Below are 57,671 nucleotides of genomic sequence, written 5' to 3' on the forward strand. Positions count from 1 at the left end.
CCGGATTTCCCGATCGACCTGCACCATCCCTTGCGCAACCATCCCGAGGCCAAGGCGCTGAATGCCAACCGCAACGTCGCCAATTACGCGGCCTATATGCGCGGACAGGTGCGCGAGCTTCTGACCGGCTTCGGCCGCGTCGACATAATCTGGTTCGATTTCAGCTATCCCGGGCCCGCGCGCGAATATCGCGGCTTGCCCGGCAAGGGACGCGATGACTGGCAGAGCGAGCGGCTGGTCGAGCTGGCGCGCGAGCTGCAGCCCGAAATCATCATCAACAACCGGCTCGATCTGCCGCCGGGAACCTTGCCCGATATCACCACGCCGGAGCAATATACGCCGCGCGTGGCGCCTGCCATCGCCAGCCAGGGCGTGCTCTGGGAAGCCTGCCATACATTCAGCGGCTCCTGGGGTTATCACCGGGACGAGGATAGCTGGAAGAGCCCGGAACAGATCATCCAGCTGCTGATCGATTCCGTTGCGCTCGGCGGCAACCTGCTGATGAATGTCGGCCCGACCGGGCGGGGCAGGTTCGATGCCCGCGCCATCGACGCGCTCGAAGTCTACCAGAACTGGATGGCCGTCAACGCCCGCGCCATCTATGGAGCCGGCCCGTCCAAACTTCCGGCGCCGGCCGGCTGCCGCTACACGCAGCGCGGCAACCGCCTCTACCTGCATGTCTATAACTGGCCTTACCGCCACATCCACATCGAGGGCATCGCCGACAGGGTCGCCTATGTGCAGTTCCTGCATGACGCCAGCGAGATCCACTGGGTCACCCACACGAGGGATGTTGATCCCAATGTCGGCGTGATGGTGCCGGAAGGCATCGTCATGCTGGAACTGCCGGTTCGGCGGCCTGATGTCACCGTGCCGGTGATCGAGATCGTCCTCAAGGCGTAGTCGATCCCACTTGCGTGTCCATTGCGTTCATGGAGGGAGGAGAAACCCATGAAGGTGTTGAAGAAGACGCTTATGCTTGCCGCGATTGGCGGTAGCCTTTTTGCCACAGCCGCATCGGCCGAACAGGTCAACCTGACCTGGCAGATGTGGACCGGTTCCGATGCCGATACCAAGAGCTGGCAGCACCTCGCCGATATGGTGACCGCCAAATATCCCGATATCAAGGTGACGCTGACGACGACCGGCTGGGTCGACTACTGGACGCGGCTGCCGGTGCTGGCGGCATCGGGTCAGCTCGCCGACATCGTTTCCATGCAGTCGCTGCGCATGCCGAACTTCTATTCGCTGCTTGAGCCGCTGAATGACCGCATCGCGACCGACAAGTTCGACGTCGGCGCCTTCACGCCGTCGATCATCGGCGGCATGTCGGTCGACAAGCAGCTCTACGGACTGCCTTATGACGTCGGTCCGTGGGTCATCTACTATAACCAGGACGCGCTCGAAGCCGCCGGTATTCCGCTGCCGAAGCCGGGCTGGACGCTTGCCGAGTTTACCGATGCCGCCAAGAAGCTGACCAAGGACGGCAAATACGGCTTCGGCATCACCCCGCAGAACTACTCGGTCCTGGCCTCGGCCTGGGGCGACAAATATATAAACGACGCTGGGGTGCTCGACCTTACCAATCCCAGCGCCGTTGCCGCTGCCGACAAGGTGATCAGCTTCGCCGCCAAGGACAAGATCGCGCCGCTGGTGCCCTCCAGTGCGGATGCCGGCAACGTCATCCAGGGCCGGTTCTATTCGGGCAATATCGCCATGTATGTCGACGGTCCGTGGTCGATCATCGGTATGAAGGACAAGGTCAAGTTCAAAGTCGGTTCCACCACCCTGCCGCGCGGAGAGGGAGAGCTTACGGCCGTTACTGCAGGCTCAGGCTTCGGCATCTCCACGGCGAGCAAGAACAAGGATGCGGCCTGGAAGGCGATCCAGGTTCTGACCAGCCCGGAAGCGCTGGCTTACCTTGCCGAGGGAGGGCGTGCGCTGCCGGCGCGCACCGCCTCGCAATCCTCCTGGTACAAGGTGGCGGCCAAGGACATCACCAATGGCGGCGAGGCCATCGACTATTCCCTGGCGCATTCCGTGCCCTACGTGATCACCAATAACTGGGCGGCGGTGGAAAATCTCTTCAACCAGTATTTCCCGCCCGCCTTCGCCGGCAGCGCCGACGCCAAGCAGACGATGGACGCCATCCAGAGCCTCGCGCAGCAATAGGCGCCGTGCGTCTCGGGACGCGCTGTCGCTTTGAATCCGCGCATGATCCCTGCGAAATCGATTGCCGTTGGGGGTCATGCGCCAGCTCTCGCTCTGGCAGGAATTGCCGCGCACGGAGGAAGATATGTCGGAAAGCGCCGTCGCCGAACTTCCCTTGCAGCCCGTTCAGTCACGGCGCTTCCTGAAGCCGGAGACGCAGACGGCGATGGTGTTCCTGCTGCCAAGCTTCCTCGGCTTCATGATCTTCATAGCCCTGCCGATCGTGGCGTCGCTGGCTCTGAGTTTTACCAGTTGGCAGCTGATCTCGACGCCGACCTTCGTCGGCTTTCAGAATTACATCAAGCTCTTCACCGTCGATCCGGCCTTCTACACCATATTGAACAACACGCTGTTCTTCGCCGTCGAATATCTGGCGCTGAACGTCATCGTCTCGCTGACGCTCGCCGTCTGGATATCGAGCCTGAAACACGGCAAGGCGATCTTCCGGGTGATCTTCTTCCTGCCGACGTTTACCCCGACGATCGCCGCCTCCGTGGTGTGGCTGTTGATCTTCACGCCGGACGGACTGGCCGACAGCATCATCCGTTCGCTTGGTCTCGGCCTGCCGAATTTCCTGCTGAGCTCGAGCTGGGCCATGCAGGCGGTCGTGCTCGTTACGCTCTGGGCCAATGTCGGCTACAATGTCGTGATGTTCAATGCAGCACTCGATCTGGTGCCGAAGCAGTATCTCGAAGCGGCGATGATCGACGGCGCCGGTCCCTGGCGGCGCTTCTGGCGCATCCGGCTGCCGCTCATCTCGCCCACGGTCTTCTTCGCCACCGTCATGACGGCCATCACCTCGCTGCAGGTCTTCGACGAGATCTTTGCGATGACGCGCGGCGGCCCGGGCTCGGCGACGGCGACACTCGGCTTCGCCATCTACCAGAAGGGCTTCGCCAATTTCCAGATGGGTTATGCCTCCGCTCTCGCCTGGGTGATGTTCATCATGATCATGGCGCTCACCATCCTGCAGTTCCGCATGCAGCGCAAATGGGTGCATTATGACGAATAGCCCGACCTTACGGCATCCGCATTCCGTTACGGCGAACCGGCATCGCCTGTTGCGGCGCATCGGCACGTTCGCCAGCTACGCCGGACTTTCTCTGGTCGCGCTGCTTTTTCTCTTTCCGTTCTTCTGGATGGTGTCGAACGCGGTGCGCTCCAACGAAGAGGTGATGGCCGTGCCGGTCCGCATCCTTCCCGAAGTGTATCAGTGGGGCAACTTCGTCGAGGCCTTGGTTTCGCTGCCCTTCGGGATCTTCCTGCTGAATTCGGTCATCGTCGCCTGCGGCGTCACCGCGATCGTGATCGTGGTGTCCTGCCTTTCCGCCTACGCTTTCGCCAGGCTGAAATTCCCCTGCCGGGAAGGGATGCTGCTCACCTATCTCAGCACGCTGATGATCCCGCAGGTCATGCTGGTCATCCCGCTCTTCCTCGTCGTCAGCAAGCTCGGCTGGATCAACACCTATCACGGCATGATCCTGCCGGTCGCTTTCTCTTCCTTCGGTACCTTCCTGCTGCGCCAGTTCATTCTCGGCATTCCGAAGGACCTCGACGAGGCGGCGATGATGGACGGGGCTTCGCGCCTGCGTATTCTCGTCACCGTCATCGTTCCGCTCGCCATGCCGGCGATCGGCCTGCTCGCGCTCTTCACCTTCATCGCGCAGTGGAAGAGCTTCCTCTGGCCGCTGATCGCCACCAGTGGCATCGAAAAAGCCACGCTGCCGCTCGGCCTCACCCTGTTCCAGACACAGCAGGGCACCGCGTGGAACTACATCATGGCCGGTGCGACCATCTCGATGGTGCCGGGCGTCATCCTGGCGATCGTGCTGCAGAGAGTGATCTACAAGGGCATCAGCGTCAGCTCCGGTTTTGGCGGGCGCTGATCTTTCAAAAAAACCAAAGACTTGATGCGATCCCATCAAGTCTGGCTTGATCCTTTTCCAACCCGGCTGTCGCCCTGCGGATCATTTCCGATCCGTTGCTTCTCGTTTGCCGGCGCAAAGTAAAATTTAACTATGATTTGAAATAACGAAATTCTACCCAATTCGCGCAGGAAAATTCATGAAAACGGCCATGCTCGCATCCATCGCCCTGGCGATGTCCGTCTCCGCCGCCAGTGCCCAGACGATCGGCGTCTCGATGTCCGATCTCGACAAATTTAGGACGGTGCTCCTCAACGGCGTCCTCTCGCACGGGCAGACGATCTCAGGCCTCAAGCTTGTCACCGAAAACGCCAAGGGCGACAACGAACTGCAGAAGAAGCAGGTCCAGAAGCTCATTGCCGACAAGGTCGACGCGATCATCCTGGCGGTCTCCGATGGCGATCTCGGGCCGCAAATGACCAAGATGGCGGCAGATGCCGGCATTCCGCTTGTCTACATTAACAACGTGCCCTCCAATCTGCTCGACCTGCCGGAAAATCAGGTCGTGGTTGCCTCCAACGAGAAGGAATCCGGCACGCTGGAGACGAAGCAGGTCTGCGCGCTCCTCAAGGGCAAGGGCCGTGTCGTGGTGCTGATGGGCGAACCCTTCCACGCGGCCGCCCGCGCCCGCACCCAGGACATATCGGACGTGATCGCGACACCGGAATGCAAGGGCCTCGAGATCGTCGAGCGGCAGGCGGCCTATTGGTCGCGCGATTATGCCGACCAGCAGATGCAGGAATGGCTCGCCGCCGACGTCAAGTTCGACGCCGTCATCGCCAATAATGACGAGATGGCGCTCGGCGCGATCCGCGCCATGAAGAAGGCCGGCATGCCGATGAAGGATGTCGTCGTCGCCGGCGTCGATGCGACCGACGATGCGCTCGCCGCGATGGTATCAGGCGATCTCGATGTCACCATTCTCCAGAGCGCCGTCGGGCAGGGTGCCGCCGCGGTCGATGCTGCCGTGAAGCTCGTCAACAAGGAGAAGGTGCCGCGCGAAAACAACGTTCCCTTCGAACTCGTGACGCCTGAGAACATTTCCAAATACCTGCCGAAGAGCCAGTGAGCATAAGAGGGCTATCATGTTGCATTTCTGGAATAAATTCGGCATCCGCGCGCAGATTACTTCCGGCTTCGTGCCGCTGATCATGCTGATGAGCCTGCTCACCGTCAGCGCGATTTCGGGCATGAACGGGCTTGCCGCCATCTTCGCCTCCTACCGCGCCACGGCAGGCCAGAGTCTCGCCATCTCCGATTACAGCGATCAGCTGCACGAGATCCAGATGTCGGCGGAAGCCTTCCGCTCGACGCCGACTCAGGCCGTGGTCGACAGCTTCCGCGCCGGCGTGAAGGCTTTTGAGGCGGACGATCCGCGTTTTGCCGACAACAAGGACCTGCAGTCTGGTCTTACCGCGATCCGTCAGGATATTACCGCCTACGGCAAAGCCTTCGAACAGATCGTCTCGCTTCAGGCCCGCCGCGACCTGCTGATTTCCAAGGTCACCGAATTCGGCCCCTGGACCAGCATCGCGCTCAACGACGTCGCGCGCAGCGCCTGGCGTCAGGACGACGTGGCTCTGCTGCACATGACGGCAACGACGCTGGAGGCGCTGAACCGCAGCCTCTATTTCTCCGAACGTTTCGTGCATTCGGACGATTTTGCCGCTTACGACGCGGCGCAGGCAGCTCTTGCCGAGGCGGTTTCGCTGAACGATGCGGCCGCCAAGGCCGCGAAGAACGAGCTGCAGAAGAAGCGCCTGATGGGCGCCGGCCAGCTCATGCAGAACTACACCGCCCGCCTCGGCGACATGAAGGACGTGCTGCAGGCCTCCGGCAATATCCGCCAGACGCAGCTCAACGTGCTCGCGCCGAAGATATCGGGCGAGTTCAAGGATCTGCAGGCGACGGTGAGCGGCGCGCAGAAGAACCTGGACGGTTCAGTCGAATCCATGGTTTCCTCCGCGACCAGCACGACGCTCGTCATCAGCGGCCTCCTGATCGTCATCGGCCTCGTGCTCTCCTATTTTGTCGGCCGGCTGATTTCCTCTGCCGTGCGCGGCATGGCGCAATCCATGGAGCAGTTGGCCCGCGGCGAGGAAAAGATCGTGATCACGGGCGTCGAGCATCGTCATGAACTCGGCGCCATGGCGCGTTCGCTGAAGGTCTTCCAGGAGACGGGACGCGCCAAGCTGATTGCCGAAGCCAATGCCGAACGCGCCCGCCTTGCCGCCGAAGAAGAGCGGCTGCGCCAGGAAGCCGAGCGGCTCAGCGACGCGCAGGTGATGGAGCATGCCTTCCGCCAGATTTCGCTCGGCCTCGATGCGCTCTCGAAGGGCGATCTCTCCGTTCGCGTCGGCGAGGTCGACCACCGCTATGTCAGGATCCGCGATCACTTCAACAGCTCGGTCGCAAGCCTCGAGGAAGCGATCGATTCCGTCATTCGCGCGGTCACGACGATCCGATCCGGCCTTGCGGAAATCTCGACGGCCTCCAACGATCTTGCCCGTCGCACCGAGCAGCAGGCCGCTTCACTCGAAGAAACCGTCGCAGCTCTCGGTGACGTCACCCGCGGCGTCAACGGAACGGCGGAAGGCGCCAGCCGCGCCCAGGCTGTCGTGGCGACGGCCCGCACCAATGCCGAAAAGGGCGGCGAGATCGTCTCCCGCGCCATCGCCGCGATGACGGAGATCCAGAATTCGTCGTCGAAGATCGGCAACATCATCAGCGTCATCGATGAGATCGCCTTCCAGACCAACCTGCTGGCGCTGAACGCCGGCGTCGAAGCGGCGCGCGCCGGCGAGGCCGGCAAGGGCTTTGCCGTGGTTGCCCAGGAGGTGCGAGAACTGGCTCAGCGCTCAGCCAACGCGGCGAGAGAGATCAAGCAATTGATTTCCACCTCATCGACGCAGGTCAAGACAGGTGTCGAGCTGGTCGGCGAATCCGGCGTCTCGCTCGAACAGATCGTCGAACAGGTGACCGCGATGAATGCGACGGTCGCCGAGATTGCGGTGGCGGCCCGCGAGCAGGCCACAAGCCTGCGCGAGGTTTCGGCCGCCGGCGACCAGATGGACAAGGTGACGCAGCAGAACGCCGCGATGGTCGAAGAGACCACGGCGGCTGCCCAGAGCCTGACACAGGAAACCGAAAGCCTCGCCGAGCTGCTGCGCCGGTTCAGGACCGGCAGCGGCCGGGCATCGGAACATCGCCACTACGCCATGGCATCCTGACGCGCTGATCCAGGCAAGCAAACGCCGCCGCCTCGAAAGGGCGGCGGCGTTTGCATGTCTGGTAGTGTGTCAATGGCTTCCGGATACCGGGCTGTGCGGGGCGCCAGCAATGCTTCTGCGAACGTGGCGAACGGCGGTCCAGACGGCGAAGAGCACCAGCGGGATGGCTGCGAGCACGGCGAGTTTCGCCATATGCGGATCGACGCCCAGTTCGGAAATGCTTTCGAGGCAGATCTTCGCCAAGCCGACGGTATAGTAGGTGATGGCGATGACGGAAAAGCCTTCGACCGCCTGCTGGATATGCACCTGGATGCGGGCCCGCTCTTCCATCGAGGTCAGCAGCGAAGCGTTCTGATCCTCGAGCTGAACCTGCACGGTGGTTCTCAAGAGATCGCCGGCGAGGCTGACCCGTTCGGCGAGTTCATCGAGGCGGCGCTCCGCTGCATGCACGGAACGGACGGCCGGCTGGAAGCGCCGTCCGATGAAGGTGCCGATCCGCTGGCGTTGCTCGACGCGCTCCTCGCGCAACTCCGATACCCGGCTGGCGACGATCTCGGCATAGGCTTTCGTCGCCCCGAAGCGGTGACGCGCAAGGGCTGAGAAGTTGAGGACGTCGGAGGAGAGCCTGGTCACTTCGGAAAGCAGCGCCTTGTCGACTTTGACGGCGCTTTGCATGTGCGTGATCAGGAGATCGAGGCGCCGGTCGAAGGCCGAGAGCTGCGAGATCGTCTCGCGGGCCATCGGCATCGCCAGCATCGACATCATCCTGTATGTCTCGATTTCGAGGACGCGCCGGACCATGCGGCCGGTGCGATAGGCGTTGAGGTTGTGGTTGAAGAACAGGAATTCGATGAAACCGCAGTCGCTCAGGCGGAAATTCGAATGTACTTCGGCATCACCGCCGCCAACCTTGGAGGCGACGTAGTCGAGCTTGGGTTTTTCGAAAGCCAGCCCGTCCTTCTCGTCGCGCACCAGAACCCGGACGGCGGCGATCACCTTTCCATCGATCCTGTCGCAGCAGGCCTGGAATGCCTGGGGCGGATGGCTGCCGGGCGCAGAGGTTGCCGGCGTGACGAAGGTGAGGGTGAGGAATTCGGTATGCGCCTCCCACTTCAGCCGGCCGTCGCCGAAGCGGCCGATGCCGTGGTTGCCTCCGAGAGTGGTCGAGACGTCCTCCAATCCCGGCAGGGAAACCGGCAGCGGAGGCGAACCGTTGTCGCCGACGATGGCGACATGCCAGACATCGGTATCGCCGTCGAAGTAAAGCGAGGGCCGCGCATGCAGCTCGTCATGCAACTCCCTGCGCAGCGGATGCTCGGAACCCATCGGCATGGAAATGCACCTCTAAATGGTAGACGGATCGACGGCTGACGTGACCGGGGTTGCCGGCGTTTTGGACTGACTACGACGCCTATAGCCTCTCCGACGGCGCCTGTCACGACGACTTCACCGCGGATGCGTAAGAGGACCTGAATATACTTGATCGAGCGGCAATACTGGGGAAGTTGCTCCACTGTACGGTAACGCCAGTCCCGGCGCGATGGCTGTCGGCGGCAATCCGATCTCTTCCGCGATGTGTCGGCGGCCGGAAGCATGAGCCGAAGCACGGGCAAAAAAACGATCAGCCACGGCCCGTTGAAAGGTCGTGGCTGATGCAGCGCGCAATCTGTGGGAGACAGGCGCGGCCGGCTATTTGTTGGCGGCGAGCGCCACGTTGATCTTGTCGACGTCTGCGCTCATCGCCTTGAAGGCGTCTTCGAGGGAAAGCTCGCCGACGATCAGCTGGCTCATGCGCTGCACGATCAGCTGATACATGGCCCCAGATCCCTTGAGGCGCTCCAGGTCGCGGGCGGCCTGTGGAGCGCTGTCGCGGGCTGCGAGGAAGACGGCCATGGCATCCTTGGCGTTCTTGCTGGTCAGCCTGTACTGCGGATCCTTGATATTGGCGCCGGTCAGGATGACGTAGTTTTCGGCGATTTCACGCTGGATCTTTTCCGAGCCGAGGAACTCGATGAACGAGGCGACGGCCTGCGGATACTTGGTGCGCTTGAGGCCGACGATCGCCGTGCCGCCCGGCATCGCATAGCAACCGGCATCGCCGCAGGGCGCGCTGATTGCCGTCCAGTCGAAGCCGTCGCCGATCTTCTGCTGGAACGGATTGACCATCCAGTTGCCGGCGATATAGGTCACGACATTGCCGTTGACGAACTCGTCGCCCATGTTCTTGTACTGGGTTCCGCCGGCAGCGCCCCACATTTCCTTGGGGAAGGAGCCGTCCTTCGTCCAGTTGTAGAGATCGGTGATGTAGTGCTTGGCGGCATCGTCGGGGAACGAAAACTTGCCGTCCTTGACGTAGTTCGAACCGTAGGAGAAGGCAGCACCCGAGAAGCGGTGGCCAGAGCGGTCCATCGTGAACGGGATCTGGGCGCCGGTCGCCTTGGCGACGCGGGCGGAGGCTTCGACGATCTCCTTCAGCGTGGCGGTCGGCTTCGGAAGCGGTTCCTTGGCCTGGTCGAAGAGCGTCTTGTTGACGAACGGCAGGTTGAAGGTCTGTGAGGCGACATAGCCGTTGATCGAATTCGGATCGTTGACGCCGGGGAAGCGAAGCGTGTTCAGGCTGTCGCCGTGCAGCTTGGCGAAGGCGTCAGGGTCTTTCATCAGCGGACGCATGTCGAGGTAATAGGGCGCCAGCTGCCAGTCGGTGATCTTGGCGACGTCAGGACCTTCGCCGATGGCAAGCTGCACCGGCAGCTGCTTGGCGACGGCATCATAGCCCGACGAGACGAAATTCACCTTGATGTCGGGATGCGCGGTCTCGAATTCCTTGCTCAGCGCTTCCATCCGCTCGACGTAAGCCTGGTCGTCGTCGGTGAAGAGAAAGGTGATGGTCTGGGTTTCCGCCATGGCGACGCTCGACCAAGCGAAAGAAACGGTGGCCAGCGCCAGTGCGAAAGCCCCTGAGAGATAGGTTTTCATTTTCATCCTCCCATGAAAACATTTTCATCAATCGCGGCCTCAGCCATCGATAAGTGAATTTCATATACTTGACATTCGCTCCGTCAAGCTATTTTCTGCAGCAACTGCGATGTTTTTGAGCGTTTTTCAAAAATGACGTATGCAAATGAGTTAATGAAAATATTTTCATAAGATTGCGGAGGAGGCGATCTGTGCAGACGGAAAGCGTCAAGCAGCTGGACGACATGGCGCCGGTCTATCGCGTCGCCAAGGGGCAGACCATAACGGCATGGGCCGTGTCCGGCCTCATCGCCAACTATTTTCCCGGCGAGCCGGCCCCGGCCGAAGATCGCGTGAACTATCGCTTCATCAATGGTTTCGTCGATGTCGGCGACCTGCCCTGCCGCAAGGCCTTCTGGTCGACCATGGTGGGTCGGCCGCTTCTGCCGCACACATCCTGGCCGAGCCAAGGCCTCTATCTTCCCGGCTCGAATCGCCGCGTCGAATTCACCAGCTTCTGGCATGTGCCGACGCATGTCAGGAAATGGCTGAAGGGCACGTTCAGGACCGAAGCTCCGCGCACTCTCAATCTGGCGCTCAAGACCTGCGGCGGGGTGCGCATTTGGGTCAACGGGCAGGAGTCGGCGAGCTTCGAGCCGTTCAAGCGCAACGTCGAGAGCGCAACTGAGATAAGCCTGTCGCTTCAAGCGGGCGACAACGAGATCCTCGTCCACACCGAAGACCTCGCCGAGCGCGATACGACATGGTTCTTCGAGCTTGAATTGCTGGATGAGGAGCCGCTCTGCGTGCTGCTGCCGGTGCCGCTCGATCAGGATGAGGTGCGCGAGCTGGAAGCCCTCTCGCGCGGCGTGCGCCCGGCGCGCGACGTCTTCGTCAACCAACCGCTGGAGATCATTTTCGATACGGCGCCGGTGCGCGATCTGCCCGTTGAGGTCAAGGTCGTCGGCCACGGTCACGAGCGGCCAATCCTTGCCCATGCGAAATTGACCCTGCGCGCCCATCAGGACCGCCTGACCGTCGATGATGTCTGCGCCATTGCGGACGGCTATCACGGCATTCACATGACGATCGGTTCCGGCCCGGGCTCGGTCACCCGCGTCATCGACGCCGCCTTCATGAGCAGCATTTCTCCGTTACCATCAGAGGCATCGCTTGCCGCGCGCAAGCGGCAGGCGCTGGAATATAGCGCCCGCTTCGGCGCCAATCGCGCCGGCCGCCTCATCGCGATGATGGAGATCGGCTACGAAGACCGGGAGAGCTTCGAGCGCATCGTCGATGCGACGCTCGCCTCCATCGATGCGCGGGAGGATTGCTCGGATTTCATCATGGTGCCGCTCCTGTGGTTGCTCGGCGCCTATGGCGACCGGATGCCCAAGGCCACGGTCGAGCGCATCCGCCTTTCCGTTCTCTCCTACCGCTACTGGGTCGACGAGCCGGGCAATGATGCCATGTGGTTCTGGAGCGAGAACCATGTGCTCTGCTTCCATACGAGCCAGCTGCTGGCTGGCCTCCTGCTGCCCGACGAGGTCTTCTCGGCCTCGGGGCGGACGGGACGGCAGCAGGCCGAACTCGCCGTCGAGCGCCTCGGGCGCTGGTTCGACAGCGTCGAAGCCCATGGCCTGGCGGAGTGGAACTCGGCCGCCTATTACCCGATCGATTTCATCGGCCTGCTGGCGCTGGAGCGCTGGGCCGGGAATGAGATCGCCGATCGCGCCCGCGGCCAGATCGATCTGATCTTCCGCATGATTGCCCTTCACACGCTTGCCGGCGTTCCCGCGGGATCGCAGGGGCGTGCTTACGACAAGGAACTGCGCGCCGGCCCGCTGACCGAGTTGGCGCCCTTCGCCCAGGTCGCCTTTGGAACGGGCTGGCTTAACAACGGCGTCGCGGCATTGACCATGTTCTGCGCCGGCCGTTACGAGCCGCCGGCCGATCTCGCCGAGCTTGCCGCACTGCCGCGAGGACGAAGCGTCGAGGCGCGCTATAGCCAGGGGCTCGAGAGTGGAAAGCTCGTGCTGTTCAAGAACGAGGCCGCACAGCTTTCGACTGTTGTCGATCACAAGACCGGCGGCAAGGGGCACCAGCAGCATGTCCTCGACATCAGGCTGGCCGGCCACCCCATGGCGCGATTGTGGGTCAACCATCCCGGTGAAGACGATCCCTGGGGCAACCAAAGACCGTCCTACTGGGCCGGCAACGGCATTCTGCCGCGCGTCGCCCAGCATCGCGACGTCGCGCTTTTGATAGAAGATACGGGCGACGCACGGCATGCATGGACGCACGCCTATATCGGCAAGGACGGGCTCGACGATCTCATCATCGAAGGCAAGTGGCTGATCGCCCGATCGGGCAAGGGATTTTCCGCCCTCTGGGCGTCGAACGGGCTTGAGCTGATCACGGACGGCCCGACCGCCGGCCGCGAGGCGCGCTCCTATGGTCCGCTCTGCGGATGGGCTGGTATCATCGGCTGCGGCAATGGCGACGCTTTCAAGGCCTTCATCGAGCGCCTGTGCCAGACGACGGTTTCTTTCGATCCCGCGATTCGGCGTCTCTCCCTGACGCCGCCCGGCGGCCCGGCGCTCTCTCTTTCCTATGCCGACGGTCTTTCGATCGGCGGGACGGCGCGGCCGTTCACGCACGATCAGCCGCATCCGATCCTCACCCACGACAGTGCGGCATCCGGCGCCGGCGCTGACGGGCCATTCTACTCCTGAAACATAGGTCTCCAGCATGAACACAACATCCGTCGATAACGCCGCACTCCTGACGACGATCGATCGCGTGGCGACGGCTTTCAGCCGGCTCAAGGGCATCAAGGAAGGTCTGGTGACGGACAATGCCGCCTCCGGAATCCAGTTCGACGAATGGGACTGGGAAGTTGGCGTCGGCCTTTACGGATTCCTGCGCCGCGCAATTTCGGCCAATGACCAGAAGGCGCTGCACGAGCTCGTTGCCTGGTACAGCGGCCAGATCGAACGCGGCCTGCCGCCGCGCCAGATCAACAGCACGGCGCCGATGCTGCCGCTGGCAATTCTCGTCCAGTATGTCGACCGCCCCGATTTCCGCGCCCTCGTCGAAGACTGGGCCGAATGGCTCGTCAAGGAGTTGCCGAAGACCGAGGATGGCGGCTTCCAGCATGTCGTCAAGGAGCGCCTCAACGACGGTGAATTGTGGGACGACACGCTGTTCATGGCTGGCCTCTTCCTCGCCCAGGCCGGCGTGCTCTGCGGGCGCAACGACTGGGTCGACGAGGCCGTCTATCAGTTCGTGATCCATACCCGCTACCTCTCCGATCCGGTGAGCGGCCTCTGGTATCACGGCTGGACCTTCAACGGCCGGCACAATTTCGCCAATGCCTTCTGGGCGCGCGGCAATGCCTGGATCACCGTCGCGATCCCCGAACTCTTCGATCTCGTGCCGACGCTCGGCGAGAAGGACCGGCGTTTCCTGTCGAACGTCCTCGTCAGCCAGGTGCGTTCGCTGAAGAAATACCAGAGGCCGGACGGCATGTTCACGACGCTTCTGGATGATCCGTCCTCGCCCCTGGAAACCTCGGCCACCGCTGGCATCGCCTATGGCATGTTGCGCGCCATCGATGCCGGCATTCTCGACAAGAGCGACAAGGTCTATGCCGAGCGCGCGCTTGCGGCGGTTCTCTCGCAGATCGATCAGGAAGGCGTCGTCCATGGCGTCTCGGACGGCACGCCGATGGGCCATGACCTCGATTTCTACCGGCGCATCCCGAACCTGCCGACGCCTTACGGCCAGGCGTTGACCATGCTGCTCCTGACGGAAGTCTTTATCGAAAGCGGCCGTAGCCAATGAGTGCCACCTCTCTCGTCGCGATTGAAGCGCTCGACGGCGACAATACCGACCGGCTGCAGGCTGAAATCGACAGGCTTTCAGCTGCCGGCGGCGGACGTCTTGAGCTGCGCGCCGGCATCCACATATGCCGGGGTCTGCGGCTGCGCTCCGGCGTCGATCTGCATCTTTCCGCCGGCGCGATCCTGCGTCCCGTTCCCGACTATGCCGCTTACGCGCATACGACGGTTTCGGTGATCGCAGAAAAATCCGACCGCGGCATGATCGTGGCGCGTGATGCGCGCCAAATCAGCGTGACGGGGGAAGGGCGCATCGAAGCCGGTTGCGACAGCTTCATCACAGGAGACGACGAGACTGTCGGAACCTTCATCCCGGCCGAGTTCCGTCCCCGCGTCGTTGTCTTCGAAGGCTGCGACGAGGTCGAGATCAGTTCCATCCACATCAGCCGCTCGCCGATGTGGACGCTGCACTTCGTTGATTGCACCGATGTCGCGGTCCGCAACGTCACCATCGAAAACGACCGCCGCCTTCCCAATACGGATGGCATCGTGCTCGACGCCTGCCGCGGCGCCGTCATCGAGGATTGCGAGATATCGACGGCCGACGACGGCATCTGCCTGAAGACAAGCATCGGCCCTCAAGGCGTCGCCATCGGGCGATGCGAGAACATTCTTGTCCGCCGATGCTCTGTTCAGAGCTTGAGCTGCGCGCTGAAGATCGGCACGGAAACCCATGGCGATGTCACCAATGTCGTGTTCGAGGATTGCAATGTCTCTGCTTCCAACCGGGCGCTCGGCATCTTCTCGCGTGACGGCGGGCGGATCTCGAACGTAAGGTTCTCGCGCATTACGGTAGAGTGCCGGGAAACACCGGATGGTTTCTGGGGTTCGGGGGAGGCGCTGACCGTCAATGTCGTCGACCGCGTCGCCGAACGACCCGCGGGCGCAATCGAAAATCTCATCGTCGAGGACGTGACCGGGCACATGGAGGGGGCGATCACCGTCATCGCCGCGGCGCCCGCAGGTATCCGCAACATATGGCTGAGGCGCATCGGCATCGACCAGCGGCCCGGGCAGCTTGGCACCGGGCAGAGCTACGATCTGCGCCCGACAAACGCCGACCTCGCCCCGAAGGCCGATGGCGGCGGACGCGCCAATGCCTGGACCCGCGGCGTGGACGGGCGGGTGATCGGCCTTGAGCGCTATCCGGGAGGAATGCCGGCCGTCTACGTGGCCGGCGTCACCGGGATATTGATGAACGAGGTGCGGATCACGAGGCCGACACCGTTGCCGCAAGGCTGGAACAAAATCGACGTCGTCTTCGAAACGGCGGCACCTGATGGGAGTGGGGCATGGCAGAACTGAAACTTTCCACCGTCAACAAGGCGTACGGCACGGTCAAGGTCCTGCATGACGTCGAACTCGATATCAAGGACGGCGAATTCGTCGTCTTCGTCGGCCCGTCTGGATGCGGCAAGTCGACCCTGCTGCGCGTCATCGCCGGTCTCGAAGAGGTCACGCAGGGCAAGATCGCGATCGGCGGGCGCGACGTCAGCGCGCTCTCCCCGGCCGAGCGCAAGATCGCCATGGTCTTCCAGTCCTACGCGCTCTATCCGCATATGAGCGTGCGCAAGAACCTCGCCTTCGGCCTCGAAAACCTGAAGTTCAAGCGCGCCGAGATCGAGGCGCGGATCGCCGAAGCCGCGAGAATGCTGGCGATCGAACCCTATCTCGACCGGCGTCCGAAGCAGCTTTCCGGCGGCCAGCGCCAGCGTGTGGCGATCGGCCGGGCGATCGTGCGCGAGCCCGATATCTTCCTCTTCGACGAGCCGCTGTCGAACCTCGACGCGGCACTGCGCGTCCAGACCCGCGCCGAGATCACCAAGCTCCACCGCGAGATCAAGACGACGATGATCTACGTCACGCACGACCAGGTCGAGGCGATGACCATGGCCGACAAGATCGTCGTACTGCGCGCCGGGCGGGTCGAGCAGGTCGGCGCACCGCTCGAACTCTTCGACCACCCGCGCAACCTCTTCGTTGCCGGCTTCCTCGGTTCGCCGCGCATGAACATCATCAAGGGCAAGGTTGCAGCCATCACGGAAAGCGGCATCGCCATCGATGTTGCCAGCGGCGGCAGGATCGTCAGCGATGTCGATCCCGCGGGCATTGCCGTCGGGCAGGAGGTTCTCGCCGGCATAAGGCCTGCCCATTTCTCGCGGTCCAGCGGGCAGGGCCTGCCTTTCGTCGTTCAGTATCACGAGGGCCTGGGCACCGAGACCTATGTCTACGGCAATCTCGAGGGACAGGACGAGCCGATCATCATCCACGAGGCAGGCCATTTCGCACCTCACCAGGGCGACCGGCTCGTGATCGATGCCGATCCGGCACGTGTTCATCTGTTCGATCCCAAAACCGAACTTGCCTTTGCCCGCCGATCAGGACAGGGGAGGCGCTGACCATGGCGGCTGGTGTATTGCTCTCCCAGGCAGGCGAAACGGCTATGAGGGTGGTCGAGGCTCCGATGAATGCGGTGGAGCGCGTCTTCGGCCGCAAACGCATGCCCTGGCTGTTCCTGGCGCCGAACCTCGTTCTGTTCGCCATCTTCACATTCCTGCCGATTGCGATTGCGGTCGGTTACGCCTTCACCGGCGGCACCAATCTCTTCGTCTCGGAGCGGCCCTTCGTCGGCTTCGACAATTTCCGCGCCCTGCTTTCCTGCGGCAACTATCTGCAGCCGGGAACCTGCCAGGAATCGCTGTTCTGGACGGCCGTTTGGAACACGCTCTGGTTCGTCGCCTGCAATGTCGTCGCCACGCTGCTGGTGGCGCTGATCACAGCGCTGATCCTCAATCGGGCGATCTTTGCGCGCGGCTTCTTCCGGGCGATGTTCTTCTATCCGGTTCTGCTGTCGCCCGTCGTCATCGGCCTGATCTGGAAATGGTTCCTCGATCGCAACGGGCTGCTGAACGCCTTCTTCCAGATGCTCGGCGTGCCCCCGGAAATTTTCCTGCTCGATGTCGGCTGGTCGCGTTTCTTCGTGGTCGTGGTGTCGGTCTGGTTCCACATGGGCTTTTACACCCTCATCCTGCTCGCCGGCCTGCAGGCAATCCCCAAGGAACTCTACGAGGCTGCCTCCATCGACGCCGCTTCGCCGCGCCGCACCCTGTTCAGGATCACGCTTCCCCTGCTTGCTCCGAACCTGCTCGTGGTATTCATCCTGCTGATGATCAAGTCCGTGCAGATCTTCGACGAGGCCTGGGTTCTGACCAACGGCGGCGGCCCGGGCACGGCCAACAGCTTCATCGTCCAATACATCTACCAGATGGCATTCAGCAGCGATCTTCGCCTCTTCGGCCTTGCGTCGGCCGCATCCGTTCTCATGGGACTGGTGCTTCTGGTTCTCACCCTCATACAGCTGCGCCTGGGCAAGCGGATGGAGTCCTGAGATGAACCCGATCACCTTTCTCTCGCGCACGCGCCGGGCCGGACGCATCGATATTACCGACATTTTGTCCTGGGTCTGGCTGATCGGCGGAACGCTTGCCGTGCTCGTGCCCGTCCTCTGGGCAGGCCTGTCATCGCTGAAGCCGGCGGCCGAGATCACCCGCTTTCCGCCGACGCTGCTTCCGCGCGCCGCCGTCGAGCAGACCGTGCCCGGTTACGACAAGCCGCTCAGCCTCTGGCAGGTGACGGTTGACGGCCAGTCACGCGAAATGGCCATGATCCGGCGCATCGGCCTCAAGGCCCAGATGGTCGATCCGGCAAATCCCGGCCCACCCGTCAGCGTCGACGTCAAGGCGATCGCGCCAGTGCAGCGGCTGACCATGGCGACGGAGAATTACACCGATCCGCTGACCCGCTTCAACTTCCTGACCTTCCTCAGGAATTCAGTGTTCGTGACCGTGGTTGCGACGCTTCTGACGTTGATCGTCAACGCCATGGCGGCATTCGCGCTGTCGAAATACAAATTTCGCGGCGATACCACGGTCTTCGTCATCATCATTTCGACTCTGATGATCCCGCTCGCCGTCGTCATGGTGCCGGCCTACCTCGTCATCGTCGGGGTCGGGCTTGCCGACAATCTCTGGGGCGTCATCCTGCCGACGATCGCCTCGCCGACCGCCGTCTTCCTGCTGCGGCAATATATGCTGACCATTCCCGACGAGCTGATCGAGGCGGCGCGCGTCGATGCGGCGAGCGAATTCTGCATCTTCTGGCGCATCATCCTGCCGCTGACGGCGCCGGCGCTTGCTGTGCTGGCGATCTTTTCGGTGCTCTGGCGGTGGAACGATTTCCTCTGGCCGCTCATCGTCCTCAACAGCCGCGAGAATTTCACGCTGCAGGTCGGCCTGAACGCCTTCCAGGGCGAGTTCTCGGTGCAGTGGCACTACATCCTGGCAATGACCTTCCTCAGCCTGCTGCCCGTCACCGTCGTGTTCCTGTTCCTGCAGAAATACATCACCACGGGAATCGCCGGAACGGGCATGAAGTGACCGATCCAGACGCACAGTCGCCTTGGTCCGAGTTCTGATCTCGGAGCAGCAATATCGGCGGGAAGGCTCAGTCTTCCCGCTTCGAGCCGGAGCGGTTCAGGCGTGATTGCCGCTCATTTCGTTTTAAGGGCTGGCTTAACGCGGCGGCGCGATGCTGCCGCGCAGGACGAGGTGGCAGCCAAGTTCCAGGCGGTGGGCCGGGCGTTGCGGGTCGTTGGCGATCAGGCGCTGTTCGATGAGGGCGAGGGCGGCGGCGCCGAGGCGGTCGGTGGGCACGCTGACCGTTGAAAGCGGCGGGCGGCTGAATTCGCCGGGGACGATGTCGTCGAAGCCGAGGACCGAGATCGCTTCGGGCACGCGTATGTCGCGGTCGGCCAGGGCCTTCAGGCAGCCGAGCGCCAGGTTGTCGGCGGCGCAGAAGACGGCGGTGGCGCCTTTCATCTGGGGATCGCGGTCGAGCAGCGCGTTGATGGCGGCTTCGCCGTGCCTCGGCTCGTATCCCTCGGCCTCCACGATCAAGTCTTCAGGGACCGGAAGCTGGGCGGCGAAATAGGCATCGGAAAAGCCGTCATACCGGCGCCGGATCGTCGTGCGGCCCTTCCAGGTCAGGTGCAGGATGCGGCGGTGGCCGAGCCCCAGCAGATGATCGATGCCAAGCCGCGCGCCAAAACGGTTCTCAGGTGTCACCGTATCGACCAGCATGGCCGGGTCCTCGCCGTTGACGATGACGACGGGCATGTCTGAAGAAGCGAGGCTGCGGATGAGTTCGGGCTGATCGTCGTTCAGCACCACGATGCCATCGGCGCGCTCGGAAAGCGCGATCTGCCGGACCTGAACTCCATCGATTCGCCCACCCGTGCTCACGAAGGGCACGATCCGGATGCCGCGGCGCTCGCATTCCCGGCGAAGGCCGTTGAGGATCGTCCAGCTCACCAGGTTGAGATCGCTCTCTGGCGCGGCATCGTCGGGAATGGCGAGAAGCAGCACGCGCAAGGCCGCAATCGTCGCCTTCTTCCTGCGGCGGTCGAGATAACCCAGCCGCTTGGCCGAATCCAAGACCCTCTCGCGCACTTCGATCGTCAGCGGCGCGGTGCCGTTCAGCGCATGCGAGGCCGTGCTCAGCGATACGTCAGCGTCGCGTGCGACATCCTTAAGATTGACTTTGCGTTCCACGTTCTTCCGTCACGAATTCAGGTCATGCCTTCGAAGGCATAAGCTAACTCGATGTTTTCACATAAAGACTTCAGAAAAGCTACGTGCGTTGCACGGTATTTTCCGCTTTCGGTGAAGACGGGCCGCAACGCTCTCGCAAACCGAGCCCCGCAGGGCGACGAACCGAGGAAACCCTCGCATATCTGCGCTGGAGTTCTGCAGAAATGCTTCGGCGAAATTTTCGGAAAATCGCTCCCTTAAAAACCTCTTTGCCACTGAATATGAATATATTCAATAGTTTAACATTGACAAAGAGGTTTGTAAGGAGACCAAACATTTTAAAAAATGGGTGGCTCAAAGATCCGCAGTCGATGTCTTTCGCATTTTTAAAAATGTTGGGCCTCCTTAAAAACGTCCTTCCAAACCTCCATGGCGCGGAAATCGCTCATCGGCGGGCGGCTGCGCCGAGAGCGATGGCGGCGCTCGATGCCATTGACGATCAGCGGGGTTTGGTGAGCAGGCCGTTGAACAGCAGGTCGAAATAGACCCGCAGGAAGGCCTCCTTGTTGGGTGTGGGCACGCGGCGATCATCGAATATCAGCCGCAGAACCGTCGTCGTCAGGATGGGTGCGACGACGATGTCGGAGAATTCCACCGGAACCTCGCGAAATTCCCCTGATGCGACCCCTTCGACAATAAGAGCGTCGACCTTGGCGGTAACAGGCTCAATGAACTGATCGTGGTGGCGATCGATCAGGTCGGGGAACCGGTGTCCTTCCGCAATGACGAGCCGCGTCAGTTCGCGGGTCGTGCGATCTTCGGCGATCTGGTCGTAGAGCAGGCCGAGAATTGAGGTCAGCCTCTCGGTGACGCTGCCGCTGAGGCTCTCGGTGATCGCCAGCAACTGCTGAAACGGCACGGAGAAGTGGTTGATCATGGCTTCGAAAAGCGCTTCCTTGGTCTCGAAATAAACGTAGACCGTGCCCTTGGTGACGCCGACCCTGTCGGCGATGTCTTCGACGCGCGTGCCCGCGAAGCCGCATCTGACGAACTCCTCGAAGGCGGCATCGAGAATCTGGATGGGCCGCAGCGCCTTCTGTTCCGCGCGTGTGAGCTTCTTTTGGGCTTCCATTTTTCTCGCCTCCGTTGTCGTGCGCGCCCTCGATCCCTGCGGCACAAAGTTTCATTGACTAATACGTCAGTCAATTATATAGGAGCTGCCGTTGAGAGCAAGAGGTCAACTATGAGAACCATTCTGGTCGCCACAGCGATCCTATGCGCCGTCGGTCTGGGATCATGCAGCGATGCGGGCGGGCCGACCGAGCCCACCCCGCGGCAGGTCGCCGCCGTCGCCGCCAAGCCCGAGCCGCTGGTTCAGGGCGGCGCGATCACGGGAGAGGTCCGCGCCCGTGTCCAGACCGATCTGTCCTTCCGCGTCAGCGGCAAGATCACCGAGCGGCTGGTGGAGGTCGGGCAGTCCGTCAAGGCGGGGCAGCTGCTCGCGCGTATCGATCCGGAAGAGCAGAAGGCCGACCTCGATGTGGCGGCCGCCAATCTTCAATCGGCTGAAGCGCAGCAGACCCAGGCGCAGCTTGCATATGACCGCCAGCAGAGCCTGTTTCGCACCCAGGTGACGACACGCGCCGCACTCGACCAGGCACAGGAGGCGCTGCTGACTGCGCAAGCCTCGACGAAGTCGGCGCAGGCGCTCTTCGAAACCGCCCAGGACACTCTGTCCTACACAGAACTCAAAGCGGACGCCGACGGCGTGATCACCGCCCGCAATGCCGAAGTCGGGCAGGTGGCGCAGGCGGCACAGGTCGTCTTCACCCTTGCCCATGACGGCGACCGGGATGCCGTCTTCGAAGTTGTGGAAAGCGCGTTCCTGCGCCCGATCGATGGTGACGGTACGGTCAACCTGCTGTCGAACCCCTCGCAGAAGATCACGGCTAAGGTTCGCGAGATTTCGCCGACGATCGACGCCTCCACCGGAACCATCAGGGTCAAGGTCGCGATATCGAGCGACGACCCCATTCCGCTCGGCGCTCCCGTCGTCGGGAGATTCCGCTACCTCTCGCAGGATGTCATCCAGCTTCCCTGGTCTGCGATGACCTCCAAGGACGGCAAGCCCGCCGTCTGGATCGTCGATCCAGCATCATCAGCGGTTTCAGCAAGGGCGATCGACGTCGCCGGCTACGAGACCGGCAGCTTCATCGTCAAGTCTGGCGTGTCGGCAGGGGAAGTCGTGGTGACCGACGGGACCAAGTTCCTCCGGCCCGGTGAAATCGTGTCTTATGTCAAGGAAGCTTCCAAGTGAGTATTCGACCGAAGATAATCGCACTGATGATGGGGACGGCCCTGATTTCCTCTTGCACGAAGCAGGAGGAGAGCAAGGAGGAAGCGCCTCGTCCGGTGCTCTCGACGACAGTCAAGCAGACGCCGGCGACCAGCCTCGGGCTGACCGGGACGATCGAACCGATGATCGAGACCGATCTCGGCTTCCGGATTCTCGGGCGGATGATCGCCCGCAACGTCAATGTCGGGGATATCGTCAAGCGGGGTGACGTCGTCGCGGCGATCGATCCGCTGGCGCTGGAGCTTGCGGTGCGCAGCGCCCAGTCCGATGTGGAAAACAGCGACGCCCAGCTCAGGAACGCGGTGACCACGGAGCAGCGCCAGCGCGCGCTCCTGGAATCGCGTTCCGGCACCGAGGCCTCGCTCGAAGAGGCCGAGCAGGCCAGACGCACGGCTGCGGCCGCCGTCGCCAAGGCGCAGGCCAACCTCGACAAGGCCAGGGAGCAGCTCGGTTATGCGCAGCTTCAGGCCGAATTCGACGGCGTGGTGACCGCGACTTCGGCCGAGGTGGGCCAAGTCGTATCAGCCGGCCAGACGGTGGTGACCATTGCCCGGCCGGACAAGCGCGACGCCGTGGTCGACGTGCCCCAGGCTGCGGCCCAGAAACTGAAGATCGGCGCCCCCTTCGAAGTGACGCTGCAGCTCGAACCTTCGATCCGCACGACGGGCGTCGTGCGCGAGATCGCACCGGAGGCGGAGACCGCCACCCGCACGAGCAGGACCAAGATCGCGCTCACCGATCCGCCGGAAGCCTTCAGGCTCGGCTCGGTCATAACAGCCTCTGCAACGATCGCCGCCGATCCCGAGATCGTGCTGCCGTCTTCCGCCATCCTTGCCCGCACCGACGGCCCGAGCGTCTGGATCGTCGATGTGCCGGCCAGGAAAGTGACGCTCCGCCGCGTCAAGATCGACGGCGACGTCGATGGCGGCGGCACTGTCCGCGTCACCGAGGGGCTTACCCCCGGAGAAAGGGTGGTCGTGGCCGGCGTGCATAAACTTCAAGATGGCCAGGCCATCAGGATCGACCAGGAGATCAGCCAGTGAAGTCCTTCAATCTCTCCGACTGGGCGCTCGAACACCGTTCGCTCGTCTGGTACTTCATGATCGTCTTCATTCTCGCCGGCACTTTCTCCTACCTGAATCTCGGCCGCGAGGAAGACCCGAACTTCACCATCAAGACGATGGTGATCACCGCCCAATGGCCCGGCGCCTCCGCCGAGGAGGTGACGCGGCAGGTGACCGACAGGATCGAGAAGAAGCTTCAGGAGCTGGAATCGCTCGACTACACCAAGAGCCAGACCGTTGCCGGCCAGACGACCGTCTTCGTCGAGTTGCTGCCGACGACCAAGGCGAAAGACGTGGCGCCGACCTGGCTGCGCATCCGCAACATGATCGCCGACATCAAGGGCGATTTCCCGAGTGGGGTCGTCGGTCCGTTTTTCAACGACCGCTTCGGCGACGTATTCGGCAATATCTATGCCTTCACCAGCGACGGGTTGAGCCAGCGGCAGCTTCGCGATCTCGTCGAAAACGCCCGCTCCGAGGTCCTGACCGTGCCCAATGTCGGCAAGGTCGATGTGATGGGCGCCCAGGACGAGGCGATCTATCTCGAATTCTCCACGCGCCAGATCGCAGCGCTCGGCATCGACCAGCAGTCGGTCATCCAGACCCTGCAGGCGCAGAATGCCGTCACGCAATCCGGTTTCGTCGATGCCGGGCCGGAGCGCATCGCATTGCGGGTGAGCGGCCAGTTCACATCCGAGGAGAGCCTCAGGTCGATCAACCTTCGCATCAACGATCGATTCTTCCCGCTAAGCGATGTCGCCACGATCAAGCGCGGCTACGTCGATCCGCCGTCATCCCTGTTCCGGTACGATGGCCAGCCCGCGATCGGGCTTGCGATCGGCATGAAGCAGGGCGCCAACCTTCTGGAGTTCGGCGAGGCGCTCGACGCCCGGATGAAGCAGGTCGTTGCCGATCTTCCGATCGGCGTGGATGTTCACCGCGTCTCCGATCAGCCTGCCGTCGTCGACGAAGCGGTTTCGGGCTTTACCCGCGCGCTCTTCGAAGCGATCGTCATCGTGCTCGTCATCAGCTTCATCAGCCTCGGTCTTCGTGCCGGCATGGTGGTGGCGATCTCCATTCCCCTCGTGCTGGCGATCACCTTCGTGGTGATGGAATATTCCGGCATTTCGCTTCAGCGCATCTCGCTCGGCGCACTGATCATCGCGCTCGGGCTGCTCGTCGACGACGCCATGATCGCCGTCGAGATGATGGTGGCCCGCCTGGAGGCGGGCGACGATCTGAGGAAAGCCGCCACCCACGTCTATACGTCGACAGCCTTTCCGATGCTGACGGGAACGCTCGTCACCGTCGCGGGCTTCATCCCGGTCGGTCTCAATAGCAGTGCGGCCGGCGAATTCACCTTCACGCTTTTCGTGGTCATCGCCGTCTCGCTGGTGGTTTCCTGGATTGTCGCGGTGCTCTTCACGCCGCTTCTCGGCGTCACCATCCTGCCGAAGACGATGAAGTCGCATCACGAGAAGAAGGGACGCTTCGCCTCCGTCTTCTCTTGGCTTCTGACGCTCGCGATGCGCTGGCGCTGGGTCACCATCGTGCTGACGATCGGCGTCTTCACCCTTTCGGTCGGCGGCATGGGGCTGGTGCAGCAGCAGTTCTTCCCCAATTCGGACAGAACCGAGCTCGTCATCGACTGGAACCTGCCCCACAACAGCTCGATCGCCGAGACCAACAGGCAGATGGCCAGGTTCGAAAAGGAGATGCTGGCCGACAACAAGGATATCGACCACTGGACGACCTATGTTGGCCAGGGCGCGCCGCGCTTCATCCTGTCCTTCGACGTGCAGACGCCCGATGTCACCTTCGGACAGACGATCATCGTCACCAAGGGGCTCGACGTGCGCGACAAGGTGCGGGCGGAACTGCAGGACTATCTGACGAAAACCTTCCCCGGCACCGACGCCTTCGTGAAGCTTCTCGACATCGGCCCGCCGGTGGGCAAGCCGGTCCAGTACCGGATCAGCGGCCCCGATATCCAGAAAGTCCGCGACATCTCCCAGCAATTTGCAGGCGTCGTCGGTTCGCATCCGCTGCTGTCGAACATGGTGCTGGATTGGAACGAGCCGTCGCGCGTCGTGAAGGTCGATGTCCTGCAGGACAAGGCGCGCCAGCTCGGCGTTTCCTCCGAGGACATCGCAACCGCGCTCAACGGCATCGTCGAAGGCTCCACGGCGACGCAGATCCGCGACGACATCTACCTCGTCAACGTCATCGGGCGGGCCAGCGCATCCGAGCGCGACTCCGTCCAGACGCTGCAGAATTTGCAGCTCTCCACCTCCAACGGCAAGGTCGTGCCTCTCTCGGCCGTGGCGAATTTCCGCTACGAACTCGAGCAGCCGACGATCTGGCGGCGTGACCGGCAACCCACCATCACGCTCAAGGCAGCCGTCATCGGCTCGACACAGCCGGCAACGATCGTCGACCAGCTGAAGCCGAAGGTCGAGGAGTTCCAGAAGAACCTTCCTGTCGGATACAAGGTGGAAATCGGTGGCGCGGTCGAATCCAGCGCAGAGGCTCAGGGGCCGATCGCCGCTGTGGCGCCGCTGATGCTCTTTATTATGGCGACGATCCTGATGATCCAGCTGCAGAGCTTCAGCCGCCTCTTCCTGGTCTTCGCGGTCGCGCCAACGGCGCTCATCGGTGTGGTCGCAGCCCTCCTGCTGAGCAATGCCCCCATGGGCTTCGTCGCGATCCTCGGCATCCTGGCGCTGATCGGCATCCTGATCCGCAACTCGGTCATCCTGGTCGTTCAGATCGAGCATCTGCGCGCCGAAGGAATGGCGGCGTGGCAGGCGGTCATCGAGGCGACCGAACACCGTATGCGGCCGATCATGCTGACGGCGGCCGCCGCCACGCTGGCGCTGATCCCGATCTCGCGCGAGATCTTCTGGGGTCCGATGGCTTACGCCATGATGGGCGGCATCGTTGTCGGAACCGCGCTTACCCTGCTGTTCCTGCCGGCACTCTACGTCGCGTGGTTCAGAATTCCGAGGGATGAAGGCGTTCGTACCGAGGCCGCGGCAGAGGCGTGAGGAACGGGCTTTCCCGGCCATCGCCTACGGCCGCCGTGGCGGCCGCTGCAACACGGGCCGGGACAAAATGGTGGGATGGCGAAGGCGATGCCATCCCACACCGGATAGACTTTGGTTTCCAGCGGAACGGATCGATGACGAAAGAGTATCCCCGACGGCTGCTGAAGGCAGTACCGACTGTCATTGTCGTGATCGGCCTGGCGATGCCGGCGGGCTGCGCCACGAGACCATCGCCTGAAGTCCTGAAGCCCGTTCATTTGAGCGAGCCGGTTCGTTCCGAAGCGGCCCCGGATCGGGTGAGCGTACTGGCTGCGACCAACCGAACCCCCGACAGCGTGCGGGGCGGCTTCGGCAGCACATGGGCCGAGAACCTGACCTATGAGGAATACGCCTTTTCGGTCCCTCCCGGCAGGAAGGACACCGCCATCACATATCCGACGGCGAAGCCGGATCCGGAACGGCAATATGCCGTCGTCGATCGCAAGCAGCTGCCGAAGGAGGCTTTCGTGCAGCAGGCGCTCGCCTCCGTGCAGTCTGACGGCACGATCGGCATCTTCGTGCATGGCTATAACTACAGCTATCAGGAGGCGCTCTATCGCACCGCCCAGATCGCCGCGGACGCCAAAATACCGGGCGCCCCAATCCTGTTTTCCTGGCCCTCGGCCGCATCCGTCGCCGGCTATGTCGCCGACCGCGATGCCGCACTTTCCTCTCGCAGCGAGCTCAATTCCCTCGTTACATCGCTCTCGGCATCCGGCAAGGTGAAGCGCATCGTCCTGTTCGGGCACAGCATGGGCGGGTTCCTGGTGATGGAGACGGTGCGCCAGCTCAAGCTGCAGCACCGCGACGACGTCGTCGGCAAGCTGGCTGTGGTGCTTGCCGCGCCCGATATCGACATCGATGTCTTCCGTTCCCAGCTGGCGGATATCGGCCAGATGCCGATCCCGATCTCCCTTCTCGTTTCCAAGGACGACCGGGCGCTCGGGGCTTCGAGCTTCATCGCCGGGGAGCGGGCGCGTGTCGGCCGCCTCGATATCGACGATCCCGTCATTCGCGAGGCCGCGTTGAAGGAACGGCTTCGGGTCATCGACATCACGTCGATTCAGACGTCCGATGGATTGGGGCACGACCGTTTTGCATCGCTCGCGAAATTCAGCGCGCAGTTTGCCAGCTTCGAAAATGGCAAGCGTGCCAGCGCTGGAGATGTCGGCGCCTTCGTCTTCGATGCCGCCGGTGCCGCCATCGCAAGCCCGTTCCGTCTGGCCGGGCGCGTCGTCGGTGGGCAATAGCCGCCCTCAAAAGAGCATGTGCATAATGTGACTATTAAATTGTCAGATGCCTAAATGAGGAGCAAAATTTTCTCTGTGGCCGAGTCGGCCTCAGGGGACATGGGAGGGCATTCATGAGCGTAAAAAATCCGTCTCCCTCGTTGTATAACGAGGATCTTGCACCCGCCGAGGAGCGCAAATGGGGCGCATTCAGCATCTTCAACGTCTGGACGTCTGACGTCCACAGCCTGTGGGGCTATTATCTGGCGGCGAGCCTGTTTCTGCTCTGCGGCAGTTTCGTGAACTTCGTCATCGCCATCGGCATCGGCTCTCTCGTCATCTTCCTGCTGATGAGTCTGGTCGGCAATGCAGGCGTGCGCACGGGCGTGCCCTTTCCGGTTCTGGCGCGCGCCTCCTTCGGCACGTTCGGCGCCAATGTCCCCGCACTCGTCCGTGCTGTGGTCGCCTGCTTCTGGTACGGGGCGCAGACGGCAGCCGCATCCGGCGCCATCGTCGCGCTGCTGATCCGAAACGAGAGTCTTCTCGCCTTCCATCAGAACAGCCATCTGCTCGGTCATTCGACGCTGGAGGTCATCTGCTATGTCATCGTCTGGGCGCTGCAGCTGCTGATCATCCAGCGCGGCATGGAAACGGTCCGGAAATTCCAGGATTGGGCAGGTCCCGCCGTCTGGATCATGATGCTGATCCTTGCGGTCTATCTGGTCGTCAAATCAGGCACCTTCTCCTTCGGTTCCGAGATCCCGCGCGACGTGCTGATCGAAAAGACAAAGGACGCCGGCGTGCCGGGCGAGCCCGGCTCCTTTGCAGCCCTTGCTGCCGTCGCCGCCACCTGGATCACCTATTTCGCTGCGCTCTACCTGAACTTCTGCGACTTCTCACGTTACGCGACGAGCGAGAAGGCGCTGCGCAAAGGCAATCTCTGGGGCCTGCCGATCAACCTGCTCGCCTTCTGCCTCGTCGCAGGCGTCACCACCACGGCCGCCTTCACGGTCTACGGCGAGGTCCTGCTGCATCCCGAAATGATATCGGCGAAATTCGATAGCTGGTTCCTGGCGCTGCTTGCGGCACTGACATTCGCGATCGCAACGCTCGGCATCAACGTCGTGGCGAACTTCGTGTCGCCGGCCTTCGACTTCGCCAATGTCTTCCCGCGCCAGATCAATTTCAAACGCGGCGGATATATCGCCGCATTGATCGCCCTCGTGCTCTATCCGTTTGCTCCCTGGGAGACGGGTGCGGCGCATTTCGTCAACTTCATCGGGTCGACGATGGGGCCGATCTTCGGCATCATGATGGTGGATTACTATCTCATCCGGAAGAGCCAGTTGAACGTCGAGGCGCTCTACCATGAGAACGGCGAGTTCCGCTTCCAGAACGGATGGCACGGCAGCGCCTTCATCGCATTTGCGGTGGGCGCGCTCTTCTCCTCGATCCTGCCGACCTTCACCTCGATCCTGCCGGCCTGGTGGGGCACGTACGGCTGGTTCTTCGGCGTCGGGATCGGCGGGGCGATCTATTTCGTGCTGAGAATGGGCGCGCGGCGCAATCCGGCCTTCGCGTCCTGACAAAGGAGAGGCGCCCGGCATTGCCGGGCGCCTTCATATCGGTTTGCATGAGCTGGGTTGGCGCAGGCGGCCGTTCAGCGGCGCGCAGCAACCGCATGGATGGCTGTGCGGCCTGCCGGCTCAGCCATCGATCTTGCCGTCGAGCGAAGGGCTGCCGATTGGCTAAAGCCCGCATCGTCGAGCCTGAACTGGGTGACGAGTTCGCGAAGCTTCTGGGCTTCCTGCGCCAACGAGTCGGATGCCGCCGTCGATTGCTGCACCATGTGGGCGTTCTGCTGCGTGGACTGATCCATCCGGTTGACGGCGCCGTTGACTTCACTGAGGCCGATCGATTGCTCCTTCGCCGAGGTTGCGATCGAATCCATGTGCTGGTTGATCTGCGTGATGAAGCCGCCGATGGTCTTGAGCGCCTGGCCGGTATCGCGCACGAGCTTGACGCCGCTTTCCACTTCCTTCGAGGAATTCTGGATCAGGCCCTTGATTTCCTTGGCAGCACTTGCCGAGCGCTGGGCGAGCTCGCGCACTTCCTGGGCGACGACGGCAAAACCCTTGCCGGCTTCGCCGGCTCTCGCCGCTTCGACGCCGGCATTGAGCGCCAGCAGATTGGTCTGGAAGGCGATCTCGTCGATGACGCTGATGATGTTGGAAATCTGCTGCGACGAGGTCTCGATGCGTCCCATCGCCTCCTCGGCGTGGGAAACGACGTCCGCTGAAATGACGGCGCTGTGATTTGCTTCGGTTGCGACCTTGCGCGTCTCCTCGGTCCGCTTGGTGGAGTTGGAGACGTTCGCGGTAATCTCTTCCAATGCGGCGGCGGTTTCTTCAAGCGAGGCGGCCTGCTGTTCGGTGCGCTTGGAAAGGTCGCTTGCGCCGGAGGAGATTTCCCGCGTGCCTTCGTCGATCGTGCCGATGCTTTCGGAAATCGCCCTCAGCGTTGCCCCGAGCTGGGTGACGGACTGGTTGAAGTCGTGGCGCAATGCCTCGAAATCAGGTGCAAAAGTCTCGTTGATCTGGAAGGCGAGATCGCCTGATGCCAGTCGCTTCAGACCGGTCGCAAGCCCCGAGGTGGCGATGCGCAGCCGCTCAGAGGCGTCGGCTTCCGCCTGGTTCTGGGCGGCAATGCGGTCGGCCTCCGCGCGGTGGCGGCTTTCATCGGCTTCCATTGCCATGCGCTTGTTGGTGATGGCAGCCTGGCGGAAGATCTCCACCGCTGCCGCCATCGATCCGATCTCGTCGGCGCGGCCGGCAAACGGAATTTCCGAAGCGGTGTCGCCTTCGGCGAGCCGCCGCATCGAGGCGGTGATGCCGATGATCGGATTGGCGATGCCGGTCAGCACGAAGAACACCGCGCCGAGAACGAGCAATCCTGCAAAGCCGATCGCGGCAAGCAGATAGAATTCTACAGAGGCGAAGACCGTCTTGCTGAGTTCGGCCGCCTGATTGCTGCCGCTGACATTCAATTCGACCAGGGTCGCCGTGGCTTCCTTGAGCTTGTCGGAATAGGACTTCATCTCTCCGCCCAGATACTTCCCGGCTTCCTCGGTCTTGTTGGCGCGGGAAAGGACGAGCAGTTGGGCGCTGCTGGCGATGTAGCCTTCGACGCTTTCCTTGATCGTCTTGAGCAGCTCGCGCTCCCGCTCGGAAGAGATCAGCGGAAGATAGGCGTCGACCGATTTTCGGATCGTGCTCTCGGCAACGGCGATGGCCTCTTCGCGCGTCTTCTTCTCGGCCTCCGTCTGCGCGATGATGTGATCGCGGTAGGCAAGGCGCAAATTCGTCATGCTGAGATTGATTGTCTGGGAAGCCTGGACGCTTGGCAGCCAGCGGGTCGCGATTTCTTCCGTCGAACCATTGGTATTGCGAAGGCCGTCGACCGCGAGATAGGCGACAAGGCCGAAAAGAAGAGCTATGCCGCTGAAAATCAACAACAAACTCGATTTGATGTTTGGACGGCGCATGGAAAGCCCTCAATCGAATTGCCGGTTTGAGACCGGATTGATGAGGAGATTTCTAACAAAAAAAATTTAACGATTTGCGCAAGATGTGAACTGCCGGTTACCACCTTCCCGGCAAACCCTGAGCCTTATCACGAATGAATATCCCGATAGCGCATGAAAACGTCTATCGATGCATCGTCGCCGATACGCTCATCCGGCAAGTGCGACAACTGGAAAGAACGCAACGACTTGGGTCGCGGGCCCGAGGTGCCAGACGTCGCCTATGATCCATCCGGAAACCGGTAGTTCATCCTCGTATAAATCTGCTCGAAACCGTGCGCGATGAGATTGGCGTGAGAGATATTTGGCTCACCGGCTGACGGCTGGGCGGTTTCGACGACGAATGTCCGCACGCCCTGAACGGCACCCTCGTTCAGACGCGCGGCAATCAGTGCCTTCTGTGCTCCGCGATTGCGAAACTCGGGAACCGTCGCGCCACCACCGAGCCAAGCATAGCCGCCTGACGCGTACATGGCGCCTGTCGCAATCGGCCTGCCTTCCAACTCAGCGAAAAAGCATGTCCAACCGTCCTTCCCGACGATCGCTGACCAAAGTGGTATCAGGTTGGTTGGAAAGCCAAATCCGGCGCACATCATTGAGCCGAACGTGTCGGCTTCGTCGCCATTGACCTGTCGAGTGATAACTTCTCCGGCGTGAGTAAGCGGCGTACGAGGAGCCGCTCTTCGCAGTTTTGCCCATCCATTGCCCTCGGCAAGAAGACCGTGTTCCCTGATCCAATCCCCTTTCTGTTGAGGTGTGATTGCGGCGCTCATTTGCAAGTAACGACGGCCCACCCTTTTGCTCATCCACTCGTAGGCTGTGTCGAGGTCATCGAGTGCTGCAATGCCGAGGATACGATTTAGGCCAATGGCGGGCGCACTGGGCAGCGATATCGCGCAACCTGTACCCAATTGCATGCAGGCAAACCCAGTTTGGTCTACGAGCGTCTGAGGCGCGATCATGAACAGATCGATAAATGCTTTCGCTTCGATGATATCCTCTTCAGGCACGGCTGGGCGCGATGCTGGCGAGCGATCCATAGCACTGTCCTTCAATTATCTTCGCTATCCCAGGCAAGACGCACCCTTTCCGTGGCGGAGGCGATCGAAAAAGCTGGCAGAGGCGGCCTCGTCGTGTCCATCATTGTTCCCTAAGCGCCCCGAGCCGGGCACGCAATTCTGCATTCTCCGCTTCCAGCTGCGCCAAGCGGTCACGCAACGGTGTTACCGCCTTCTCGATTTCGGCTTCGGTATAGCGTGGCGTGATATGCTGAGGGCAATTCCAATCGAACGCCTCCAGCCTGAGCCGGAAAATCCGTTCCGCCTTTGCTCGGTAGCCGGCGTCGAACACCAGGTCAGTCAGGGCCGGGTCGGCATCGAGTGTCAGCTTCTCGACGTGCATATAGATCTTGAGGCGCGCTCTCCGGGGGTAATCCACCAGAAAAAGACAGGCCCGGTCATTTGCGGCAAAGTTTCCGGTGCTGATGTATTGGCGGTTCCCCCTGTAGTCGGCGAAGGCCAGGGTTTTCCTGTCAACGGGTTTCAAAAAGCCCGGTGGCCCACCGCGATGCTGCACATAAGGCCACCCGGTTTCCGACACAGATGCAATGTAGAAGCTGTCTCGTGCAGCAATGAAGGCAAGCTCGTTCTCGGTGAAACTGTCGGACTCGCGATGGTGATCACCCAACCAGATCTGATCCGCACCCATCTCGGCCTGTGCCAGCCGCACATTCGGAGTGATTGCAACTTCCAAAAAGTTGTACGGCATGGGTGATCTCCAAAATCCGGAATGTTCGTCTTGTCGTGCAGCGGTGCGACCTTGGCTTGGCGGAACTTCGGTTGCACCGCCGACGACCATGCATGATGATCATTTCTTTGCGACGTTGCGATCAAGAAAATCGTTGATGAGTGGAGCTGCGACATCAAGCTTTTCTTCGAGCAGGAAATGACCCGAGTTCAGGATATGAATCTCGGCATTCGGAAGGTCCTTGAGATAAGGGTGAGCACCGGCCTCAGGAAAGATAAAATCGTTCTTGCCCCAGACGATCAGCGTGGGCGGTTTCCGCTCACGAAAAAATCTTTGAAATTCAGGGTAGAGCGGCACATTGGTGCGGTAGTCATACAACATATCGAGCTGTATGTCCTTGTTGCCCGGGCGGTCCAGGAGAGCCTGGTCATGAACCCAGTTGTCGGGGCTGATGCGCGACACGTCTTCCATGCCGTCGGTATACTGGAATTTGGTCGTTTCAAGGGTGACGAGGCCGGAAAGCGCCTCACGGCTCTTGTCTGATCCGTCGGACCAGTAGGTCTTGATCGGATCCCAAAACTCCTTCAGCCCTTCCTCATAGGCGTTGCCGTTCTGGATGATCAGACCGCTGACCCGTTCCGGATGTTTCAGCGCCAGACGGTAGCCGACGGGCGCGCCGTAATCCATGACGTACATTGCGTAGCTTTTGACCGCCAGATGATCCAGCAACTTGTCGACGATGTTGGCGACCCCGCCAAACGTATAGGCAAAGTTGCTGCGGTCGGGAGATGCACTTTGTCCGTAACCCGGATAGTCCGGCGCAATGACGTGGTACCGGTCTGCAAGGAGCGGAATCAGATTCCGGAACATGTGGGAGGACGTCGGAAAGCCATGGAGCAGCAGTACCACAGGAGCCTCGGCCGGACCGGCTTCCCGGTAGAAGATATCGAGGCCCTCGATTTTTGCGGTTCGGTAGTGGATGGGAACCGGAGCTTTGTGGTCTTCCGGTGTGGCTTGCGCGGCAAGCGCGCTGACAGCTGTCGCGGGAGTCATGCTGGCGGTCGCCAACATCAGGCATATGATCAAACTACGCATGATGATCTCCAATGATCGAAACAAAATGAAAGTTGCTTTCAAACGGGGCTGCTTTGCAGGCCGTGCCGATTTGGCGGAAACTGCTACCAGGAGTAAGCCGGTTGGCGATCGCTCTCAATTGAGATCTAAGTCACGTGCAACTAGACGATGGCATTGCCGGCGTAGACCTTGGTATATCGATTTCTCCTTACCTAACTCACAGAAATCCCGTAACTATTTCCTTCGGCCTCCCGGAGGCTTGCCGATGCGTATTGCTGTTGAACGCGGTTGCCGGAGCGTCACAAGTTCCGAACGGAGAGTGTTGTGGATAGAGAGCCGGAAACCGATCCCATCATCGATCTGATCCCCGCCATGGTGTGGTCCGCGGCATCCGATGGCTTGCTGGATTTCGCCAACCAGCACTTTCTCGAGTTTATCGGGGCGCCGCTTGAGGAGATCTCCGGAGTGGGATTCTACAAGCTCTTTCACCCCGACGACACATCACACCTCGCTTCGGAATGGCACGACATCATGGCCTCGAAGAAGGCCAGAGAGGTCGTGGGCAGGCTCAGGCGGGCGGACGGCCAATATCGATGGTGCACGCTTCGACAAAAGCCGCGGCTCGATGCCGACGGCAATGTCGTGAGATGGTATGGCGTGGTCCTGGACATCGAAGACCGCAAACAGGCCGAAAACGCACTGAAAGAGACGAAGACTGCACTTGCGGCCAGCGAAGAGAACCTGAGCCTCATCATCAATTCGTTGCCTGTCCTCGTTTGGTCAGCGCGGCCGGATGGTAGCGCCGATTTCGTCAATCAAAGCTGGTTGGACTATGCCGGTCGTCCGGCCGACCAAATCCTCGAATGGGGTTTCCTGGACCTTTACCATCCAGACGATCTTCCGGGGATGGTCGACATCTGGAAGAGAGATCTCGAGCATTCCGACCAGACTGCTCTGAAGGGGCGTATTCGCGGAGCAGACGGCAACTACCGCTGGTTCTACTTCTCAGGCCGCAAGCTGATCGATGCGAATGGCGTTGTGCGTTGGTTCGGCTGCAATATCGACATAGAGGATCTGCAATCGGCGGAGAATGCTCTTCGAGAAAGCGCGGCCGCACTGAGGGAGAGTGAACACAAGCTCAATCTTATCATCAACACGATACCCGCGATGGCTTGGTCCTGCACTTCGGATGGCCGGCTTGAATACTTCAATCAGAATTTGATTGATTATGTTGGTTTACCTGTCGATGAAATCGTGGGTTTCGGCTTTTATCAGATGTTTCACCCGGATGATGTGGAGCCGATGCGTGTGGCCTGGGACGATATGGTGGCCTCGAAAAAAAGTCGTCCGGTAGACGCCCGCATCAGACGCGCAGACGGGCAATATCGCTGGTTCAACCTTCGACAAAACCCCCTTCTGGATTCGGATGGAAATGTCGTGAGATGGTACGGTGTTGTCGTTGATATCGAGGATCGGAAACGAGCGGAAGAGTCCTTGCGACAAAGCCAGAGTGATCTGGCGCATGTGACGCGAATGACGGCCACGGGTGAACTTGCGGTATCGATCGCCCATGAGGTTAACCAGCCGCTGATGGCAATCGTTACAAATGCCGGCACGTGCCTGCGCTGGCTGCAACCGGGACATACCGATATCGACCAGGCGCGGCTCGCGGCCGAGAGGATCGTCAAGGATGGGCATCGCGCCGGCGACATCATCGCGAGCATCAGAGCAATGGCTCAGAAGTCACCGGCCCGGATGGAGCAAACTGACTTAAAGGGCGCCCTGGGTGATGTATTGGATCTTTTGAGGGGGGAACTCCACCACCGAGATATCGAACTCGGTCTCGATCTTCCAAAAGGACCTCTGGAGCTCATCGGGGATCGAACCCAGCTGCAACAGGTTGTTCTGAACCTGGTCATGAATAGCGCCGAAGCGATGGACGCTTCTTCGAGCGAAAGACGGATCAGCATCAGGTGCACCAAGGACGGGGAGCCATTCGTGAAAGTGAGTGTCTCGGATTCTGGGCGCGGCATTCCGCCCGGCGAATTTGACCGAGTTTTCGACGCGTTCTACAGCACAAAGGCCGACGGCATCGGGATGGGACTTTCGATATGTCGCTCAATCGTCGAAGCCCATGGCGGCAGGATTTGGGCTTCGGCGGCAGACAGCCAAGCTGGTACCGTGTTCACGTTTACACTGCCAATGACGGAGGTCACAGCCGACCATGATCGATGATCGCAAAAGAGCTCCGCCGACCGTCATCGTTATAGATGACGACGAAAGTGTCCGGGAGGCTTTGAGAGGACTGTTCGAATCCGTAGGGCTTGCCACTGAAACCCATGGGTCGGTGCCGGAGTTCCTTGCTGCGGATGATCCGCACCGTGCAGGTTGTATCGTTCTGGATATTCGGCTGCCAGGCCAGAGTGGACTGGAGTTTCAGGAGGCTCTGGCGAAAGGGCGGCATCCAAGGTCGGTGGTGTTGATCAGCGCTCATGTCGATGTCAGTATGGCTGTTCGCGCAATGAAAGCCGGGGCCATTGATGTCCTTACCAAACCGGTGCGCGAGCAGGACCTGCTTGAAGCGGTAAACCGTGCTTTGGCAAGTGATAATGCTCGACGCGAAGAGGCTAACCAAACTGCTGCATTACGCCAAAGGTATTCCAAACTTACCGAGCGTGAGCGGCAGATCATGGCATTTGTTGTCGCCGGAAAGCTGAACAAGCAGATTGCTGCTGAGGTTCAGCTCGCAGAGGCCACCGTGAAGCTTCACCGCGGCCACATGATGCGGAAAATGCACGCATTATCAGTCGCCGACTTGGTGAGAATTGCCAGCATTTTGGGTGATTGAGAGCAGCCATCGGTGCGGATCCTTCAACTGTGGGTGTGACGCCAACCTACGGGTCTCAGCTGCTGCTCCCGTCAACTGCACAATTTCCCCTCGTATGCGCAGTTGGCCCAATCGCAACATTCCGCCGGCTCATTGCTCACGCGACGGTTCTGCAAGATGGACCTGACTGGGTGTGCCCGCGAGTCATCGGCTGTTGTTCGTCTGCTGACCAACCTCCCATGTGCCGCGACTTGCTGCAGGAATATGGATGAAGTAGCATCAAAACGATGCCCGGCAAGAAATGACGGCCGAGGATTTGACCTGCGGAAGGTCGATATCGCTGCATCAGCGGGTGGGGTGGATACCATGAGCGGTATCGATGATGGCCTCCTCGAGCGAAAGATGACCGAGATCGAGCAGGCTCGATCCTGGAGCCCACGTGTGATTTCCAAGTTTGAGGCATTGATCCGCAGCAGCGAGGATATGTCGCTCTACCGGGTCAACCCGCTCGCTTTTGCCCGTGACCGTGCGATCGGCGACGGCGAGTGCATCGACCTTTTCCTCCACGCCGCGCGCTGCGGCCTGTTTGAGATGCATTGGGACGTGCTCTGCCCTCAGTCCGGAATGGTGCTGGATAGTTTTGGCTCGCTAAGGACGCTGAAAACCCATTATGTTTGCGGCCTCTGCGACGTATCGGGCGAAACCGACCTCGACGATTTCATCGAGGTGACGTTTTCCGCCTCGCCGAGCCTCCGGCGTCTTTCATTTCACGATCCGAGTTCTCTGTCGGTTGAGGACTTTCATTGGAAGCTGCGGTTTGCCGGCGATGGCAAGCTGCCGGGCCAGCCGGTGCGGTTTGTCGATATGCTGCGCGGCTTTGTATGCAGCCTCTCCTATCTGCCGAGTGGGACGACGGTCAGGCTGCCGATAGAGTTGGGGCCTGGCGTTTTGGCCGGGGTCAATGTCCAGACGCAGGCTGCCTTCATGGTGGAGATCGCCGGTGAGCCGGGGCCGGATCCTGCGGTGCTGCGGGTTCGCTATGACGGACAGCGCTTCGCGCCCGACCGAGCGGTCGTGTCGCCGGGCCGCTGTGTTGTCGAAGTCGACAACAGCGGAGCCGTTCGCGGCTCGCTGATGCTGATCAACTGGCCGCCCGAGATCGTGGCGCTGCCGAATAAGCCAACGCTGGAATTCGAGCCATATATTTCCGGCGGAATGCTGATCGCGCGACAAACATTCCGGCGGCTGTTCCGATCGGAGCGTGTCGATGAACGCGAAGGGCTTGGCATACGCCAGGTGACGTTCTTGTTCACCGACCTGAAGGGTTCTACCGCGCTTTACGAAAAGCTTGGCGATCTCAATGCCTATGCTCTGGTGCGAGAGCATTTCGCCTTGCTGGAATTGACGACGCAACAGCATAGTGGCGCCGTCGTCAAGACGATCGGTGACGCCGTGATGGCGGCGTTCTCTCGGCCGGCGGATGCGGTTGCGGCAGCGTTGAAGATTCTGGACGAAATCGAGCGCTTCAACATCGAGCATGGCGAGCCGGGTATCATCCTCAAGCTTGGCGCCCATTGCGGCGCTTCGATCGCCGTTACGCTGAACGAAAATCTCGATTATTTTGGCCAGACGGTGAATGTTGCGGCACGTGTGCAGTCCCTGGCCGATGCCGGGGAACTCTGCATCTCTGAAGCGCTCTATATGGCGCCAGGAGTGCGGCAGCTTTTGTCGGGACAAACAGTCGTGGAGTTCGAAGCGCCGCTCCGGGGCGTTGAAGGCAATGCGTCTGTCTATAGGATCACTCGTGGCTGATAGAGTGCCTTTGCGCTCCGAAAGCTGTGTCGCAGGTCCGTGATCGGACCAGATGGCGCTGCGGCCGTTTCGTTAGCGGCGAAGGCCCCCGATCGGTCTGCCGCGATGAGATTATGCCGATGAAGTCGACGGTGTTGCGTGCCGCCTCTACGCTGACGCCGAGACGGGTGAATGTTTTACGAAATGGCATTATGATCGACGCAACGCCCGGCCGGCGTCGATCGCGGATGTGCTTCCGGGAGCCGCGAATGTGCGATCCCGGGAATAGGGAGGATGGCGGATTTGGAACGGCTGAAGGATCTGGAGAGTGTTCCCGCACGGGAGGGCAGCGCTTCGGCGTCGCCTCGGTCTGAACAACGGCCCGGTGTCGTAGCTGCCGCCGTTTACGAGCGTGGGCAGCGCATTCGCGACATCAGGATTGAGGAGGCGGGCGAATGGCGAAACCGGGAGAACGCTGTCGTCTGGATCGGTCTGCACGAACCGGATGAAATGCTGCTGCACCAGATCCAGGCCGAGTTCAATCTCCATCCGCTGGCGATCGAGGACGCGGCGCAGCCCCACCAGCGCCCGAAGCTGGAGATTTATGGTGAGGCGATGTTCATCGTCGCCCGGACCGCCCACATGAAGGACGACGAAATCGTCTTCGGCGAAACGCATCTCTTCGTCGGTCGCGGTTATGTCGTTTCCGTTCGCCACGGAGAATCCTCCTCCTATCTGGCGGTGAGGCAGCGATGCGAGGCGACGCCCGCCGCCCTTGCCCACGGCGAGAACTACATCCTCTATTCGATCCTCGATTTCATCGTCGACAACTACATGCCCGTCATCGAGGTGGTGCAGGAGGAAGTCGAGAAGCTCGAGGACCTGGTGCTGCGCGAACAGCTGGGGAAGTCCGACATCGAGCGGCTCTACCTGTTGCGGCGCAAGCTCCTACGGCTGCGCAACGCCGTCGTGCCGCTCGTCGACGTCTGCCGGCGATACGAACACATCGATCTTCCCGGCATGGATCCGACGCTCCAGTCTCTGTTTCGCGATGTGACCGATCACGTGCGCCGGGTTCAGGAAGATATCGATGCGCTGCGCGAGGTGCTTGCCTTCGCCTTCGAGGCTAGCGTGATGATCGGCCAGACGGAGCAGACGGCGATTGCCCGCAAGCTTGCCGCCTGGGCGGCGATCCTTGCTGTTCCCACCGCGATCGCCGGCATCTACGGCATGAATTTCAGCGACATGCCGGAGCTGAAATTCCAGTACGGCTATTTCGTCGTGCTCGGCGTCATCGCCGTGCTGTGCCTCGGCCTTTTCGGCTTTTTCCGCCGGAGGAAGTGGCTCTAATCAGCACAGGGCACCCAGCAGCCGGTCCCGGTGCTTGCCGATGTAGCTAATGTCGTTGAGATAGAGACGGGCGTCTCCGGCATCGACGTCCTCCGCGAAGGTCTCGTCTCCGGCTGCAGCACTTGCCAGCATGAAATCGACGAGGGCCTGGAGCCGTCTGCAGATCATCTCGGGCAGGTCGCGCCGCTCTTCCGCGGTTGCGCCATAGGCGGTGCAGAAGATTTCCGCCCGCCGCAGCTGTTCGTCGAGGCCGAATGCCACCCCGGGATGGACGGGATCGGAGAGCGGCGCCCAGCGATAGACCGCATAGGCGAGATCCCACAGGCGCGGCGCGGGATGGGCGGTGTCGAAATCGATGATCCCGATAGCCTCGTTATCTGCCGCAGGGACGTTGTAAGGCGCAAAATCTCCGTGGCAGATGATCTCACGCGGCTCCCGCGGCGGCAGCATCCATGTCTGGGCTTCGCCATCCGATTCCAGAAAACCTTCAGATGCCGAATGAAAATCGCGCAGAAGCCTGGCCGCGGACATCAGCATGCGTTCCGAGCCGACAGACGGGTCGCCGAGGTTTTCGCAGACCCGCCCGGCGACGTAGCTGACGACGTCCTGGCCTTCCCCCGATATCTCGATCGGTTCCGGGGCTCCGCGAAAACCTCTGCTCCCGAGATGGCGCAAGAACCGGTGGACGGTCGGCGTCCATGCGCCCGCCGGCCTGACGACGGTATCGCCGTTGCGCCAGATCTGCCCGGTTCGCCCGCCCTCCAACAGTTTCACGCCATGGCCTCCCGCGTGTGGTCTCTATGCGGATTTCAGCTGTTCGATACGGGCCTGAACCGTCGCGCCAAGGTTCGTCTCATGGCAGTTCCGGTAGAAGGTCGCGACATCTGCAGGCATCCCGTCGGGGATGGTGACGAAGTCTTCGAGCCGGAATCCGCTTGAGTTCCCAAGTTGCGGATCGGCCAGCCGGCTTTCGTTCAAGAGGCCGACACGATCGGCCAACGCTTCGAAATAGGCGAGATTCTCATCCACCGTCGAAGGCGAAGATGTCCTGCCGTGCGCCGGGATGACCAGTCTCGCATCGAGGTCGCGGATCCGCGTCAACGACGAACGGATCAGCCGAAGATCATCGGCACCTCTGCTCCAGACTTCGGGGATGGGCGATTCCACCGCATCGACGGCCAGGCAGATGCGAAGCTCAGGAATCCAGACGGCGATATGGTCGGGCGTGTGCCCCGGCGTATGGATGAGTTCCAGCGTCAGATCGCCGCCGTTCAGAACCATCGAGCCGGAGAAGGTGATGTCGGGGCCGATGAGTTCGACATTGCCAAACCGGGATTCCTGGCTCGCCTTGTCTTTCAGGACCTGCTGCGTGGAGGGATCACGCAGGCGGTCGAGTGCCGCGGCATGCGCGATGATCGGGGGGCGCCCAGCAATGGCGGCGTTGCCCCAGAAGTGATCCCAATCCATGTGCGAATTGACGACGATCAATGGCCGCGCCTCTGCCTCTTCCCCAAGCAGATCGAGCGCCGTCTTGCATTGTTCCGGCGTGCCGAGCGTATCGATCAGGACATTGAATCTGTCGGTTCGGACAAACACGGCATCCACTTCGTCCCCCGCCCTGATGATCACGATCCGCTCGTCAAGTCCGGGATAGGAGCACAATTCCACCGATGGATTCACGTCCGGTGCCTCCGTTTCAACCGCAATGATCTTATCCAGTACATCAAATCTTGTTCTGGCGCTGTCTTTAAGAGCGCCGAGGTTTCTGTCGCACCGGTACGAACACATCCCAATCTTTCATCACGGTGTTCGGCACCGCGTCCGCACATATCACCGTGACGCTGGGTCGCGAGCGTCCGAGGCTCTTTGGCGTCCATTGTGCCTGGAGGGGCACCGCACAGCGGGGAACCAGCACCTTCGCGTTGGGCTCCAGCACGTCCCATTGATCACGCCCTTTGGCGTTCTCCTGCGTGATGAAGCGCCTGGCCTCTTCGCGGATTTCGAATAGGCCGTGCTTTTCTGGCGTGGAGCGATCTGTCTCGATGCTCCAGGAGGCGAGGCACGCTACGCATCCAGACAAGGTTGCGGCAAAGAGGATCGGTCGAAACATTGGTGTGCCGTCATCAGCCAAATAGGAAGGCGGAAATTAGCCAGATGCGGGACGAAATCTCAAGCTCTCCCGGTGTCACCGGCTGCCTTTGATCGCCTTCATTGATCCGACGCCGATTTTCGCGCTGCCGCAATTTGGCAGATTCGGTGGAACAACAACCGCCAAAGGAAGTTTGCCAGAAAAGCAACCTCGAGGTGGCGGCCGATGTTACTCTCTGCGAACCAGGGTGCGCTCAGCACCCCACCCCGGATCTATTACGTCAATCCGCTACTTCTCCAAGGCATCGATGCATGGCGTGAGGTTTTCGACCATGCTGCGGAGATCGGTTTCGAACAGGTGCTGACGGCGCCGCTTTTCGACCGGGGCGGAGAGCGCAGCGTCTTTGCCTCCCATGATTTCGATCGTCTCGATCCCGAACTGTCGCTTGGAAGCGCGGTCGAGGATGGGGTGGCGCGGCTGGCCGAGGCCGCCGCCAAGAGCGGCGTCGGTTTGATGATGGACGTGATGCTCGACGGCAAAGCCCGGGATCCGCAAGCGGGCTTTCGTCCCGTCGACCCGAGGCGCTCGCCTCTGGACCCGGCGGAACCGATGAGTGCGATGGGCTCGGACCGCCGGTCGCAATTGCTGACGGATTGGGCTGAACGGCTGCGGGAACTCTCCGGCCTCGGCCTCTCGGGTTACCGGGTGCTCGGGGTCGATCGCGCGTCGCCGGCGCTGTTCAAATCGCTGATTGCGGCCGTGCGCGAGAAGGCGCAGGCGCAGTTCTTCGCCTGGACGCCCGGCACCGATTTCGCGGTGAGGCGTGCGATCGCGGATGCGGGTTTCACAGGATGTTTTTCATCGATGGCCTGGTGGGATCTCGACGAGAGATGGTTTATCGAGGAGCATCGCATCCAGGAACCGCTCGGCTGGCAGGTCGCCTTTCCCGAGCCGCCCTTCGCCAGACGCATCGCGCATGGAACCGAAAGCCGGGAAATCCTCGAGCGGCGCGCCGTGAGAGCGCTGCGCCTTGCCGCCTCGCTCGGTGGCGGCCTGATGGTTCCGATGGGCTTCGAATATGGTGCGGCGACACCGCTTGATCCGACCCATGGCGATGGCTCCGGCTTGCGGAAGCTGCGCCATGATCTCGCCTTCGATATCTCCTCCGAGATTCGCGTCGCCAATATCGAGATCGGCAAAGTCAGCCACAACAGCGCTCCATCGCTCAGCCTGATCCGCAACGCCAATGGGCCGGTTTCGGCGCTACTGCAATCGGAGGGAGAGCATCTTGGCAGTGCATCGAATGTGCGCTTCATCCTGCTCAACCGAGACCTCAGGCGAAGCGCGCCGGCGCCGGTGACGGCGCTTCGCGAAGCGGCCTCCGGTATTATGCCCGTCACTGCCGATGGCGCGACCCTGCGGCTGCGGGCAGGGGAGACGCTGATACTCGAAGGCAGGGCGCCGGCGCCGATCATATCCCGCTCCGCCCACGATGCTGCGCAGGCGATTGCCTCGCCGCGGCTTGCCATCGAAAACATCATGCCGCGGGTCGATGATGGACGCTTTCCGGTCAAACGGGTGGTCGGCGATACCGTCGCCGTCGAAGCGGATATATTCTCCGACGGCCACGACCCGATCGCAGCAGTCCTGCTCTGGCGGCCGCTCGATGCCATGGGGGAGTGGAGCGAGACGGAGATGCAGCCGGTCGAGAATGACCGCTGGCGCGCCGAATTTCTCCTGGAACGCATCGGGCGCTACGAGTTCGCGGTCGAAGCATGGAAGAACCCATTCGCGGTCTTCCGCTACGAGCTGACCAAGAAGAACGACGCTCGATTGGACCTGAAGCTGGAGCTTCAGGAGGGATTGAAGCTCGTCCGCGCCGCGAAGGCCGAGGCGCCGGCGGCGCTCGGCGCCGAGCTGCAGGCGCTCATCGGCCGTCTGGAAAACGCTCCCGATTCCGAGCGGACGGCGATCCTGCTCGATCCCACAACATCCCAGCTGATGAACAAGGCCGACAGGCGGCCATTTCGGCTTCGCTCCTCGACAAGTGCGGTGGATGCCGAGCGCAAGGCGGCGGCCTTTGCCAGCTGGTACCAGATCTTCCCGCGCTCGCAGAGCGGTGATCCCGATCGGCACGGCACCTTCGACGACGTCATCCCCAGGCTGTCTGCCATCCGCGACATGGGCTTCGACGTGCTCTACTTCCCGCCCATTCATCCGATTGGCTCGACCAACCGGAAAGGGCGTAACAACAGCCTGAAAGCAGCACCCGGCGATCCCGGAAGCCCCTATGCCATCGGTTCCGAGGAGGGCGGCCATGATGCCATCCATCCCGAACTCGGCGATTTCGAGGATTTCCGCCGGCTGGTCGAGGAGGCGGGCCGGCATGGGCTGGAGATCGCGCTCGACGTTGCCATCCAGGCCTCGCCGGATCACCCGTGGCTGAAAGAACATCCCGGCTGGTTCGACTGGCGTCCCGACGGCACGATCAAATATGCCGAGAACCCGCCGAAGAAATACGAGGATATCGTCAACGTCGATTTCTATACGAAAGACGCGCTGCCGTCGTTGTGGGTGGAGCTGAGGGATGTCATCCAGCTCTGGGTCGACCAAGGCGTCAAGCTCTTTCGCGTCGACAATCCGCACACCAAGCCCTTCCCGTTCTGGGAATGGCTGATCGGCGATATCAGGGCGCGCCATCCCGACGTTGTCTTCCTCTCGGAAGCCTTCACCAAGCCGAAGGTCATGTACCGGCTGGCGAAGATCGGTTTCTCCCAGTCCTATACCTACTTCACCTGGCGCAATGCCAAGTGGGAGCTTGAGCAATATATGCGGGAACTGACGGAGACCGCGCCGAAGGAATTCTTCCGGCCGCATTTCTTCGTCAACACCCACGACATCAATCCGGATTTTCTGCAGAACGCGCCGCGCCCGGCCTTCCTGATCCGCGCGGCCCTTGCCGCCACGCTTTCGGGTCTGTGGGGCGTCTATAACGGCTTCGAGCTTTGCGAGGGCCGTCCCGATGCCAAGCGCAAGGAATATGCCGACAGCGAGAAATACGAGATCCGCGCCTGGGATTACGACCGCCCGGGCAACATCATCGCCGAAATCAGGATGCTCAACCGCATCCGCAACGAAAATCCTGCGCTGCACTCGCATCTCGGGCTGACGCTGCTGAATGCGGGGAATGACAACATCCTGTTCTTCGAGAAGGCGAGCCGGGCCCGCGACAATGTTCTGCTGATCGCGATCAGCCTCGACCCCCATCATTTCCAGCAAAGCGACGTGGAACTGCCGCTCTGGCGCTGGTCGCTTGGGGAGGGCGGCGCGCTCGATGCCGAGGATCTGGTCGGCGGGCATCGTTTCAAATGGACCGGCAAAAGGCAGAGCGTCAGTCTCAACCCTCAGATCCTGCCTTTTGCGATCTGGCGCGTTCGCGCAGCGGAGGCATGAATGGACACGTTGAACCTCGGTAATACTGAGCAGCCGCTCTGGTACAAGGATGCGATCATCTACCAGCTGCACATCAAGTCGTTCTACGACGGCAATGGCGATGGGGTCGGCGATTTTGCCGGCCTGCATCAGAAGCTCGACCACGTCGCGGCCCTCGGCGTCAACGCCATCTGGCTCCTGCCTTTCTTTCCCTCACCGCGCCGCGACGACGGTTACGATATCGCCGACTACGGCAATGTCAGCCCGGATTACGGGACGGTGGAGGATTTCCGCGCCTTCGTCGAGGCCGCCCACCAGCGCAATATCCGCGTCATCATCGAGCTCGTCATCAATCACACCTCCGATCAGCATCCCTGGTTCCAGCGTGCGCGAGAGGCGCCGGCGGGGTCGCCGGAACGGGATTTCTATGTCTGGTCGGACAGTGATCAGAAATTCCCGGAAACGCGCATCATCTTCCTCGACACGGAAAAATCCAACTGGACGTGGGATGCGGTCGCCGGCGCCTATTACTGGCATCGCTTCTATTCGCATCAGCCGGATCTCAATTTTGACAGTCCCCTCGTCATGGAGGAGCTGCTGAAGGTGATGCGCTTCTGGCTGGAAACCGGCATTGACGGTTTTCGCCTTGATGCCATCCCCTATCTCGTCGAGCGCGAGGGAACGATCAACGAAAACCTGTCGGAAACCCACGTCATCTTGAAGCGTATCCGCGCCGCCCTCGATGCCACCCATCCCGGCGTCATGTTGCTGGCCGAAGCCAATCAGTGGCCCGAGGATACGCGCGAATATTTCGGTGACGGCGACGAGTGCCACATGGCCTTCCACTTCCCGCTGATGCCGCGCATGTACATGGCGATTGCCAAGGAAGACCGGTTCCCGATCACCGACATCCTGCGCCAGACGCCTGAAATCCCTGAGAATTGCCAGTGGGCGATCTTCCTGCGCAATCACGACGAGTTGACGCTGGAAATGGTGACCGACGCCGAGCGGGATTATCTCTGGGAGACCTATGCGTCCGACAAGCGCGCCCGCATCAATCTCGGCATCAGGCGGCGCCTGGCGCCGCTGATGGAGCGCGACCGCCGGCGCATCGAGCTGATGAACGCGCTTCTGCTCTCGATGCCGGGAACGCCCGTCATCTATTACGGCGACGAGATCGGCATGGGCGACAACATCTATCTCGGCGACCGGGACGGGGTGAGAACGCCGATGCAATGGTCGCCCGACCGCAATGGCGGCTTCTCCCGCACCGACCCGGCGCGTCTTGTCCTGCCGCTGATTGCCGATCCGCTCTACGGTTTCGAAGCGGTCAATGTCGAAGCGCAGAGCACGGACGCGCATTCGCTGCTCAACTGGACGCGCAAGATGCTGGCGCTGCGCGGCAGGCATCCGGCCTTCGGGCGCGGTTCGCTGCGGTTCCTCTCGCCCGAGAACCGAAAGATCCTCGCCTATCTCAGGGAGTATGACGGCGAGACCTTGATGTGCGTCGCAAACCTGTCGCGGCTGCCCCAAGCGGTCGAACTCGACCTGTCGAGCTTCGAGGGCCGCGTGCCGATCGAACTGACCGGCATGTCGCCCTTTCCGCCGATCGGGCAATTGACCTATCTCCTGACATTGCCGCCCTACGGCTTCTTCTGGTTCCAGCTTGCGGCTGACGCCGACCCGCCGGCATGGCGCACTGCCCCGCCGGAGCAGCTTCCCGATCTCATGACGATGGTCATCCGCCGCGGCCTCCTCGATCTCGTCGACGAACCCGGCCATGCGCGCGTCCTCAGCAATGAAATCCTGCCCGCCTATCTCGCCAGGCGGCGATGGTTCGGGGCGAAGGACCAGCCGCTTCAGGCGGCGCGGCTGATCTCGGCAACGCCGATCCCCTATGCCGACGGCGTCGTTCTCGGCGAGCTGGAGGCGGTGCTGCCCGATCACACCGAATCCTACCAGCTGCCATTGACGGTCGCCTGGGACGATGCGCAGCCGTCGGCGCTGATCCAGCAGCTGGCGCTCGGGCGGGTTCGCCAGGGCAGGCGGGTCGGCTTCCTGACGGATGGATTTGCCGTGGAGCGGATGGCCCGCGGCATCCTGCGCGGGCTTGCGGACCGCTCGCGCATCACCGGACGCACCGGCACCCTCGAATTTCTCGGCACCGAGCGGCTCGACCGCATGCAGGTGACCGACGACATGCCGGTCCATTGGCTCTCGGCAGAGCAATCCAACAGTTCGCTGATCGTCGGCGACGTTGCGATGATCAAGCTGATCCGGCACATCTTTCCCGGCATTCATCCCGAGGTCGAGATGACGCGGTTTCTGACTCATGCCGGTTACGACCACACCGCGCCGCTGCTTGGCGAGGTCGCGCACACCGATTCCAGCGGGCGCCGCTCGACCTTGATCATCGTCCAGGGCGCGGTCCGCAACCAGGGTGACGCCTGGAACTGGATGCTGAACAACCTGCGCCGCGGCGCCGACGAACTCGTGCTGAACGACCCGGCCGTCGAGCCGGGCGACGACGTTTTCCGGTCGCTGATCAGCTTCGTGGGGATGGTCGGCCTCAGATTGGGCGAATTGCATGTCGTGCTCGCCGGGGAGAACGCCGACGAGGCTTTCAGCCCTGTCGTTGCTGGCGACGGTGAGGTTGATGCGATTAAGAGGTCGGCGGCGGGCGAGATGGCCTATGCGATGTCGAAACTAACAGAACGAGAGGAAAACGCCGATTCCGCGGTCGACCTGCTGGCTGCGCCCCTCCTTGAGCGCCGCGCCGAGCTGGTCGAGCTCGCCGCAAGGCTGGCGGAAAGCGCCCGCGGCGCGCTGATGACGCGCACCCATGGCGATTTCCATCTCGGCCAGATCCTGGTCAGCGAAGGCGATGCCGTCATCATCGATTTCGAGGGCGAGCCTGCAAAGAACCTCGCCGAGCGCCGGGCGAAGACCGTTCCCCTACGCGACGTCGCCGGGCTTCTGAGGTCGCTGAGCTATCTCGTCGCCACTGCCCAGCTCGAAAACGACGCGGTCACCGAACACGAAAACGAAGTCCGCCGCGACGCCATCGCCCGCTTCGGGCGCAATGCCGAGGAAGCGTTTCTCGGTGCCTATTGGCAGGCGGTCTCGGCATCGAAGGAGCTTGCCATGCCAACCGATCAGCGACAGAGGGTGCTCGACGCCTTTCTTCTCGAAAAGGCCGCTTACGAGATTGCCTATGAGGCTCGCAACCGGCCGAAATGGCTGCCGATCCCGCTTTCCGGCCTGACCGAAATCCTGTCGCGCCTGACGGGGGGCAAGACATGAACGTCGAGCGCACGGACCTTCTCTCAGGCATCGGGCAGGATGCGCTCCAGGCCCTGATCGAGGGACGCCATGGCGATCCTTCCTCGATCCTCGGTCAGCATAAAGTCGGCGGCATGACGGTTGTGCGCGTCTACCTGCCGGGCGCCGAAGCGGTCGATCTTATCGAGGCGGCGAGCGGCAGGGTGGTGACGCCTTTCAGTATCGCACATCCCGCCGGCCTGTTTGCGGCGGCGGCGGCTTCGCGGACGGGATACCGGCTGCGGATCAAATGGCCGGATGCCGAACAGATCACCGAAGACCCCTATAGTTTCGGCCTCCTGCTCGGAGAACTCGACCTCCATCTGATATCCGAGGGCACCCACTACAGCCTGAGCCGGACGCTCGGCGCGGTCGCGATGTCGATCGACGGCGTCACGGGTGTTCGTTTTGCCGTCTGGGCGCCGAATGCGCGCCGCGTCTCGGTCGTCGGCGATTTCAATGCCTGGGACGGGCGGCGAAATCCGATGCGGCTGAGACAGCAGGCGGGCGTCTGGGAACTGTTCATTCCGAGGCTCGCGCCCGGCGAGAGGTACAAGTTCGAAATCGTCGACGCGCAGGGGACCTGCCTGCCGCAGAAGGCCGATCCGGTGGCGAGAGCGAGCGAAGCCGCCCCGTCCACAGCCTCGATCGTCGCATCGTCGACGCCGTTTCGATGGAGTGATGACGGCTGGATGAAGCACCGGCCCCGGCACGACAGGCTGGAGGGCGCGATGTCAGTCTATGAGGTGCATGCCGGCTCCTGGCTGCGCGAGAATGGCGGGCGATCGCTCGACTGGGTCGAGCTCAGCCAACGGCTCGTTCCCTATGCCAGCGACATGGGCTTTACCCATATCGAGCTGCTGCCGATCATGGAGCATCCGTTCGGCGGCTCCTGGGGATACCAGCCGCTCGGCCTCTTCGCCCCGACCGGCCGCTATGGCACGCCCGAGGATTTCGCCTATTTCGTCGATCGCTGCCATGGCGCCGGGATCGGCGTCATCCTGGACTGGGTGCCAGCCCATTTCCCCACAGATGTCTGGGGGCTTGCCCGCTTTGACGGCAGCGCGCTCTATGAACATGAAGATCCGCGCGAGGGCTTTCACCGCGACTGGAACACGCTGATCTACAATCTCGGCCGCAACGAGGTGAAGGGCTTCCTGATCGCCAGCGCGCTCGAATGGCTGGAGCGCTACCATGTCGACGGATTGCGCGTCGATGCCGTCGCCTCGATGCTCTACCGCGACTACAGCCGCGACGAAGGCGAATGGATTCCCAACCAATATGGCGGCCGCGAAAATCTGGAAGCGGTGGAATTCTTCAAGCACCTCAACAGCATCATTCATGAGCGCTGCCCGCATGCGATTGTCATCGCCGAGGAATCGACCGCCTGGCCTGGCGTCACCAAGCCGCCGGAAGAGGGCGGCCTCGGCTTCGACATCAAATGGAACATGGGCTGGATGCACGACAGCCTGAGCTACATCGAGAAGGATCCGGTCCACCGCAGCCATCATCATGGTACGATGACCTTCGGCATGCTCTATGCCTATTCCGAGCGCTTCATTCTGCCGATTTCCCATGATGAGGTCGTCTATGGAAAGGGCTCGCTTCTCACCAAGATGCCGGGCGACGAGTGGCAGAAATTTGCCAATCTGCGCAGCTATCTTGGCTTCATGTGGGGCCATCCCGGCAAGAAGCTGATGTTCATGGGCGGCGAAATCGCCCAGCCGGGCGAGTGGAACCATGATGCGTCGGTCACCTGGGACGTGCTGGACCGGCCGGCGCATGCGGGGCTTCAGCGACTGCTCAAGGACCTGAACGGCTTTTACGGAGAGGAACCGGCCCTGCAGTTCGGCGATTTCCATCCCGAGGGCTTCGAATGGGCGGTCGCTGATGACGCCGTCAATTCCGTTCTCGGCATGCTGCGTTATGGCCCTGACCGTTCCTCGTCGGTGCTCGTCGTCTCGAATTTCACCCCTGTGCCGCGTTACGGCTACAGGATCGGCGTGCCTGAGGAAGGGGTGTGGATCGAGAAGATCACGACGGATGCGCTGGAATATGGCGGCTCAGGCCTCGTCAACGGCGCAGTATCGAGCGAACCCGTGCCCGCGCATGGCAGGCCGTTCTCCCTGTCGCTGACGCTGCCGCCGCTGGCGACGATCTTTCTCAAGGGACCGTCGCCGTGAAGAAGCCGCCGGCCCTTGCGATCATTCGGCGTGCGGGGCCGGATGAATGAAAGGCCAGGGGCTTGCCTCGGAGCCTTTTTCGATCGGAACCTCGATGAGGACAGGCTCATCGAGTGAGAGCGCTTTCTCCAATATGTCTCTCAATTTGCCGGGACTCGTCGCCTTGAAGGATCGGACGCCGAAGCTTTCGCCAAGGGCGACAAAATCGGGATTGGTCAGATCCGAACCGAGAGTGCGGCCCTTATAGGTCTGCTTCTGGTCGCGCAGCACGTTGCCGTAGGCGGAATTGTTGAAGACGATGGCGACGACATTGATCTTGTGCTGGACTGATGTGGCAAGTTCCTGGACGCCGAACAGGAAGCCGCCATCGCCGGAAACCGAGATGACCGCTTTGTCGGGATTGGCGATTTTCACACCGAGCGCCGTGTTGAAGCCGAAACCGAGATTGTCCTGATAGCCGCATGTCACATACTGGCGAGGGCCGTAGACCGGGAATCCGAAGCGCGCGGTAAAGCCCATCTGGCTGATTTCCTCGACGAAGAAACCGTCCCTCGGCAGGATTTGCCGGATGGCATCGAGATAGGCAAGCTGCGGCTGCACCGCCTGGAAACGAGACCGGGCCTCTTCGTTGAACTCGGCGAATTCGCGCGTGCGGTCCTCGCGGCCGGACCCTTCAAGCGCATCGATCAGCGCCTGCGTTCCGTCCCGCGCATCCGCGACGACGCCGACATCGGGCTTGAGGCGGACCATCTCTGTGGGATCGATGTCGATGCGGATGATCTTGAGCCCTTTGGGCAGCCACTTCCACCGCATGAACTGCAACTCAAGCCGGCTGCCGATCCCGATCAGCACGTCCACCTTCTTCCAATATTCATAGGCGGCGACGAAATTCAGGTAGTTCGGATGGTCGTCGGCGACGATACCCTTGCCGGAGCGATGGGACGTCACAGGCGCTTGCAGGAGTTCGGCAAGAGCGGCGATCTCGGCTCCCGCGTCTGCTGCGCCACCGCCGACCATGATCATCGGATTCCCGGCGCCCGATATCAGCGCTGCCGCGGCGGCGATCTCGTCGGAGTTCACGGCCGGATGAGGTGCCCGCACCCCGACGGGAAGATCGACCTCGGGGCCGGATCGTCCAAACACGTCCCACGGCGCTTCGACCGCTCCCGGGCCCCCACGGCCGGAGAGCATCTTGCCGATGACCCCTGATATAACGGGGCCGGTTTCAGACTGGTGATCGATGCGTTCGGCCGTCTTGGTGATCCCGCGCATGGTGGCGAGCTGATCCGGCAGCTCATGCAACTGTCCTCTGCCCTGACCGATCAGGTGAGACATGATGTTGCCGGTAATGCAAAGCACCGGCGCGTTGGCGCCGTAGGCGGTGCAGAGCGCCGCGCCGGAATTGAGAACGCCGGGGCCGGGCACGACGGTATAGGCGCCGATCCGGCCAGTGGATTTGGCATAGCCGTAGGCCATGTAGCCCGCACCCTGTTCGTGCCTTGTATGAATGAACCGGATCTTATCGCCGGCGCCGTAAAGCGCGTCGTTGAAATCATACATGTGGGCGCCGGGGATGCCGAAGACCGTGTCGATCCCATGGGCGACAAGCGAACGGGTGATCGCCTGGCCGGTCGTTTCTTTCCTGCTCATTCGGAGGCTCCAATGGTGCGGTCGGTTATGATCTCAGGCAGCCTTCGGCCCGGAGCGCTGCGACGATGGCGCCGGCATCTGCCGGCTGCATGCCGGCAAGGTTCATGCGCCCGGAATCCGCCATGTAGATGCCGTGGTTTGCCCTGAGCGCGACCGCCGTTTCCTTGGGCATGGAGAGATTGGAAAACAGGCCACGTTGCCGGCTGATGAAGGCCAACTCGGGTGCAGCGGCGGCGAGTGCGGCACGATTACCGTTGACGCGCTGGCACATTTCTTCGAGCTCGGCGCGCCACATTGCCGTCATCTCGGGGCTCTCGAGAATGGTCCGGACGATGGCAGCGCCATGATCGGGCGGCATCGACCAGTTCACACGGGCAAGTGCCGCCATATTGCTTTCGGCCTTCCTGAGGTCATCCCCATTGCGGGCCATGACATAGAGGGCGCCGACGCGCTCGCGATAGAGGCCGAAATTCTTGTCGCAGGAATAGGCGATCAGCGCCTCGTCAACCGCTTCCAGGACCATGCGCGTCGGTGCGGCATCCTGTTCAAGCCCGTCGCCCAGCCCCTGATAGGCAAGATCGATGAAGGGCACGAGCCGATGCGCAACGAGGAGATCGGTAATCTCTCGCCACTGCTCCATGGTGAAATCGATGCCGGTGGGGTTGTGGCAACAACCATGCAGCAGCACCACGTCGCCTTCCACAGCGGAAGACAGGGCAGCGATGACGCTTTCGAATGTCACCTGCTGTGACGCAAGATCGACGAAGGCGTATTGCTTGACCGGCAGACGCGCCGAGGCGAAGATCGGCGCATGGTTGGGCCAGCTCGGCGACCCCAACAGAACGGTCGCTGATGGATTGGCCGTCTGGATGAGTTCGGCGCCGAGACGCAGCGCGCCGCTGCCGCCCGGGGTCTGGATGCCGACGAGGCGTGAACCGAAGGCCGGCGATTTTCCGAAAATGATCGGCTCAAGCAGGCGCACGAATTGCAGGTCGCCTTCCGGGCCGAGGTATTTCTTGCTGTCCTGGTTCTCGAGGAGAAACTGTTCGGCTGCCTTGACGGCGCGCATAACAGGCGTGCGCCCCATGGCGTCACGATAGACCCCGACGCCGAGGTCGATCTTTCCCGAGCGCTCGTCAGCCTGAAACGCCTTGATGAGTGCAAGCAGGCTGTCGGCTGCCCGGTTGTTCAGTTCGTTAAACACAAGTCACCTCGTTTCCTCTATCCTGCGTCGGAGATTAACTGAAGTTTCACGCCGAATTTCTGCGATTTTCCTCCTCCGCTGACATGGCGGTGCAGACAATCTGCGTGAAATGGTTACGATGTGCAGAAATTCACCGTCATGAAGGGGGTGGTCATGCTTGACCCGTTCGATATCAAACTGCTTGCCGCCCTCCAGCAAAACAGCGAGCTGACGCAGAGCGAACTGTCTCAGAAGGTCAATCTCTCCGCGACCCAATGCGCACGTCGTTTGGAAAGGCTGCGCAGCGAGCAATATATCCAGAGTGTCGTCGCCATCCTCAACCCCGCAAAACTGGGTTTCACGGTCGTTGCCCATACGCTTGTCAGTTTGAGAGCGCATACCGAAGGCGGAAACGAGAACCTTCATCGCTTCATCGAGACCGCGCCGGAGATTCTGGAGTGTTATTCGCAGACCGGCGACGCCGATTTTCTGATGAAGGTGATGACGCGCGACCTCGAACATCTCAGCCAGTTTCTCGAAAGAATGATCCGCGTCACCGACAATCTGGCATTGGTCAAATCGAGCATCGTTCTCAGGACACTGAAAAAGACCACCGCTTTGCCGCTGCAGATCGTCACCTGAAAGCGGCTCTGGCCTCTTTCACTTGAGATAGTGGACATGCGGGCGCGAATGGTGGGGCGAGGCTTCGATGCGTGCCTCGACGGAAAAGACCTCGCGAAGAAGCTTCTCGCTCAGCACGTCCTCAGGCGCGCCTGACGCAACGATCTTCCCCTGCTGCATGATGATGAGTTCATCGCAGAACATGGCGGCATGGTTGAGATCGTGCAGGGCGACGATGCTGGTGATCGGCAGGCTGGAGACGAGCCGCATCAGGCCGATCTGGTGCTGGATGTCGAGATGGTTCGTGGGTTCATCGAGGATCAGCTCCTGGGGCGACTGGGCGAGCGCCCTGGCGATATGGGTACGCTGCTTTTCGCCGCCCGAAAGGCTCTGCCAGCGATCGTCGCGCTTCTCGGCCATGCCGGCACGCGCAAGAGCATTTTCAACCGCTTCTTCATCGGCCCTCGTCCAGCCCGAGAACATCGACCGGTGCGGAAAGCGGCCGAGCTTGACGACATCGACGACCTTGAGATTGGCATTCGTGGTGGCATGCTGCTCGATGAAGGCGATACGCCTCGCAATCGAGCGGCGACTGATCGCGCCGATGTCGTTGCGGTCGAGCGTGACGCGGCCGGAATGCGGCCGCTTCAGGCCGGCGAGAAGCCGCAGCAGCGAGGTCTTGCCCGAACCGTTCGGCCCGAGCAGGCCGAGCATCCGGCCGGGCTGCGCCTCGAGGGAAACGCCGTCCAGAATGGTCTTCCTGCCAATTTTCCAGGTGAGGTTATCGGCCTTGATGCTCATGACGTGCGCTGGAACCGGTAGAGGATGATCGAGAAGAAGGGAACGCCGACCAGCGCCGTGACGACGCCGATCGGCAGGATTTGACCGGGAATGAGGGCGCGCGCGGCGATGTCTGCAAGCACCATGAAGATCGCTCCGCCGATGGCGCAGGCCGGCAGCAGGCGGATATGCAGCGGCCCGACGACGAAGCGGGCGACATGCGGCACGACGAGGCCGACGAAGCCGATCGAGCCGACCATGCTGACGATCGTGGCGGTCATCATGGCCGTCAGCGCGAAGAGCACCATGCGGGCGCGCCCGACATTGACGCCGAGCGAGGATGCCGCCTCGTCGCCGAAGGTGAAGGCATCGAGCACGCGGGCATAGAGCAGACACGCGGCAAGGCCGAGGCCGACGACGATCGAAACCAAAGCGAATTCCGGCCAGCGCACGCCGCCGAAACTGCCGAGCAGCCAGAACATGACGTCGCGGGCCTGCTGCGCATTGGCCGAGGTGGTGACGATATAGGAGGTCGAGGCATTGAAGAGCTGCGATGCGGCGACACCGGCAAGGATGGTGCGGTCCGCGCCGCCCCGTGTGCCGTTCGACAGCAATGCGACGAAGAAAAAGGCCGCGAAGGCGCCGGCAAATGCGCCGGATGATAGCGAGACTGCGCCCGAGCCGAGCCCCAGGATAACGATCCCGACGGCGCCGGTCGACGCGCCGGCGGAAATGCCGAGCACGTAGGGTTCGGCAAGCGGGTTGCGCAGCAGCGACTGCATAATCGCGCCCGACAGCGCAAGGCCCGCTCCGCAGAAGGCGGCGACGAGCGCGCGGCTGAGGCGATAATCCCAGATGACGGTCTCGTGGATGCGGTTCAGCTCGATCGCGGTCCATCCAAGCCGGTTGGTGACGGCCGAAAAGGTGGTCGCCAACGGGATCGGCAGGTCACCGATCCCGACGCTGACGCCGACGGCGACCGCGATCAGGCAGAGCGAGGCGAGCAGCAGTGCTGTCGCCGCTCCCAGCTGCCGGAAGAGACTACCCGCTTCCCTCACTTCAGAAGACCAAGAGCCTTCAGCTGCTCGGCCACCTGTTCGGCGCCGTAGATCGTGCGGATGGTCGGGTTCATGGCCTGGCCGTCCATGACGACGAGAGCCTTGTTCTTGACGGCCGGGATCTGGCTGACGGCAGGATCGGTGTTCAGGAACTTGATCTTGGCCTCCGGCTTGTCGAGTTCCCAGCGGTTACGATCGAGGCTGGCGACGACGATGACGTCGGGATTGGCGGCAATGATGCCTTCCCAGCCGATCGTCGGCCATTCCGCTGCCGCGTCGATGGCATTATGCCCGCCGAGCAGGTCGGCGATGAAGCCGGAGGCGCTATTCTTGCCGCCGACATAGGCATCGGCAGACGGGCTGGGGCTGGAGAACCAGAAGACGTAGGAGAGGTTCTTGCCGTCCTTGGAAACGCTTCCGCGAAGCTTGGCCTCACGCGCCTTGAAGTCGGCAATCACAGCCTGGCCGCGATCGGCGACGTCGAAAATCTTAGAGAGTTCGTCGATTTCCTTGTAGAGGAGATCCATGTTCCACAGCTCACCGCGGCTGCCATACTGGTCCTTGACGTCCTTGGTGCTGAGGCAGGTGCTGGGCGAGAGATAGGTTGAAACACCGACCTTGTCGAAATCCTCGCGCTTGGCGACCTTGCTGTTCGGCCCGACCAGGCTCGGCAGGGCGACGGCCACGAAATCGGGATTTTCGGCGAGCATCGACTCGAAGGTCGGCATTTCGACGGTGAGAAGCTTGACCTTGGCATTGGTCTCCGCGAGCTCAGGCAGGACCTTGCTCGGCCAGAAGGCGGTCCCGACCACCTTATCCTGAAGGCCGAGCAGCAGCAGGATTTCCGCGCTGTTCTGGCCAAGGCCGATCGCCCGCTGGGGCGCCTTCTTGAACGTCACCTCCTCGCCGCAGTTCTCCAGCGTCAGCGGGTAAGTGGTCGGACCGGCGAATGACGGCGTCGCGGCAAGACCGATCAGGGCGGAGAGGCCGCAGACGGCCAAAAGCGATTTAAAGCTGGTCACGATGAAAATCCCGGTGCGTGAATATATGCGGCCGGGGTATAGCCGCAGGAGTGACCGGAAAACAAGACTAAAACGATCAACTTTTCACAGAAAACGACAGCGCCGGACATTGCGCCGGTTCGCTCATTGCCAGAGCGCGTCCTAAGTCCAAATTAGCCGCTTTCGAGAAACTCCCGGATCGCCTCCGACAGAGCTCGCGGGTTCTCCTCGGCCACGTGATGGCCGCTGTCTAAGCCGAAACCGCGCACGTCCTCCGCCCAGTTTCGCCAGATGGCGACGGGATCGCCGTAGATCTGCTCCATGTCGTCGCGCAGCGACCAGAGGCAGAGCATAGGGCAGGTCACTTTCCGGCCGGCGTCGCGGTCCTCGCGGTCATGGAGGAGATCGATGCTCAGACCGGCGCGGTAGTCCTCGA

At 61.7% G+C, this 57,671-nt stretch carries 42 protein-coding genes (2 of these 42 running past the window's edge); 25 read left to right on the plus strand and 17 right to left on the minus strand.

From position 1 onward, the window contains the following. The 6 genes from EFQ99_RS28410 to EFQ99_RS28435 all read left to right on the plus strand — a co-directional run. Window positions 1–903 carry the 3' portion of an alpha-L-fucosidase gene (locus EFQ99_RS28410; protein ID WP_126924488.1) on the plus strand. Its footprint begins 423 nt before the window's first position, so only the last 903 of its 1,326 coding nucleotides appear in the window; its start codon lies off the left edge, out of view; it ends in the stop codon at window positions 901–903. 48 nt (window positions 904–951) lie between these two features. Beyond that, window positions 952–2,172: an ABC transporter substrate-binding protein gene (locus tag EFQ99_RS28415; protein ID WP_126924489.1), complete on the plus strand. Its 1,221-nt coding sequence runs from the start codon at window positions 952–954 to the stop codon at window positions 2,170–2,172. Between the two features lie 76 nt (window positions 2,173–2,248). Next, window positions 2,249–3,223 (plus strand): carbohydrate ABC transporter permease, encoded by a 975-nt coding sequence (locus EFQ99_RS28420; protein WP_208722826.1) that lies wholly within the window; start codon window positions 2,249–2,251, stop codon window positions 3,221–3,223. Continuing rightward, on the plus strand, window positions 3,213–4,097 hold the full coding sequence (locus EFQ99_RS28425; protein WP_126924490.1) for a carbohydrate ABC transporter permease: 885 nt from the start codon (window positions 3,213–3,215) through the stop codon (window positions 4,095–4,097). Before EFQ99_RS28420 ends, EFQ99_RS28425 begins: the two co-directional genes overlap by 11 nt. 178 nt (window positions 4,098–4,275) lie before the next feature. Next, on the plus strand, window positions 4,276–5,205 hold the full coding sequence (locus EFQ99_RS28430; RefSeq protein ID WP_126924491.1) for a substrate-binding domain-containing protein: 930 nt from the start codon (window positions 4,276–4,278) through the stop codon (window positions 5,203–5,205). Between the two features lie 16 nt (window positions 5,206–5,221). Further along, the gene (locus EFQ99_RS28435; protein WP_126924492.1) at window positions 5,222–7,366 is read left to right on the plus strand and encodes a methyl-accepting chemotaxis protein; all 2,145 of its coding nucleotides are present in this window, start codon (window positions 5,222–5,224) and stop codon (window positions 7,364–7,366) included. A 69-nt stretch (window positions 7,367–7,435) separates the two neighbouring features. On the opposite strand, the gene EFQ99_RS28440 is transcribed toward EFQ99_RS28435, so the two are convergent. Together EFQ99_RS28440 and EFQ99_RS28445 are read right to left on the minus strand one after the other, a co-directional pair. Then, a complete protein-coding gene (locus EFQ99_RS28440) occupies window positions 7,436–8,698 on the minus strand; it encodes a DUF3422 domain-containing protein (RefSeq protein ID WP_126924493.1) in 1,263 nt (420 codons plus the stop codon). A 357-nt stretch (window positions 8,699–9,055) separates the two neighbouring features. After that, complete coding sequence (locus tag EFQ99_RS28445; protein WP_126924494.1) at window positions 9,056–10,342, minus strand: ABC transporter substrate-binding protein; 1,287 nt, start codon at window positions 10,340–10,342, stop codon at window positions 9,056–9,058. A gap of 191 nt (window positions 10,343–10,533) precedes the next feature. Between EFQ99_RS28445 and EFQ99_RS28450 the strand changes: the two genes are divergently transcribed. Genes EFQ99_RS28450 through EFQ99_RS28475 form a run of 6 tightly spaced genes read left to right on the plus strand, consistent with a single transcriptional unit; the run spans window position 10,534 to window position 18,659 of the window. Further along, window positions 10,534–13,056, plus strand: a complete 2,523-nt coding sequence (locus tag EFQ99_RS28450) for a hypothetical protein (RefSeq protein WP_126924495.1) — start codon at window positions 10,534–10,536, stop codon at window positions 13,054–13,056. A 16-nt stretch (window positions 13,057–13,072) separates the two neighbouring features. After that, complete coding sequence (gene bglB / locus EFQ99_RS28455) at window positions 13,073–14,167, plus strand: beta-galactosidase BglB (RefSeq protein ID WP_126924496.1); 1,095 nt, start codon at window positions 13,073–13,075, stop codon at window positions 14,165–14,167. Continuing rightward, window positions 14,164–15,528, plus strand: a complete 1,365-nt coding sequence (pglB, locus tag EFQ99_RS28460) for a polygalacturonase PglB (RefSeq protein WP_126924497.1) — start codon at window positions 14,164–14,166, stop codon at window positions 15,526–15,528. The genes bglB and pglB overlap by 4 nt, the downstream gene beginning before the upstream one ends. Continuing rightward, the gene (locus tag EFQ99_RS28465; protein WP_126924498.1) at window positions 15,516–16,622 is read left to right on the plus strand and encodes an ABC transporter ATP-binding protein; all 1,107 of its coding nucleotides are present in this window, start codon (window positions 15,516–15,518) and stop codon (window positions 16,620–16,622) included. Before pglB ends, EFQ99_RS28465 begins: the two co-directional genes overlap by 13 nt. Window positions 16,623–16,624: 2 nt before the next feature. Then, window positions 16,625–17,611 (plus strand): carbohydrate ABC transporter permease, encoded by a 987-nt coding sequence (locus tag EFQ99_RS28470; protein WP_126828770.1) that lies wholly within the window; start codon window positions 16,625–16,627, stop codon window positions 17,609–17,611. 1 nt (window position 17,612) lies between these two features. Then, window positions 17,613–18,659: a carbohydrate ABC transporter permease gene (locus tag EFQ99_RS28475; RefSeq protein WP_126924499.1), complete on the plus strand. Its 1,047-nt coding sequence runs from the start codon at window positions 17,613–17,615 to the stop codon at window positions 18,657–18,659. Between the two features lie 135 nt (window positions 18,660–18,794). On the opposite strand, the gene EFQ99_RS28480 is transcribed toward EFQ99_RS28475, so the two are convergent. Both EFQ99_RS28480 and EFQ99_RS28485 read right to left on the minus strand, forming a co-directional pair. Then, window positions 18,795–19,832, minus strand: a complete 1,038-nt coding sequence (locus EFQ99_RS28480; protein WP_126924500.1) for a LacI family DNA-binding transcriptional regulator — start codon at window positions 19,830–19,832, stop codon at window positions 18,795–18,797. Between the two features lie 478 nt (window positions 19,833–20,310). Beyond that, a complete protein-coding gene (locus EFQ99_RS28485) occupies window positions 20,311–20,943 on the minus strand; it encodes a TetR/AcrR family transcriptional regulator (protein WP_126924501.1) in 633 nt (210 codons plus the stop codon). Between the two features lie 111 nt (window positions 20,944–21,054). On the opposite strand from EFQ99_RS28485, the gene EFQ99_RS28490 reads away from it, so the two are divergent. From EFQ99_RS28490 to EFQ99_RS28510, 5 genes are all read left to right on the plus strand, one after another. Next, on the plus strand, window positions 21,055–22,128 hold the full coding sequence (locus tag EFQ99_RS28490; RefSeq protein ID WP_126924502.1) for an efflux RND transporter periplasmic adaptor subunit: 1,074 nt from the start codon (window positions 21,055–21,057) through the stop codon (window positions 22,126–22,128). Continuing rightward, window positions 22,125–23,210, plus strand: coding sequence for an efflux RND transporter periplasmic adaptor subunit (locus EFQ99_RS28495; protein ID WP_126924503.1), 1,086 nt, complete (start codon window positions 22,125–22,127; stop codon window positions 23,208–23,210). Before EFQ99_RS28490 ends, EFQ99_RS28495 begins: the two co-directional genes overlap by 4 nt. Continuing rightward, window positions 23,207–26,278 carry an efflux RND transporter permease subunit gene (locus EFQ99_RS28500; RefSeq protein WP_126924504.1) on the plus strand — a complete coding sequence of 1,024 codons (3,072 nt, stop codon included), beginning with the start codon at window positions 23,207–23,209 and terminating at the stop codon, window positions 26,276–26,278. Before EFQ99_RS28495 ends, EFQ99_RS28500 begins: the two co-directional genes overlap by 4 nt. 134 nt (window positions 26,279–26,412) lie before the next feature. Beyond that, window positions 26,413–27,567 (plus strand): alpha/beta hydrolase, encoded by a 1,155-nt coding sequence (locus EFQ99_RS28505; protein WP_126924505.1) that lies wholly within the window; start codon window positions 26,413–26,415, stop codon window positions 27,565–27,567. A 113-nt stretch (window positions 27,568–27,680) separates the two neighbouring features. After that, window positions 27,681–29,132, plus strand: coding sequence for an NCS1 family nucleobase:cation symporter-1 (locus EFQ99_RS28510; RefSeq protein WP_126924506.1), 1,452 nt, complete (start codon window positions 27,681–27,683; stop codon window positions 29,130–29,132). Window positions 29,133–29,206: 74 nt separating this feature from the next. Here the strand turns inward: EFQ99_RS28510 and EFQ99_RS28515 are convergent, their stop codons facing one another. The 4 genes from EFQ99_RS28515 to EFQ99_RS28535 all read right to left on the minus strand — a co-directional run bounded on the left by EFQ99_RS28515 (window position 29,207) and on the right by EFQ99_RS28535 (window position 33,970). Further along, window positions 29,207–31,090: a HAMP domain-containing methyl-accepting chemotaxis protein gene (locus EFQ99_RS28515; protein ID WP_126924507.1), complete on the minus strand. Its 1,884-nt coding sequence runs from the start codon at window positions 31,088–31,090 to the stop codon at window positions 29,207–29,209. Between the two features lie 260 nt (window positions 31,091–31,350). Then, window positions 31,351–32,169: a GNAT family N-acetyltransferase gene (locus EFQ99_RS28520; RefSeq protein ID WP_126924508.1), complete on the minus strand. Its 819-nt coding sequence runs from the start codon at window positions 32,167–32,169 to the stop codon at window positions 31,351–31,353. Window positions 32,170–32,269: 100 nt separating this feature from the next. Then, a complete protein-coding gene (locus EFQ99_RS28530; protein WP_126924509.1) occupies window positions 32,270–32,896 on the minus strand; it encodes a pyridoxamine 5'-phosphate oxidase family protein in 627 nt (208 codons plus the stop codon). A 99-nt stretch (window positions 32,897–32,995) separates the two neighbouring features. Next, a complete protein-coding gene (locus EFQ99_RS28535) occupies window positions 32,996–33,970 on the minus strand; it encodes an alpha/beta fold hydrolase (protein WP_126924510.1) in 975 nt (324 codons plus the stop codon). A gap of 303 nt (window positions 33,971–34,273) precedes the next feature. Here EFQ99_RS28535 and EFQ99_RS28540 point away from each other — a divergent pair, with 303 nt between their 5' ends. The 4 genes from EFQ99_RS28540 (at window position 34,274) to EFQ99_RS28555 (ending at window position 39,917) form a co-directional block, all read left to right on the plus strand. Continuing rightward, window positions 34,274–36,184, plus strand: coding sequence for a PAS domain-containing sensor histidine kinase (locus tag EFQ99_RS28540; protein WP_126924511.1), 1,911 nt, complete (start codon window positions 34,274–34,276; stop codon window positions 36,182–36,184). Next, complete coding sequence (locus EFQ99_RS28545; RefSeq protein ID WP_126924512.1) at window positions 36,174–36,797, plus strand: response regulator transcription factor; 624 nt, start codon at window positions 36,174–36,176, stop codon at window positions 36,795–36,797. The genes EFQ99_RS28540 and EFQ99_RS28545 overlap by 11 nt, the downstream gene beginning before the upstream one ends. Before the next feature lie 345 nt (window positions 36,798–37,142). Continuing rightward, window positions 37,143–38,588, plus strand: coding sequence for an adenylate/guanylate cyclase domain-containing protein (locus EFQ99_RS28550; protein ID WP_126924513.1), 1,446 nt, complete (start codon window positions 37,143–37,145; stop codon window positions 38,586–38,588). A 282-nt stretch (window positions 38,589–38,870) separates the two neighbouring features. Then, a complete protein-coding gene (locus EFQ99_RS28555) occupies window positions 38,871–39,917 on the plus strand; it encodes a magnesium and cobalt transport protein CorA (protein WP_126910297.1) in 1,047 nt (348 codons plus the stop codon). Here EFQ99_RS28555 and EFQ99_RS28560 read toward each other — a convergent pair whose 3' ends face one another. From EFQ99_RS28560 to EFQ99_RS28570, 3 genes are all read right to left on the minus strand, one after another. Continuing rightward, window positions 39,918–40,691, minus strand: coding sequence for a phosphotransferase enzyme family protein (locus tag EFQ99_RS28560; protein WP_126924514.1), 774 nt, complete (start codon window positions 40,689–40,691; stop codon window positions 39,918–39,920). Between the two features lie 24 nt (window positions 40,692–40,715). After that, a complete protein-coding gene (locus tag EFQ99_RS28565; protein WP_126924515.1) occupies window positions 40,716–41,597 on the minus strand; it encodes an MBL fold metallo-hydrolase in 882 nt (293 codons plus the stop codon). Between the two features lie 67 nt (window positions 41,598–41,664). Next, the gene (locus EFQ99_RS28570; protein WP_126924516.1) at window positions 41,665–42,027 is read right to left on the minus strand and encodes a hypothetical protein; all 363 of its coding nucleotides are present in this window, start codon (window positions 42,025–42,027) and stop codon (window positions 41,665–41,667) included. A gap of 204 nt (window positions 42,028–42,231) precedes the next feature. On the opposite strand from EFQ99_RS28570, the gene EFQ99_RS28575 reads away from it, so the two are divergent. The 3 genes from EFQ99_RS28575 to glgB are packed head-to-tail and all read left to right on the plus strand — an operon-like array spanning window position 42,232 to window position 50,942. After that, a complete protein-coding gene (locus tag EFQ99_RS28575) occupies window positions 42,232–45,459 on the plus strand; it encodes an alpha-1,4-glucan--maltose-1-phosphate maltosyltransferase (protein ID WP_126924517.1) in 3,228 nt (1,075 codons plus the stop codon). Next, window positions 45,460–48,741, plus strand: a complete 3,282-nt coding sequence (treS, locus tag EFQ99_RS28580) for a maltose alpha-D-glucosyltransferase (protein WP_126924518.1) — start codon at window positions 45,460–45,462, stop codon at window positions 48,739–48,741. After that, window positions 48,738–50,942, plus strand: a complete 2,205-nt coding sequence (gene glgB / locus EFQ99_RS28585; protein ID WP_126924519.1) for a 1,4-alpha-glucan branching protein GlgB — start codon at window positions 48,738–48,740, stop codon at window positions 50,940–50,942. The genes treS and glgB overlap by 4 nt, the downstream gene beginning before the upstream one ends. A gap of 21 nt (window positions 50,943–50,963) precedes the next feature. Here the strand turns inward: glgB and EFQ99_RS28590 are convergent, their stop codons facing one another. Both EFQ99_RS28590 and EFQ99_RS28595 read right to left on the minus strand, forming a co-directional pair. Next, a complete protein-coding gene (locus tag EFQ99_RS28590) occupies window positions 50,964–52,592 on the minus strand; it encodes a thiamine pyrophosphate-dependent enzyme (protein ID WP_126924520.1) in 1,629 nt (542 codons plus the stop codon). A 25-nt stretch (window positions 52,593–52,617) separates the two neighbouring features. After that, on the minus strand, window positions 52,618–53,796 hold the full coding sequence (locus tag EFQ99_RS28595) for an amino acid aminotransferase (protein WP_126924521.1): 1,179 nt from the start codon (window positions 53,794–53,796) through the stop codon (window positions 52,618–52,620). A gap of 153 nt (window positions 53,797–53,949) precedes the next feature. On the opposite strand from EFQ99_RS28595, the gene EFQ99_RS28600 reads away from it, so the two are divergent. Beyond that, window positions 53,950–54,417, plus strand: coding sequence for an Lrp/AsnC family transcriptional regulator (locus tag EFQ99_RS28600; protein WP_126924522.1), 468 nt, complete (start codon window positions 53,950–53,952; stop codon window positions 54,415–54,417). 18 nt (window positions 54,418–54,435) lie between these two features. Here the strand turns inward: EFQ99_RS28600 and EFQ99_RS28605 are convergent, their stop codons facing one another. From EFQ99_RS28605 to EFQ99_RS28620, 4 genes are all read right to left on the minus strand, one after another. Further along, the gene (locus EFQ99_RS28605) at window positions 54,436–55,197 is read right to left on the minus strand and encodes an ABC transporter ATP-binding protein (protein ID WP_126924523.1); all 762 of its coding nucleotides are present in this window, start codon (window positions 55,195–55,197) and stop codon (window positions 54,436–54,438) included. Continuing rightward, a complete protein-coding gene (locus EFQ99_RS28610; RefSeq protein WP_126924524.1) occupies window positions 55,194–56,234 on the minus strand; it encodes a FecCD family ABC transporter permease in 1,041 nt (346 codons plus the stop codon). The genes EFQ99_RS28605 and EFQ99_RS28610 overlap by 4 nt, the downstream gene beginning before the upstream one ends. Continuing rightward, window positions 56,231–57,256 (minus strand): ABC transporter substrate-binding protein, encoded by a 1,026-nt coding sequence (locus tag EFQ99_RS28615; protein WP_126924525.1) that lies wholly within the window; start codon window positions 57,254–57,256, stop codon window positions 56,231–56,233. Before EFQ99_RS28615 ends, EFQ99_RS28610 begins: the two co-directional genes overlap by 4 nt. Window positions 57,257–57,408: 152 nt before the next feature. Further along, a protein-coding gene (locus EFQ99_RS28620; RefSeq protein WP_126924526.1) for an alpha/beta fold hydrolase crosses the window boundary here: on the minus strand, window positions 57,409–57,671 show its 3' end. Its footprint extends 601 nt past the window's final position; only the last 263 of its 864 coding nucleotides appear in the window; its start codon lies beyond the right edge, outside the window — the gene reads right to left on this strand; the stop codon is at window positions 57,409–57,411.

This window comes from Rhizobium vallis (genome assembly GCF_003985155.1).
Classification (GTDB): Bacteria; Pseudomonadota; Alphaproteobacteria; order Rhizobiales; family Rhizobiaceae; genus Rhizobium; species Rhizobium vallis.

Bases quoted from the DNA above. Each gene is read 5' to 3' on its own strand.
- EFQ99_RS28415 (WP_126924489.1), top strand. From the start codon at position 952: ATGAAGGTGTTGAAGAAGACGCTTATGCTTGCCGCGATTGGCGGTAGC.
- EFQ99_RS28420 (WP_208722826.1), top strand. From the start codon at position 2,249: ATGCGCCAGCTCTCGCTCTGGCAGGAATTGCCGCGCACGGAGGAAGAT.
- EFQ99_RS28425 (WP_126924490.1), top strand. From the start codon at position 3,213: ATGACGAATAGCCCGACCTTACGGCATCCGCATTCCGTTACGGCGAAC.
- EFQ99_RS28430 (WP_126924491.1), top strand. From the start codon at position 4,276: ATGAAAACGGCCATGCTCGCATCCATCGCCCTGGCGATGTCCGTCTCC.
- EFQ99_RS28435 (WP_126924492.1), top strand. From the start codon at position 5,222: ATGTTGCATTTCTGGAATAAATTCGGCATCCGCGCGCAGATTACTTCC.
- EFQ99_RS28440 (WP_126924493.1), bottom strand. From the start codon at position 8,698: ATGCCGATGGGTTCCGAGCATCCGCTGCGCAGGGAGTTGCATGACGAG.
- EFQ99_RS28445 (WP_126924494.1), bottom strand. From the start codon at position 10,342: ATGAAAACCTATCTCTCAGGGGCTTTCGCACTGGCGCTGGCCACCGTT.
- bglB (WP_126924496.1), top strand. From the start codon at position 13,073: ATGAACACAACATCCGTCGATAACGCCGCACTCCTGACGACGATCGAT.
- pglB (WP_126924497.1), top strand. From the start codon at position 14,164: ATGAGTGCCACCTCTCTCGTCGCGATTGAAGCGCTCGACGGCGACAAT.
- EFQ99_RS28465 (WP_126924498.1), top strand. From the start codon at position 15,516: ATGGCAGAACTGAAACTTTCCACCGTCAACAAGGCGTACGGCACGGTC.
- EFQ99_RS28470 (WP_126828770.1), top strand. From the start codon at position 16,625: ATGGCGGCTGGTGTATTGCTCTCCCAGGCAGGCGAAACGGCTATGAGG.
- EFQ99_RS28475 (WP_126924499.1), top strand. From the start codon at position 17,613: ATGAACCCGATCACCTTTCTCTCGCGCACGCGCCGGGCCGGACGCATC.
- EFQ99_RS28485 (WP_126924501.1), bottom strand. From the start codon at position 20,943: ATGGAAGCCCAAAAGAAGCTCACACGCGCGGAACAGAAGGCGCTGCGG.
- EFQ99_RS28490 (WP_126924502.1), top strand. From the start codon at position 21,055: ATGAGAACCATTCTGGTCGCCACAGCGATCCTATGCGCCGTCGGTCTG.
- EFQ99_RS28505 (WP_126924505.1), top strand. From the start codon at position 26,413: ATGACGAAAGAGTATCCCCGACGGCTGCTGAAGGCAGTACCGACTGTC.
- EFQ99_RS28510 (WP_126924506.1), top strand. From the start codon at position 27,681: ATGAGCGTAAAAAATCCGTCTCCCTCGTTGTATAACGAGGATCTTGCA.
- EFQ99_RS28515 (WP_126924507.1), bottom strand. From the start codon at position 31,090: ATGCGCCGTCCAAACATCAAATCGAGTTTGTTGTTGATTTTCAGCGGC.
- EFQ99_RS28520 (WP_126924508.1), bottom strand. From the start codon at position 32,169: ATGGATCGCTCGCCAGCATCGCGCCCAGCCGTGCCTGAAGAGGATATC.
- EFQ99_RS28530 (WP_126924509.1), bottom strand. From the start codon at position 32,896: ATGCCGTACAACTTTTTGGAAGTTGCAATCACTCCGAATGTGCGGCTG.
- EFQ99_RS28535 (WP_126924510.1), bottom strand. From the start codon at position 33,970: ATGCGTAGTTTGATCATATGCCTGATGTTGGCGACCGCCAGCATGACT.
- EFQ99_RS28545 (WP_126924512.1), top strand. From the start codon at position 36,174: ATGATCGATGATCGCAAAAGAGCTCCGCCGACCGTCATCGTTATAGAT.
- EFQ99_RS28550 (WP_126924513.1), top strand. From the start codon at position 37,143: ATGAGCGGTATCGATGATGGCCTCCTCGAGCGAAAGATGACCGAGATC.
- EFQ99_RS28570 (WP_126924516.1), bottom strand. From the start codon at position 42,027: ATGTTTCGACCGATCCTCTTTGCCGCAACCTTGTCTGGATGCGTAGCG.
- EFQ99_RS28575 (WP_126924517.1), top strand. From the start codon at position 42,232: ATGTTACTCTCTGCGAACCAGGGTGCGCTCAGCACCCCACCCCGGATC.
- treS (WP_126924518.1), top strand. From the start codon at position 45,460: ATGGACACGTTGAACCTCGGTAATACTGAGCAGCCGCTCTGGTACAAG.
- glgB (WP_126924519.1), top strand. From the start codon at position 48,738: ATGAACGTCGAGCGCACGGACCTTCTCTCAGGCATCGGGCAGGATGCG.
- EFQ99_RS28590 (WP_126924520.1), bottom strand. From the start codon at position 52,592: ATGAGCAGGAAAGAAACGACCGGCCAGGCGATCACCCGTTCGCTTGTC.
- EFQ99_RS28600 (WP_126924522.1), top strand. From the start codon at position 53,950: ATGCTTGACCCGTTCGATATCAAACTGCTTGCCGCCCTCCAGCAAAAC.
- EFQ99_RS28605 (WP_126924523.1), bottom strand. From the start codon at position 55,197: ATGAGCATCAAGGCCGATAACCTCACCTGGAAAATTGGCAGGAAGACC.